Raw genomic sequence first — 51,327 nt, 5'->3', positions numbered from 1 at the left:
ACCATTGGGTTGTTGGCGTAGCGTTGTTTTTTTTATGGGAACGCATTTAGCGCGCGCCGGCCCGCGGGAGAACCGGAGCCCGGAGGGGGGGCACCCCACCAACCACAGCAGGACGCCCCCGCCGCGGCGAAGGCGGCAGGGGCGCAACCCGATCATCCCAGGAGACAGACGTGACCGTCACCATCAACGCCCACAGTCTCGGTCGGCTCATCGACAAGGTCAGCGGCCACATGGGCAGCGAATACACCGAGATCATCCACGGCATCCGCCTCGACGTCGACTCGACGTACCTGTACGCCGTCGCCTCCGACCGCTACACGATGGCCGCCGCCCGCCACAAGCACGATGGGGACGGCGAAGCATTCGCCCGCACCATCCCCGCCCGCTACCTGCGTTCACTCCGCGAGTGGACCACCCTGCAGAAAGGCCAGCACTCGATCACCATCAGCACCGAGCCCGGCCGGCTCGTCTTCGCCTCCCCGGCCGACGAACTGCGGATCGCGGTCACAGACAACCTGGGCTTCCCCGACTGGCGGGGCCTCATCCGCGGTGCTCTCGACGAGCCCGCCCAAGAGGAGCCCTTCACCGCGCTGAACGCCGGCTTCCTCGCCCGCTGGAACGCCGCTGGTGACAGCATCCGGGTCAGGGTGGCCGCCGAGGACAAGGCCCTCGCGATCTTCGCCCCCGATTTCGTCGGCATCCAGATGCCGGTCCGCTACTCCGGGGTCGGACCGGTTCCGGCGCAGTCGTTCGGAGACGCGAAGGGCACATGGGCGTCAACGCTCAGCGGTGGAGCCGACGGCCTGGACATGGCCAAGGACATGCCGGTCGAGGAGCGCCCCAAGTACGAGGTAACTACCGACATTCGGGAGACCGGCGCAGACCTGCTCAAGCACACGCTCAGGTCGCTGACGAAGTCACACGACACGCCCACCACGGACCGGGAGCCCTACCACGCTCACGTTCTCGGTGCGGTCAACGGATGGTCCGCGTACCGGTTCCTTACCGCCCTCTACAGGGCGGACCCGCGGCTCGCCCAGCAGACGGTCAACGAGCTGGCTGGTGAGCTTGAGGGCGGGGAGATCGGCGAGTTCGCCTGGGACGCCGCCGAGGAGGCCGGCTTCGACCCGCAGAAGTGGGCCGACGAGTACGAGGCCCACCTCGTTTCGAAGGCCCTCGCCAGCAGCGCCAACTGATACCTGCCGGGCCGGCTGTGCCACGACCGGCCGGCCCGGCGCCCCAACCGCAGCCCCGGACGGGCGACCACCGCCCGCCCGCGGCCGAGCACACCCTCAAGGACCCCAGATGACCGCCTCGCCGGAAGAACGCATTGAGGAACTCGAAGCCGAGCTCGACGAAGCCCTCACCAAGATCGTCGACCTCGAAGACACCATCGACAGCCTGAAGCGGGCCAACCAGACCCTCGATGAGAAAGTCCAGAACGCCACCGATACGGCCACCGAGATGCTGCGGGACCTGGCCCGATGACCACCGCGACCGAGATCGAGCCCGGCCTGTACGACATCCCTGCCGAGCTCTACCACTCCGACCCGGTACCCGGCGGCAGCCTCTCAGCCTCCGGAGCCAAGGTTCTCGCCGACTGCCCGGCCCGCTACGGCTACCGGCTGACCCACCCGCAGCCCCACAAGCCCGAGTTCGAGTTCGGTACCGCAGCCCACACCGTGGTCCTCGGCAACGGACCGGAGCTGATCGTGGTCGACGCCCCACGCTGGGACACCAAGGAGATCAAGGCCAAGGTGGCCGGAATCCGGGAGGCCGGCAACGTGCCCCTGAAGCGGGCCGACTACCTGCGGATCTGCGACATGGCCCAGGCGCTGGCTGACCACGAGGAAGCCTCGGAGATTCTCACCCCGGGGTCCGGCCTGGCCGAGCAGTCGATCTTCTGGCCTGACGGCCCGATGTGGTGGCGCAGCCGCTTCGACTGGCTCCGCCCCGACCTGATCGCCGACTACAAGACCACCACTTCCGTCCACCCGGACAAGCTCGGCAAGGCGATCCACGAGTACGGCTACCACATCCAGGAGCACATCTACCGGCGCGGCGCCTACGAGCTGGGACTCCTCCCCGAAGGCGCCCCGTTCAAGTTCGTTTTCCAGGAGAAGCAGCCGCCGTACCTGGTCCAGGTCGCCGAGCTTGACCCCGCCGCCCAGTACGCCGGGCTCCGCGACACCCACCTTGCCGCCGGCCGCTACCTGTACGGCCGCGAGACCGGCCACTGGCCCAGCTACTCCGAGACCTCCACCGTCATCTCGCTGCCGCCGTACATCGAGCGCCAGTACGCCTAGGAGCCACCGTGTCCCAGCTTCCCCCGCCCGTCCGAGCCGGCCGAGCGCCTCAGCCGCAGACCGACGAGTACGACGACGGCCCCTTCACCTTCCGCCCGGCCACGAAGGACGGCCACAAGGCCCGCCTCTCCATTCAGGGGCCGTCCGGATCCGGCAAGACCTGGACCGGCCTGAAAATCGCAGACGGCTTCGCGGAAGGCCGCCGATTCGCAGTCATCGACACCGAACGCGGAGCGGCCTCCCTCTACCTCGACGACATCAGGACTCCGTTCGACACCCTGCCCATGCGCAGCTACGACCCCCGCAACCTGGTCAAGGCGCTCGCTGCCGCAGCCCAGGCCGGCTACCCGGTTGTGATGGTCGACTCCCTCACCCACTTCTGGAAGGGAGCCGACGGCACCCTCGACCAGGTCGAACGCTTCGCCAAGGACAAGTTCGGCGGCAACACCTTCGCCGGCTGGGGCCCGGCCGGCGACCTGCAGAACGACATGATCGAAGCGCTCATGACCTACCCCGGCCACGTCGTCGCCACCATGCGCGCATCGCAGAAGTGGGCTCTCGAGCGCGGCCGGAAGGACCCGGTCAACATGGGCATCCAGGCCGAACAGCGCAAGGGCATCGAGTTCGAATTCGGCGTCGCAGCCGAGATGAACAAGGACAACCAGCTCCGGTTCATCAAGTCCCGCTGCCCCGCCTTCCGGGGCCTGGAGATCGACCAGCCCGACGGCGGCCAGGACATCGCCAAGCCGTACCTCGACTGGCTGCGCGCCGGCGCCAAGGAGATCGACGCCACCGCGTGGATCGACCGGGCCAGCGCATCCAAGGTGACTCCCGACAGTCTCCTCGCTCTGTACCGCGAGGTCGAAGCGGCAAGCGCGCTCGCCACCCCGTTCATGCACCCGGAGTCCGGCCAGCCGACGAACCTCGGCGACTACATCCGGGCCCGCGGCACCGCCCTCAAGGCCGCCGCTCAGCAGTAGCAGCACCCGGGCGGCTCTCGCCCAAATCGAGAGCCGCCCACCTCCAGTGAACAGCACGTGAGAGGACCACCGCCATGACCCGTCGCCTCACCGTCGCCGAACGCCTCGCCACCGCCGAGAAGGACGTACTGCTCGCCACCATCCGGCAGCAGTCCAGCTGGGACGTGTTCATCGTCCAGCAAGCGGTCCTCCACTTCGGCACCATCCACGACACCTTCTCCTGCAACGACATCCGGGAGTTCCTTCCCGAGCTGGGCCGCGGCTTCGTCGGCGCCGCGATCAACGGCCTCAACCACGGCGGGATCATCGAGAAGACCGGCGAGCGAGTCCCCTCCGACCTGGCCAGCACCAAAGCCCACGAGATCCGCGTCTGGCGGCTCACCGGTCGCGGCCACGAGATAGCCGCCCAGCGACAGGCCGCACGGCAGGACCGGACGGCATGACCGCCTGGGACTGGGTCGTCCTCTTCGGATCCTGCGCCCTGATCGCCCTCGTCGGCTACTGCTGCGTCCGCGACGGCGCCAAGGACGACAACCGGCAGCCGGCCGCCCGCCCCAACAGTCGCCGCCAGCTCCTCGCAGACCTTGCCGCCTACCGGGCCCTGCGCGCCAGCGGCATCGAGCAGCAGCCCGGCGACCCGTACAGCGACGACCGCATCAACGCCGAGCTCATGTTCATCCCCCACCAGACCCGCCGGACGGAGGAACCCTAATGAACCGCGACTGGATGACCGAAGCACTCTGCGCCCAGACCGACCCCGAGATCTTCTTCCCCGAAAAGGGCGGCAACTACAACGCCGCCAACAAGGTCTGCAACAACTGCCCCGTCCGCCGACAGTGCATCAACTACGCCCAGGCCATCGAACGCGGCCTCGCCTACTCCTACCGGCACGGAGCATGGGGCGGCACCTCCCCCCGCGGCCGAGCCGGAACCGACAGCGAATCCGCCCGACAGGCCCGCGACGCCGGAATCCTCCGCTACCACGCTGCCGGCTGGGACCCGGAAGACATCGCCAGGGTCACCAACTGCCACGCCCGAACCGTCTGGCGAGTCATCAAGGGGCGCCGCGCCGAGCTCGGGGAGGCGGCATGACCCCCACCGCGGCAATCCGGGAACTCCTCTACGCCGGCTACTCCAACGGGGCGATCGTCCGCCAACTGAACGTCAGCCACGTCCGCGTCAAGAAGATCCGCGCCGACCTGGGGCTCCCCGTACACAAGCCCGGCCCCACCCCCGCAGGCAGCCTCGAAGACCTGTTCTGGCGGAAGGCGCAGCCCACCGACGACGGACACCTCCTGTGGCCCGGCAAGACCGGCGGACTCAGCACCGCCGACGGCAAGCACCTGGCAGCACGCGTCGCCTTCCGCATCCGCTACCGGCGCGAACCCGTCCGTCAAGTCCTCCCCGACTGTGGCCGCGAGGGCTGCGTCCACCCCGACCACGTCGCCGACCTGCCCATGCGCAAGACCTACGCCGCCATCTTCGGAAAGGCCGCCTGATGGACCTCGAACTCTTCGCCGGCGCCGGGGGCTTCACCTGGGGCGGGCACCTGATCGGTCGGACCGGCATCGGTGTCGAATGGAACGCCTCCGCGTGCGCCACCCGCCGGATCGCCGGCTGGCCCACCCTGCAGGCCGACGTCCGCCACCAGCACGCCACCGACTTCCCCGACGCCGAGACCCTCACCGCGGGCCCGCCCTGCCAGACGTTCTCGACGACCGGCACCGGCATGGGGCGCATGGAGATGGCCGCGATCCTCGACGGCATCAAGCGGATGCAGGCCGCCGAAACGATCGCCGCAGGCACGTTCTCCGACGACCGCACCGGCCTCGTCCTCGAACCGCTCCGCTTCATCCTCGAAGCAGACCAGGCCGGCCACCCCTACCAGGGCATCGTCCTCGAACAGGTGCCCGCGGTGCTCCCCATCTGGGAGGCCTACGCCGACGCCCTCCGCAGCATCGACTACGGCGTCGCCACCGGCATCCTGCGCACCGAACAGTACGGCGTCCCGCAGACCCGCCGCCGCGCCGTCCTCGTCGCCCGCCTGGACCAGCCCGCCGCACTCCCGGCGCCGACGCACCGCCCGTACCGCAAGGGCGTCCGCCAGGACGAAGGCGACCCGGCCCTGTTGCCGTGGCTGTCCATGGCCAACGTCCTCCCGCACCGCCGCGGTCCCTGGTCGGTGATCTCCAACTACGGCACCGGCGGCGACGCCCGCAATCGCGGACGGCGACGCCACGACGAACCTGCCGCCACGGTCACCGGAAAGGTCAGCCGCAACCGGATCGTCGACCCCGACGGCAACGAACTCCCGAGGTTCACCCACGCCGAAGCCGGGGTTCTGCAGGGATTCCCGGCGACCTGGCCGTGGACGGGGCGAGACATCCCGCAGTTGATCGGGAACGCCTGCCCGCCGCCCCTCGCAGCCGCACTCCTCACCGCCGCCGCGGCCTAGCCCCCACCCGCATCAGCCAGAGAGGCCGCCATGCGCCCCCAGCAGGTAGCTCCCGAACCCGACCCTCCACCGCGCGAGGTCGCCGCCACACCCGACTGGCCGCCCATTGCAATCCCCGGCCGCCCCGGCTGGTGGAGACACCACATCGAAGGCCAGCGAGTCGACCTCCCCACCCAGACCCCTCCCGCGTAAGCAGCCAGAGAGAAGACGCCGTGAGTCACGAAGCCGTGAAGTGGGCCATGGACGACGCGCCCATGCTGCGCACGCCGGCCGGGAAGCCGGACACCACGGCGCGGCACGTTCTCCAGGCCATGGCCGAACACGCCAACGCTCAGGGAAGGAACTGCCACCCCTCCGAGCAGCGGATCCAGTACCGCACCGGCTACGACCGGCGCACCGTTCAGCGGGCTCAGCGGCGCCTGGAGCTGGCCCACCTCATCAAGAGGGACGGCACGGTACAGGACCGGATCCGCTGGAAGCTCGCGCTCGGGACTGTTCGCCCGGCGAGTGACTGGGACGACATCGAGCGGGCTGCGGAGGCGGAGCGGGCAGCGACGGCCGAGCGCGTTCGGCGGCACCGCAAGACCCGCGATGTAACGGACGCAGGATCCGTTACCGAAACGGACGCGAACGCCGTTACCGAGACCCATGTAACGGATTCTGCGTCCGTTAGTAACGCACTTCAAATGCGTTACGTAACGGATTCTGCGTCCGTATGTAACGCACCCAGTGCCGCCCTAACCACCAATGAACCTCCAGTAGAACCACCAACAACCACTTGGGCTGGGGTGGGGTCTTCTACCTACGGTCCCCAGGGGCTCGCGCCAAGCGCCCCAATCGACGACGCCGGATTCGTGGTCACCGACTCGATGCGCCGCTGGGCCGCCGGCGTCTACCCCGGCCTCGACATCGAGCATTCGACGGACCAGTTCGTCAGCCACTACCGGTCCATCGGCGTCCAGCGGCACTCCTGGCCCGACGCCTGGCAGAAGTGGATTCGCGAGGACGCCAAGCGCGCCAGCCAGCGCCAGCAGCAGCGGCCCGGCGGCAACGTCTTCCAGCTCCCCAACGGCCAGCCCCTCACCGGCACTGACGCCACCGTTGCCGGCTGGGCCGCCATCGCCGCCTCATTCGACAACGAGGAACCCGCATGAACGAGAAGGAAGCCGCGACGCTCCTCGGCTACTGCGCAGCCTTCGACAACCGCAAGCCCAGCCAGGCCGCCGCCGTCGCCTGGGCCTCCGCCCTCCACGACGTCGCGCTCGACGCCGACACCAAAGCCGCCGTCGACGCCTACTACACGACCGCCCCCAAGGACCCTGAGACGAAGCTGTGGATCCTGCCGCACAACGTCCGCACCCTCCGATCCAAGATCCGCTCCAAGCGCCTCGAGAACTTCCAGTACGAGCCCATCGCCGGTGAGACCACGGCCCAGTACCTCGCCCGGTACCGCGGCCAGGTCCAGGCCATCGCGTCCGGCCGGGTGCCCGCCCCGACCGAGCGGCCCGCACTTGAGGGCGGCGCCGACCGGTTCGTGCGGGAGCTCGAAGCCCGTGACTGGCAGGGAATGCGTGCGATCGACGAGGAGGGTCGCCCCGTTGAGGCCGAACTGATCGACGAGGTACGCCGGTCCGGCCCGCTCGGCCTCGTCTGCCCCACCTGCCAGGCCGCCATAGGGCGCCCCTGCAAGACGCCTGGGGGCTCCGAGAAGCAGCCGCTCGGGAAACCGCGCGCCAAGCCCCACACGGCCCGCCTGAGGGCCGCCAGCGGACGCGACAGCCAGACCCCCGAGCAGCGGGCCGCCGAGGAACAGCGCATCCGGGACATGTCCGCCCGCCACCTCGCCCGGCAGCAAGCCGAGCCCGAGATCCACGACATCGAGATCGTCGACCCCGAAGGAGACGCCGCATGACCGCGCATTTCATCGCCGTCATCCGCTGCAACGGCGCGGAGGACTGCGGCGCCGAGACCCACACCCCGTTCGAGACGAGCCGGGCCAGCGACGTCCGCGCCTTCCGCAAGCAGGACGGATGGCGCAAGCGCCCGACAGGCCGCGACATCTGCCCCGACTGCTGGAAGGCAGGCCACCGATGACCGACCGTCCCCGCTCCGCCCCGATGCCCGCCAGCCTCCGGCAGGGCCGTCCGCCCCGGCATCCCGCGCTCGCCATCCGCTGCCCCCACTGCGGCGCCGCCCCCGACATGCGCTGCACCACCCGCGCCGGCCGGACCCGCACCGTCCGCCTCGACCCCTGCCCGTCCCGGCTTACTGCCTGGGCCACCGCCCACGCCATCGCGACCGCCGTCTGCCCGACCTGCCAGGTCGCCCCCGGCACCGAATGCCGCACCCCCGACGGCCGCCCCCTCGGAGACATCCACCCCGCCCGCCGTAACGAAGCCGAAGGAGACGCCGCATGAACGAGACACCCGACACCCGCGAGCGATACGCCAACGCGATCCGCCCCACGATGCTCCTTGGTCTGCAGGATGCCGAGCTGCACGACGAGCCTGGTCAGGAACGCATCAACGAATGGGTCGACTGGATCGCCAAGACTCTGGCCGAGGTGCGCGACATCGAGCACGACCTCCTGGAGCAGAGCGTCCAGAACTGGCGTACCGCGGCCGGCGCCAGCATGACCCTCACCGACCGACTTCGCGGGCAGCTCGACGATGTCCGCCGCACCATGGCAGACGCCGGCCTCATTGCCGACACCGCGCCGGACAGCGACGCCAGCCTCGCCGCGCTCGTCAAGCAGGGCCTAGATGACTTCTGGGCCCGCATGAAGCAAGTCGACGAGAAGGCCGACAAGCAGCTCGACGAGCTGGCCGACACCGTGCGGCAGTTCAAGGTGGAAGCCGAGAAGGCGCAGGCGTGGGGCGAGCAGGAGAAGGCTCGCGCGACCCGCTACCGGGGCAAGTACGTCGCCTTCCGGGAACGCGCCCAGTACGCCGAAGCCGCCATTGCCACCGTCCGCAGCATCGCGGACCGCTGGGCCCGCTTCGGCAGTCCCGACCTTCGCACCGCGGCCCGAATCCTCGACGAGGAAGTCCTGGCTCCGCTGGCATCCGAGGCCGACCGGTGAGCCCGCTGGAGCGGGTCCTGGCCGAGGAGTGGCCCGACGGCACCTTCGGCGGCCCGCGGCCCGCCACAGCCCGCTACAGGCCCCGCCACGACCCGGCCGCCGCCCGGCACCGCACCGTCCTCGAGCAGGCACTCGACGGCACCGAATGGCACCAGCCCATCCCCACCCCGCACGGCGCCCGGCGTCGGGCCGACCTCGCCGCCGCCATCCGCCAACCCGCAAACCGCCGACCCCGAAAGGCCAACCGATGACCGAGCCCGCCACCACCCCGGTTGACTTCCGTACCACCCTGCCCAAGCTCACCGTCAGCGCCAACGCCTGGCAGGCCTGGTGGGAGGACGTCGAGATGTGGGACGGCTTTGTGCAGTACGCCGACCTCGACACCGCCAAGCGCTATGCCGCCGCCGCTTACATCAGCGACGAGTACAGCTGGCATGCCGATGACGACCCGGCCGACGAAGCGCCCGACGTGAATCTGGCCTGGAGCTTCGAACGTGGCCGCTGGTATCTCCTCGCCGACGGGCGCGGAACCGGCGTCCAGCTGTACCGGAGCAACACCTACAGCGCCGCCGAGCCGGCCGCCCCGTCGTTGACCGCGATCGCCGACACCCACCTGCCGGCCGCCGACCCGGACTGCCAGTGCCTGCCGGCCAGCCCGATGGCGCCGCGGATCTACGCCGACTGCTGCCTGCCCGCCGCCGACCCTGCCCCGTGACGCAGACAGCCCGCCCCCGATGCAACCGGGGGCGGGCCACCCCGATCATCCCAGACCCGAGGAGAACCCGATGACGTACCCGCCCGCCGATGACCGCCTCCGCCAGCTCCTGGCCCAGGAGATCAACCTCAGCGTCGACACCTGGAAGCTGGCCATCTGGATTGCCGACGGCATCGTCAAGAACCCCGAGATCGGGGCGGAGCTGGAGCGGATCGCGACGGCGCATCAGGCCGGGCAGCCGTGCGGTGACCGGCACTGCGCCCGCTGCTTCGAGGCGGCAGTCGGCGGCAAGTCGTGACCGCGCCCGCCCGGCCGGTGCCACGTACCGACCGCCCGCCGACCTTGGACCAGCTCCTCGTTCTCGCCGACCGAGCCGAACGCGGTCAGCTCACCCCGGCGGAGGCAGCCCGGCTGCGACAGGGCCTTGAGGGTCTCCGCGCGGAACGCCAGCAGGCGGCCGGCCGGGCCAGCTCCGACGCTCGGCAGCGGCGGGCGGTAGCTCTCCGACTGCGGGCCGTCCACGAGTTGGTCCGCACGGCTCGACAGCGGGGCGCGCGGAGCATTCCGGTGCAGATTCTGGCTGCTGCCGTGCAGTCGGAGTTTCGGCTCCCGCCATCCGAGGCCCGTCCGGCGGCCTGAGCGCCCGCCTGACGCCCGAACGGGTCGCGCAGGCCTCCTGGTCCGCTCGGCCCGCCACGCGGCCCCTGAGGGCCCGCACAGCCAATCCGCACCCAACCCGACAGCACGGAGGACCCCGATGATCGAACGCCCGTACACCGACGACGACCTTCGCATCGAAGCCGCCCGCCAGCACGCCGCCCTCACCGCCGACCTCGACTTCACGGGTACTGGCGAGCAGATGAAAGGCCAGGAAGTCACACCTGGTGGCGAGGTGGACTGGGACGACTTCAGGGACGAGACGTTCGAGGCTGCCCAGCGCAGCATCCACGAACTCGTCACCGGCGCCGCCAGCCTGTCCGAGTGGGCCGTCGGCCTCGGCGCTGACGGCCTGGAGCCCGTTGAGCACGCCGTCTCCCTCCAGGCGGACGGTCGGCCGATCGTCCGGGTCCACTTCGCGTTCGAGCCCGGCATGCCGGAGGAGATGCGCATCGCGTTCGTCGAGGGCGTCGCCGAGGAGATCGCCCGCGTCCTCTGACCGCCCTGTCGTCCTCGCCGCCCGCGCCCAGCGGGCGGCCCCAACCACCCGGAAGGCCAGCACCATGACCGACCGTCCCACCCCCCGTCCCACCGCCGACGACGCCAGCCTCATCCCGCCGTCTGAGCGTCGCGCCCAGTACCTCGGCGAGATCAGCGTGCCGATCGAAACCCGGCTCCGCACCCTCGGGCACGCGGCCGCCGCGGACGAGATCGTCGGCATCATGCTCGACCTGGCCAGGGACGAGGCCACCCGATGACCGACCAGCCCACCCCGCAGCCCGCCGACTGCCAGTGCACCCCCGCCACCGTCATCGAGGGGCCCCTCACCTGCGACCCATGCCTGACTGCCAGCGACGAGCGGACCGACGGGAGCGACCGATGACCCACCCCGAGCCCGAACTCCTGGCCTGCGCCGATCGGCAGTCCGGCTGGACGTGCACCCTCCTCGCCGGCCCCCACCCCGAGTGGAAGCACTGGGATCAAGAAACCGGGAACTGGTGGCAGCAGAGCGCTGAGCCCCCGTACAGCAACCGCATGGCCGCCAGCAACAGGAGCCAGCCGTGACCGAGCCCGTAGCCCCCATCGACTGGGCACGCCAGCAGCAGACCGAACGCGAGCAGCAGTCCGCACGGAAACTCCTCGGCCAGATGAGCGACCGCGAACTCACCGCCCTGTACAACCGCGCCGAGACGGCGGAACGACACTTCCAGCTCACCGCTAGCCACCTGGAGGAGGTACTCGTCCGGCTCCGTCAGACAAGGGCCGCCCTCGCAGCAGAGGCAGAGCTCAGCGCCCACGCCATGCGACTGCGCTCGGACATGGCCGCCGAGCGGTTCGCGTGGCAGGAGCGCGGCGACAGGGTCGAGGAGGCCAACGACCGCGTCCGCGCCGAGCTCGACCGCATCGAAGCCGCTGTCCGCGACAACCCGACCAACCCCGACTTCGACGGCGCCTACCTCGCCGCACTCCGCCACATCCGCGCCGCCCTCGACAAGACCAAGGAGACCTGCGATTGCCCGCCCACCCAAGCCGGGCTCGCGCTCTGCGCCCGCTGCCCCGGCAACAACCCGAAGGAGCCGACCCCGTGACCGACCTCTACCGGATCTTGGTTACAGGGTCTCGAGACTGGACCGACACCGACGCCATCTGTCAGGCCCTCGACCAGGCCGTCCAAGCACTCCCGCCCCACACCCGGGACGTTTGGCTCGTCGTCGGCGACTGCCCGACCGGCGCCGACCGCATCGCCTACCAGTGGGCCGTAGCCGCCGCAGTTCCGATCGACGTCCACCTTGCCGACTGGAGCAGCCACGGTAAGGCGGCCGGCCCCCGCCGCAACGCGCAGATGGTCGCCAGCGGAGCCGACCTGGCCCTCGCGTTCATCCGCAACGGCTCCCGCGGCGCCAGCCACACCGTCGCCCTCGCCCGACGAGCCGGCATCCCCGTCCAACTGTGGACCGCACCGTGACCGCCGACCTGCCGCCGTTGTGGCCGGACGGCTGGGCCACCGAACCCTGCGGCGACGGCCCGCGCGCCGTCGAAACCCGCTCCGGCCACGGCCTCGACGAACCCGATGACCAGCCCCGGATCATCCCCGGCGACCACGGCCAGCCACCCGGCCGACGGCGCGAACTCGACCCGCGCGTGATCTACAACCTGCCGACAGGAGACCTGCTCTGATGCCCGACGAACCCGCGAATCGACGGCAGGCACTCGCCCGCAGCGCCGTCGGCACCGCCATCAACAGCCTCGGCTACTGGCTTCCGCTCTACGCCCACCGCGTCGTCGCCGATGCCGTACTCGCCACAGTCGCCGAGCAGGCCGAGGCCGGGCAGGCAGCCCTCAGCCGGATCCTCGCCGACGCCAACCAGTTCGAGTTGGACGGCCGTAGTGAGGCCGCCGCCGGGCTCCGCATCGCAGCACGCCACCTGATCGCCGCCCTCGAACCGCCGAAGGGGGCCCTCGATGCCTGACCTGCACGGCTGGATCAGCCAGAAGATCGCCGCGTCCGAGGAACGAGCCAAGGCCTGCCCGCCCTGGCCGTGGACGTTCGACGCAGACGAGGAGGCAGTGCTCGCCGCCGACGGCCTCCAGGTCGCCGACGTCTTCGCGCTCAGCAACCGGCAGCTCCGCGCGGTCGGCGACTTCATCGCTGCCAACGACCCGGCCACCGTCCTCCGCCGCTGCACCGCCGACCGGAAGACCCTCGAAATCCACTGCTACAGCGGCGGCAGCTACGAGCCCTACGCCTGCAACGGCTGCGGCCACGACGACATGGGCGCGCTCGTCGACCACTGCAACGACTGCGAAACCCTCCAGGCGCTCGCCGAAGGCTATGGGATCACCGACGAGGAGCTCGCCCAGCTCGACCGTCCCGAGCCTGTCCGCCCGGTGAACCTCTACAAGAGCTACGCCGACCAGATGGACGCCTACTGCCGCCGCCTCGACCACCTCCTGCGGCCGACGAACCCCACCTCCGCCGTACCCGCCGCACTCCGCGGACCCAACTGGAAGCCCCGCCCCACCGCCTGAGACCCGCCCGCGCCACCCGCACAAGGAGCCATGCCGTGAGTGAAGCCATCGCCCGCTGCGTCAAGTGCCGCCGAGCCCTCTGGACCGACGAACTCGCCGCCGGCTGCTGGGCCTGCCGCCGCTGTGAGGAAGTTGCCGCCCGTCAGCTCCGCGAACTCCCCGACCTGTTCCACAAGGCCGACCGGACCGCGGCACTCGCCAAGGACAGCCGGACCGACGTCGGCGGCGGTCACGGTGCCGGATCGTCGGCACCCGTCAAGATCCAGGTACTCAGCCTCACCGCCAACGGCGGTGCCGTCGCCACCCTGCAAGCCATCGAAGACGCATGGCGGGCAACGCTCGCCTGGTCCATGGGCGAGACGCGGCACCGCGCCGACATCGACGGCGCCACCGGCTTCCTGATCAACAACCTGCGGTGGGCCTGCGAGAGCTACCCCGAGATAGCCCACGACCTCCACACCGTCGCCCGCCTCCACGGCCAGCTCAGCAGCATCGACACCGGCGACAAGGCGCTCCGGCGGATCATCTTCCACTGCGCCGGTGATGACTGCGACGGCCGATTCCCCGGCAACATCAACAGCCAATACGGCACCTGCCCGAACTGCGACGCCGAGTATGACCGCGACGCCCTCATGAGACTCGACTCCGACTGGGGGCCGAACACCATTCGGAACTGCCCCGCCGCATGACGAAGCCCCGCTGCCTTCGGGCGGCGGGGCTTCTGGCGTGCGCTTGGGGTTACAGGCTCGTCGCCTCCTGGCGGGCTGTGATCAGAGCAGCGTGAACCTTGTCCAGCTCGTCACAGTGCGCCCGGACCTGCGCGATCACCGCAGCGAACTGGTCCGGGTTGAGGCACTCCATCACTTCGTCCTGCCAGGGCTCCAGCACTACGTGCGGCATCCGGCGTTCTTGGCGGTCGTCATACGGATCCACGACGATCCGAGCGGACAGCACCGGCATCTCCAGGGTCCCCTCCTGCGCGTCGAACACGGGCAGCATGATCGCGTCGAAATCGCGGCCGTGACAGAGGTCGACCAGCGCACCGTCACTGTCGTTTCGGTGGTGATCCGTGCACCACGACGGGCAAGATTCGACGATCTGGCCGCCGCCCCAAATGCGACGCAGCCACGTCCGGACCTTGCCCGGCTCGGCGACGACAGGACGCTCGGGCAGTACTGTGGTCATCGAGAACTCCTTCTTGATGGTTGAGATCTCTTGATCGGCGAGGTGATGACTCGCTGGTTGAACAGGCCGGGCGGGTGATGACCGCCCGGCCGTTTACGTTTGCGGCTACCCAAAGAGGCCGGATGCCTTTTTGTGTTCTTCGCGAGCGAGCAGCGCCTGCCGCTTCGCCTCTTCGTCCGGGACTCCCGCGGCTTTCAGCTCGCGCAGGGTGCGGACTTGGATCGCCCTAGCCTGTTGTCCGACGGAGCGCGCACGGCGCTTCTCGGGGGAGATGGCTAGCGCGACCTCCCGCTGCCGCTCCCTGTACGGCTTCGTACCTTGAATGTTGTGCTTGGGCGCTTCTGTGAGGATTGCTTCGAGCTCAGCCTCAAGCGCCAGGGACTCACTGTTGAACCATTTGAGCGTGCCGTGATCGACTGTGGACCACCAGCCCTTCGTGGTGTGATCGCCGAATCGGCGCTCCGGATCGCAAGTGATGCCCACGTAGAGAAGTGCTCCGGTGGCGTTGTACAGGCGATAGAGCGCGGTGCGCTGAGGCATACGGCCCCCCCTTGTTCGATGTGACGGGTACCACGCACGAACCGTATCGCTTTTTGTGAATGGTTGGAAGTGGGGTTGTTGGAGCAAACGAGAAAGCGCCCCCTCCAAGCTGGAGGGGGCGCCGTCGTGTTGCTCAGAACTCGTACTGCAGGCCGTACAGGTGACCGGCCTTCGTCATAGTCGTGGCCTCGATCGGCCGGTTGTCGCCGCTCAGTACGACGCGGAAGGTGCGCAATACGGAGATGGGGCTAGGCAGTTGGAGCGCCGCATACTCCTCCTGAGTCGGCTCCTCTGCCGTCACGCGGTCGATCGTCCGAACCGGGGGATAGCCCAACTCGTTCAGGAGCGTGGGCGTACCGCCCTTGATCCGGCGACGCTCGGCCAGCCCGGTGCCGCGCGCGATCTCCAGCGGGTAGTAGGACTTGACCAGCTCGCACGGCTCGCCGTCCAAGCTGAGCAACTGCTGACGCAGCACTGCCTTTCCGTCTGCGCCCAGATCGAGAGCTGCGGCAACGTCGGCCGGAGGATGCACCTCGTCCACTCTGAGCAGCTGGATCGTCGGAGCCTTCCCGCGCTTCTCGGCCTCCTCCAGCCAGCGGTATGGGCGCCCCGCGTCGGCCGGCTTCGAGTAGGCCGCCGGGTGCATCACCTCGCGCCGATGCTCCAGCACCGTGACTGCCGAGCCTGCCTTGCCGGAGACCAAGCCTTCGGCCTTGAGCATCGCGACGGCCTTTTGGATGGTCGCGCTTGAGGCGTCGAAGCGCTCCTTCAGTGCCTGGGTGCTGGGTAGCTTGTCGCCGGGCGGTCGCTCGCCGGTCAGGATTTCGCGCCGGAGGTCGGTCGCGATTCGTTCGTGGAGCGCCCGCGGGTCGACGGCGTCCTTCGGGGTTCTGTTGAGTGCGGGCACGGTTAGGCCACCTTCAGCTCGTACTGGAGTCGCCGGAACCTGGCGGGGGAGATCATCAGGTCCGCTTGCAAGGGTCGGTCATTCTCGTCCAGGGAGAGCCTGGCGAGAATGAGCACGGGCTCGTCGGCGGGGGCATCGAGGGCCACCTGCTCTTCGACGGTTGGCATGCGGGCAGTGATGTCCTCCCGCACTCGGACGGTCGTGAACCCGAGCTCCACAAGGAGGGCGACAGCGCCGCCTTTGATCTTGCGGGGTTCCGCCAGAGCCGTGCCGGACGCGATGGCCAGGGGGTAATACGTGGACGCCAGCTCCACGGGAGTGTCGTTGGCGTAGATGGTTCGATGGCGCGCGATGACCGCTTCACCTGCGGCAAGACCCAGGTATCCCGCGATCGAGCTTGGGGCGGGTTCCTCACCAGCGGCTGTGAGGGTCTGACGCCCGACCGAGCCTTGCGCCGCCGCTTCAGCGGCCCATGCGTCGCCATCCATTTTCGGACGCGGCTTGATGTAGGGCGCCGAGGTGCTCACCCACTCATTGCTGCTGGTCACATGCCTCTCCGTCCGCCATTCCTGACTGTCCAACCTAGCTGCTCATCACGATAAGCGGCCAGGTTGCACTTCCAGCCGTCCCGAGAAGCTTGTTGCTTTTTAGAAAAAGCAGTACAGTTGAGAACGTTCAGCCCCCGACAAACGGATTGGAGGACGCCCGCGATGGCGCTTCCCCTGAAGCTCCCGACGCTCTCTGTCAAGGAGGCGGCCACCGCCCTTGACGTGCACCCTTCGACGATCTACCGCTGGGTCGACGAGGGAGAGCTCGCATCGATCCGATACGGCAAGCAGCCCGCCGAAGGCAGCAAGAAGCGCGGCGGAGAGATTCGCATCCCCGAGTACGTGATCGACGAGCGACTGCGACGCGGCCCGGTTCTGGAGAACTCGAAGGCGGTGGCGTGATGCAGAAGGCCACCCAGTCCACCCCGGCCCGGCGTCTGATCGCCACGGGGTTCAAGCGCGGCACCGGCCCGCTCGTCATCGAGCAGCCGCAGATGTCGCAGGCCGACGTGGACTGCCACGCCAAGGCCTCCTACGTCCGCCGCCCGGCGATGACGTCATGAGCGCCCCCGCCCTCGCGATCACCGAGGAACACCGCGCCGAAGGCCTCGCCAGCCGCGTCGTCGAAATCCTCGCCGAGCCGGCATGCCAGTCCTACCGCAGCCTCCCCGCCTACCAGCTGTCCGCACGCCTCGCCTTCGAGGCGGCCGCCGCCAGCACCAGCCAGCCCGGCGAATGCCCGTGCGACTGGTGCGGGCAGGGCGACAGCGACCCCATCGACCCGCAGGGCGGCGAGTAGCAATGCAGCACGCCAGCCCCGAGGCCTACCGGGCTGAGGCCCGCGCCTACCGCGAGATCGCTGCCCGCCACGAGCAGGCCGGGCGTGCACACGTCGCCCGCCAGTTCCGCGAGCGGGCCGACCACTGCGACGAACGCGCCGACCAGCTAGACGCCAACCGCTAGACCACCCCTCCCGGCACGACCAACCGAGGAGCACCGTCATGCCCGAAACCCAGCCCGCGACGATCGCCGAGGCGATCCGTGACCGCCGCTCGTACATCGCCTATCAGCGCGACCGCGGCAGGTACTTCATCTCCGCCGACGAGGTCGACCAGCCGGTGGGCGAGTTCCTCGCCCTCAGCGGGGCCGTAGTCGCCGTAGCCATCCGCTCCAAGTTCAGCGGACGGCAGGCCGTCACCGGCGGCGAGGAGCACGTCGTCGAGTTCTCAGTCATCGCCAAGTGCGCCGGCTTCGGATGTATCGACCCCAAGCACACGGTGACATCCGCGGAGAAGCACCCCCTCACGACGGACGCGGACGAGACCGGAAAGGCCCCGTTCCTGCTGACCGGTGACGCCCTGAAGTGGGCGCAGTCCCACGCCGAGACCTGCCGGGCCATGCCCAAGCCGGGAGGTGGCAGCGAGTGAACCTGCCGGCCGACCTGGAGCCGGACAACGACGACCGCTCCTTCATCTGGGTCTTCGGCGACCTCGGCGACCTCGACGACCCGCAGCCCGACACCGACCAGCCCGCCTGACCACCGGAAGGACCACCCGTCATGTCCAACGGCCTCATCGCCCAGTTCCACACCCGCCGCGGTAGCTCCGTGGAAGTCCGCCCGAACCCGGCCAGCGCCCGGAACATCGTTGCTGGCTGCCGCGGCTGCCTGATGGCGAACGGGTCGACGTCCACGAACGCGGCCGATCTGATGCGCGGCTGGGCCCAGGTCCACGCCGCGAACTGCGACTCCTGACCCGCCCGCCCATCACCCCGCCTGACCACCGGAAGGACCACCGTCATGAACGCCACCATTACCAGCCTCGCGGCCCGCCGCCGTACCCAGACCATCGAGGACGCGATCACCTCCCTGCACGCGTCGGTCATCGCCGACTACCTGACCGCCCGCCTCGCGGGATCCCCGATCCGAACGGCGGAGATCCTGGCTGAGGCCGCGCACATCGACGCCGAGTACCCCGGGTTCCCGTCCCTCGTCGCCCAGCTCGACGCCCTCCAGTCGGCCGCCTAATGGACGTCTCCGGCTACCAGTTACACCGCCGCTACGCGCCCCTTCTGCGCCGTGTGCAGGAGATCGCCGACCAGGCAGGCCGGCTGGTTGAGCAGCGGATGCGGGAACGAATGGTGCCCACGCGCATCGTCGTCGCCGCGGAGAAGCACTGTCCCGAGGTGGTGATCGGAGTACAGCAGCAGGTCGTGGGAGTCGACACCCTGCCCCTGCGTGCTGAGCGAGTCGACTACCTCGGGATCACGACCCTCGCTCGCGGCGGTGCGGTCATCGTCCTCAACGCAAACCCTCTGGCCAGCGACACCCGCATGACTGACGAGACCGTCGTGCACGAGCTGGTCCACGCCGTCCAGTTCGGCCGGCCGGGGTCGCGGGAGCTGGCGATGAAGGGCCTCCGCAACAACTACGGCGTTGAGAAGCTGACCCTCACTCGCGCCTGGAAGACGAACCGTGGCATCGGCCGGGACGAACGCGAGGCGCAGAGCCTCGAGTACCTCGCCCGCGAGATCCGCTGAACGGAGCCCGAGATGAACGAGGAGTACACCAAGGCCACCGTCGCCAGCCTGATCTTCGTGGCCGGCCTGCTGCTACTCGACCTGGTCGCCCCCGGTGTCGCCGCCTTCGGGCTGGCCGCCCTCCTGGCCACCGTCGTCATCCCGGCCGTGATCGCACCCGAAGAAGCCTGACCGGTTGCCCGATCCGCCCCGCGTCAACGACTGAAGGAGAAGTGATGGACAACCTGGAGCGAGCCGAACGCCTGCGTGAGCAGGCCGAGAAGGCCAAATGGTACGGCGACTGGGACCGAGGAGAGGCTCTCGAAGCCCGCGCCGAAGCAATCGAAGACGCCGACTGGGACTGACGGCTGCCTGATCCGCCCGGCCGCCGGGCGGTGACGGGGAGCCGGGACAGCCCCGGCCCAGGGAGGGAAGACCATGCCGTTCGTAGTGAAGAAGTTCGGTCAGGGACGCGTTCAGGTGGTGCACCGCGGCCGGAAGTTTGGCGTCGAATGCCGCCGCTGTGGCGCTAGCCGCGACTACCGCTCCAACCCCATTGCCGAGCAGATCGCCCTCATACACTCCCAGCGCCGCGATGCCAGCGATCGCTGCCTGCCGCTGGCCGCCGGCTGACCGTAGCCCGCTCCGCCCGTCTCGAACGGGCGGACTGGAGATCTGTCAGCGCCACCCCACCATCCCGCGACACGAGGAGCTTCGCCATGCCCTTCTTCAGCCGCAAGCCCCCGACCCCGCCCGCCGAGCCCCGCATCCCGAGCGACGAGGAGATCGCCGCCGCCGGACGCGCCCTGCAGGTCCGTGGCGACAGCAAGCCGGCTGACCGGCTGTGCGCCGAAGCCGGACCCCACTCCCGAGAGGTCGCCATGCAGATCCTCGCCGCGTGTGTGGACTACGGCGGCTACGGCGACGGGGAGGACTGGTGACCGCCGCGCTGATCGCCCAGCGCCGCTCGATCTTTGTTCTGGCGTTCCTCGGCCTGTTCGCCTGGGTGTTCGGCATCGACCCTCCCGTCTGGGAGCGGCTCCTCATCGTCGCCCTCGCTGCCCTCGCGGTTGCCGCTACCGCCACCCTCGACGGCCACAGGATCCGCCCCGCCAAGACCGGCCACCCGCCCTACGACACCGCCGCATAACCCCCACACCACGAAAGGATTACGACCGTGAGCGCCGACTACCGCTCCTGGGAGGACCGCGAGGCGGACCGCCGCCGGCGGGAAGCCCTGGACGCGCCGAAGATCGCCGCCGCGCTGGCCAAGGCGGAGGAGATCGAGCGGGCCGCGCGCCGAGCCCGCGAAGCCGAGGAGGCCGAAACCGCGGAGCAGAACGCGGCCAGGGCCAAGGCCAGCGCGGACGCACTCGCCGCCGAACAGGCCGAACGTCACCGTAAGGTTGAAGCGAAGAAGCTCGACCGGCATGCGGCCGAGGGTGTCAAGCGGTTCGCCGCCCTCTGCTTCCTCGTCGCGCTCCCGCTCCAGCTTCGCGCCTTCTGGGACCCCGACCGGCCGTGGAACGCCGCCGTCCCGATCATGCTGGAAGTGGCGGCCTGGGCTGCTATGCGCCTGGCTCACGCCGCGATCGTGAACAGGCGGGTGGCATGGCCCTACCTCGGCCTGACCTTCTTCTTCGCCTCGGTCGCGGCCAGCATCAACATCGCCGACGGCTTCCTGCACCCCGACATCGGCGCCATCTTCGGTCTCGCCGGCGGCTTCGCCTCACTGGCCGGCCCCGGACTCTGGGCAGTTCACCAGTTCGGCGCCCGGGCCAAGGAAGCCAAAGCGACACGCGCCGAACGCAAGCTCGCCGAGCAGCAGGCCAAGCAGGCCGAGGCCGAGCTGGAAGCAGCACGGGTTCAGGCTGAGGCCCTCGTGGAGGCCAAGCGCATCGAGGCCGAGGGCCGGCAGAAGATCGAGGCCGACAAGCGGGCCGCGCACGAGGCGAAGGTAGCCACAGACAAGGCTGCCGCCGAGGCAGAACTCGCGGCCCAGGACGAGCGGCGCAAGGCTCTATTCACGGGAGAGTGGGAGCAGTTCGAGCGGATCCTGGCCGCCAACCCTCTCGGCGCGATCAACCGTGATCGCGCCTGGGACGAAGCACGCCGCGCCGTCGCCCACCCGGCCGTCTGGGCCCGGTACGAAGTCCTCGCCTTGAACGCCCCCGCCAACACCAAGAGCTCCGACCTGTGGGCCGAAGCCTGGGTCATCGAGCACGGCCTCCCGCAGGGCCGAACCATCGAGTTCCTCGCGGCGAAACTTGCCTCCCGCGAGTACGTCGACCAGACCCTCGCCGAGCACCTCGGAGCGGCTCAGCACCTCGCCGTCGAGGAGCTCCTCGCGGACATCTTCGGCCCCGGCGGCGAGGGTGGGGCCAGCCCCGCGAAGGGGCGCCCCAAGAAGCCTTCTGGCGGCCCCGTGCAGGACCTCGGAGACCTTGGGGGGATTGGGAAGGGGTCGGATTCGACCCCAGCTCGCAAGGATGTCGCAGAGCCCCTGTCGGACGACGACGTAGAGGCCGCGCGAAAGCTGCGCGACGCCGACCCCAACGGCTTCTCTACCCCCGCCGTTGCGCGCCTCCTCGGGCGCTCCAAGGTCTACGCCCAGCGCGTCCGAGACGCCGTCAACAACACGGAGGGAGACCAGTGAGCGCCGCCGCCCCGCACCCGCACCTGACCGTCGTACCCGACCAGCCGGCCACCCCCCTCGAAGGGGTCGTCATCGAGAAGACCAAGGCCATCGAGAAGGCCGCCCTGCCGTCCCTGCTGGGGGCCGCCGTGAACCATGCGAAGGGCAACCGCCTGTACCTCCCGATGGTCGGCCGCGGCTACCGCAATCTCGGCCGGCACTGGGTCGACCGGTACTCCGACGACTACCCCCACACAATCAAAGCCGTGCGCCGGGCCCTCCGCGAGGCACCCGTCGACAAGAAGGGCGAGCTCAAGAAGATCAAGAAGGATCTCCGCGCCGAATACCGCAAGCACCGGCTCACCCACCTCGGCATCACCGGGGCCTGGACGCTCGCCGGCGGAACCGGCCTTGCCGTCGGCACCTTCACCGGCGGGCTGATGTTCGACCTCGCCGCAGCCCTCGGCATCTACCTGACCGGCCTCCGTCACGCCATCAGCGACGAGGAGACACCTCCGGCCATCGAGGCGGGGCACACCCCGGCGGCAGTGAGTAGCGGCAACGCAGCCGACCGCGCCGAGGTCCGAGGCGAACAGGATCTGATCTCCGCGCTCGTCAAGGCCGACATCATCACCGCCGCGGAGCAGGCCGAGACGCGCATCATCGGCGGCATCCGCCGGGACGGCCCCGGATGGAGCGCCCGCATCGAGCTCCCTGAAGGCATGCCCGCGGTGAAGGCCACGACCAAACTGGCGAACCTGGCCGGCGCCCTCCGCAAGAAGGCCTCCCAGATCGAGTTCAAGCCCGACACGGCCGAAGACGGACACGAAGGCATGGTCACGCTCTGGGTCGGCGACAACCCCAACCCGTTCAACAGTCCGAAGGTGCCCAGTGAACTGATTACCGCGCCGCGCTGGCACTTCTGGCGCGACGGCATCCCGCTCGGCGGGGATGCCCGGCAGGCCCGGCAGAACCTCCACCTCGTCTGGTCATCCATCCTGGTCGGCGGGCTGCAGGACTACGGCAAGTCCTACCTCGCCCGCCTCATTGCAGCCGCAGGAGCCCTGGACCCCACCGTCCGGATCATCGTCATCACCGGCAAGAAGGGACCGGACTGGGCGCCGCTGAAGAAGATCGCTCACCGGTTCATCGCCGGCTCCGACCCTGAAACCATCCGCGAAGTCTTCAGCACGATGACCACGGTCATCGACGACATGCAGGCCCGCGGCGACGAGCTCGACCGGCTCTTCGAAGAGGAGCCCCACCGCGTACCCGAAGGCAAGGTCACTCCGGAACTCGCCGAAAACGGAATGGGCCCGGTGCTCCTCATCGTCGAGGAGCTGCAGGAACTCCTCGGCGGTGCCGCCCTCACCAAGATGCCCGTGCCCGACGACGACTCCGACAGGCCACGCCTCGTTTCCGCCAAGCCCCTGCTCGTCGACCTCTTCGCCCGCTTTAATCGCGTCTCTCGCTTCGTCCTCGGCATGGGCGTGTACATCACCCAGCGCCCCGACTCCACTGGCGTTCCCACTGAACTCCGCGACGTCTGCGTCAAGCGCGCCTGCTTCCGCACCAAGACGCGCGAGAGCTCCGAGATGGTCCTCGGAGAGATGGCCGTAGCTGCCGGCGCCTCGCCGCACGCCCTCCTTGAAAGCTCGAAGGGCGTCGTCGTCATCGAAGAGGGAGCCGAGGACGGCTACCGCACCCTCCGCGGCGACGTCATCGACCTGCCCGACTTCGTGCAGATCTGCGAGCGAGGGCGCCAGCTCCGGATCGACGACGGCGCGCTCTCCGGTGACGCACTCCAGCGTCATCGGCACGAGGCTGGCGCCGGCACACGGAAGGCATTCGTCGCCAACTGCCTCCGGGCCATGGACGAGCGACAGGTCGATCGGATCAGGACCGAAACCCTGGCCGACGCCCTTCACCTGACCGTGAGCCAGCTCAAGGCCCAGATGAGCTCCGCTGGCGTACCAGAGCCGAGCGGGATCGGCCCGACTGACGGCCTGCAGAACCCCCGCGGCTACAAGCGGGAGACCCTCGCCAGCGCCTGATATGCGCAGATCGCACCCCTGATCGGGCTCTGCTCGCCCTGCTCCACCGCAGGTCAGAGCCCGATCGGCCCCCGCTCGCCTATTGCTCGCGACGACCGCCGAGCAACCCCCGATCAGCCTCCGAGCAGGCCCTGACCTGCAACGGAGCAGCGGCACCACACGCCGATCGGCAGGACAAACCATCACAAACCATCCACCGAAAGGAACCGTCATGGGCAGGACCTGGAACGGCAACAAGCCCCGCGACATCCGCGACTTCGAACGCTGGCTCCGCAAGGGCGCCACCGTCTACGTGATCAACCGGCTCGAACACGCCGGCGACGCCCGCCTCTGGAACCACCCCGAAACCTGGAGCTCATACACCGTCACCGGCAAGCACCCCCTTCTCGGCGACTGGCAGATCAACAGCAGCTCCGCCGAGTACTTCCTCAAGTGGCACGGCACCGTGTACGACACCCAGCCGCGCGGCATTCCCCACCACTCCAGCTCGGGCCCGCGCGTTGCCGGCCCGCTCCCCGAAGAGGTCTTCGAAATGACGATGAAGGAGATCCAGTACGCAGCCGACGAGGCAGAAGACCGCGCCAACGCCGACCTCAAGGCCGGACGCCGCAAGCGGACCTCGTGGTTCTAATGGCAGCCATCACCGCGCACCGGGTGAGGACGGCCCCCGCCCTCACCCTCGACGAGCGCCTCGCCTTCCGCGGCCTGGCCATGGACGAGCGCCTCGCCGGCGCCCACGGGGACATGGCGATCCGGACCGCCCACGTCGACACCGAAGCTGGCGAGATCCTCGCCGTCCCCATGCCCGCCGCGCCAGCCGTCCGGCCGAACACCGTCGAGGAAGTCTTCGCCGGGGCGGCCCGGCTGATCACCGTCCACGGATGGATCACCGGATACGTCGGACACGCCGCCGTCGGCTACTGCCTCATCGGCGCCATCCGCGCCGCAGCCGGCGGAGAAGGGCCACTCGCCGACCAGGCCTGCGAGACGATCTGGGACCGCATCCGCCAGGAAGCACCCGACGCGCTCTCGCCAGGCGCATGGAACGACAGCCAGTCCGGACCGGCACCCGTGATCCGCATCCTCGGCTGACTACCGCTCCACCGACAGGCCCTCGCCGACCGCGGGGGCCTGCGTCATGGGCACCGCGCGGGCCAGCCAGCCATCCCCGTACCGGTCCGTCGGCAGCATCGTCACCACCGCACCCCGCTCACGGCACAACCAATCCAGCTCAGCCAGGCACTCGGACTCCGTGGGGCACCGCACCATGAACGAGACCTTCATGGGCGCAGTGTCCCACCGGAGAGCAGGACTTGACACGAGTAAGCCACCGAAGTCATGATCTGCTGAAGTAGCACTCGTGCGCGCTCAGGCCGTCCTTTTGGGGGACGGCCTTCGTCGTTCCAGGGGGTGACCATGGACCGCCCCTGGCTCGCCACCGCAGCCGACGCCGCCTACTACACCGGCCGCCCCATCGGAACAATCTGGCGCTGGGCATCCGAAGGCCGCATCACCGTCCACGGCCAAGGCAAGGCAGCCCGCTACGACCTACGCGGCCTGCCCCGCAAGACGGTCGACGACTGGACCGGCGAAGTCACCCTCGGCGACCCGCCGCCACTGCCCGCCGGAGCAAGAGCCGCCTGACCGACGAGGAGGTGCCGTCGTGTCGTTCCCTCCGGGCACCCCCACTGTCACGCTGGTCGGCACGATCCCGTCGGCAGTCGCCGGCACCCCATTCCAGGGGCGAGTCGTGCTCAGCCCGTCCGCCTACCTGGTCGACTCCACCCGGAACGCGGTCTACCCGGGCGGCGGATCGGTCATGATCGCCAACGGCACGATCTCCGTGCAGATCCTGCCGTGCGACGCGGCCGGCATCCAGCCGACCGGCTGGCGCTGGCGCGTCGACATCCAGCCCAGCAACGGGGGCCGGCGGGTCACCTACTGGGCGAACATCACCGGCACCGGCACCGTCGACATCGCCGACATTACCCCTGTTCCCGCCCCCAACGGCGGGCCCTCGGGCGGCAGCGGCGGCGCAGTCTCCTCCGTCAACGGCAAGGTAGGCGCCGTCGTCCTGGACGCCAGTGACGTCCATGCGGACCCAGAAGGGACCGCCGCCGCAGCCGTCGTGGCCCACGCGTCGGCCACGGACCCCCACGGTGACCGGGCAGTCGCTGCGAGCGCCCTCGCGGCACACGAGGCCGATACAACGTCCGTTCACGGGATCAGCAACACCGCGACCCTGGAGACCCAGAGCGGGGCGCAGGCGAAGGCCGACGCAGCCCAAACTGCTGCGATCGCGTCTGCCGCCTTGGACGCTACGGCGAAGGTCGCCGCACACGAGGCGGACACCACCGCCGTGCATGGGATCGCTGACACTGCGCTGCTGGAGACCGCGGCCGGCGCCACAGCCAAGGTTGCCACCCACGCCGGTGCGGCCGACCCGCACGGAGACCGAGCCGACGCCGCATCCAAGTACCAGGCGAAGTCCGCCTGGATCTTCGATGTCACCACCTACGGCGCCCTCGGTAACGGCAAGGTCGCCTCCGACGCGGCCATGACGTCAGGCAGCGCCGTCCTCACCTGCTCGACCAGTGCCCCGTTCACCGCCGGCGACGTCGGCAAAAACGTCATGGTCCTCGGGGCTGGCACCTCTGGCGAGACGCTCGTCGGTACGATCTCGGCGTACACCGACAGCAGCCACGTCACGCTGTCCGCAACCGCGGGCAGCACTATCTCCGGCGTGCCTGCCATGTGGGCCTCGGACGACACCGTCGCCATCCAGGCCGCCATCGACGCCGCGGTCGCCTACGCAGGCACCCACTCCGGCGCGGCCACCGTCCTCATCCCCCCGGCCACGAACGCGTTCTACGGCGTAGCGGGAGCGCTGAGGACTGGCGGCTCAACCCTCGGCAATGCGCAGCTGACCCTGCCGGTCGTGGCGGCCACCGCCCGCAAACTGACCCTGACCATCCGGGGCGCCCACACGGGCGCCGGGGTCCAGCACTGGCAGCAGACCGTCCCGAACACGACCGGGTCGACCCTGGTCTCCTTCGGGCTGTTCGCCAACGCCACCGCCCAGGCGAACTCGATCAATGCAGGCGGTAACCCGTCCGTGCTCGGCGGCCCCTCCCAGCCGGGCGGCTACGGAGTCGCCCCGGGCAACTTCTCCAACCTGTACGTGGACATCGGCGACCTGTCGATCCTGACCTGCCACAGCAAATTCGGGCTCACCTACACAGCCATCGACCTGTCCGGCGTCGCCAACGCCCAGCTACGGGACGGCCAGACCAGCACCACCGGCGTCGTCGCCCCGCCCGCAGGCAGCTACGTCTCCCCGAACGTCTTCGCAACCGGCCTGTCCATCGGGATCCTGCTGCCAGCCAACGGCAACAACGACTGCACGATCCTAAGGAACTGGACCATCGGCGGCGGCTACACCTACGGCCTCCTCGCCACCGAGCACACCGACATCTACGGCCTGCGCATCCTGTACTGCTGGGCCGCACTCTGCCCCGTCGGAACGTACTACAGCTCCGTCGGCGCCGCCCACTCGATCAACGGGTCGCTGATCAGCATCGAGCAGTGCACCTACCTCGTCTACGTGTTCGGGCCCGGGACGGGCGGCCTCGGGCCGACCGTGTACCTGAAGATCGACACCGAGACCAGCACGCCCCGCTTCGGCGACCGCACCAGCGGCACCGGCCTCGCCGCAGCCCGCGGCGAAGTCGTCCTCGCCGGCCTGTTCACCGCGGCCGGCCTGACGCTCGACAACCCGACCGGGCTGAAGATCCGCAACAGCCAGCTGACCTACCCGATCACCACGAAGACCAGCAACTACACGGCGACCAGCTTCGACGAGCACATCCTCGCCGACGCCACCAGCGGAGCCATCACCATCACCCTGCCCACCGCGGTAGGCCGCACCGACCCCATCACCGTCAAGAAGATCGACAGCAGTGTCAACGCTGTCACCATCGACGGCGCAGGCAGCGAGACCATCGACGGACAGCTCACCCGGCGCCTCGACAACCAATGGGACTACGCCACGCTCGTACCGTCCGGCAGTGGCTGGTACATCAAGGCAGCACCCACGGCGACCTCGTGGGCGGAACGCCCCTCCGAGCAAGGCCTGCTCACCTGGACCTACGACCCGAACATGGCCGGCCACGTCACCGCGCAGAGCAACGCGGGCGTGGCGGGCCGGATCACCCTCGTCAAGATCCCCATCCGGGAGCCGATCACCTGGAGTTCTATCTGGTTCGGCCTGTCTGGTGTCGACGCGGGCGCCTCGCTGGCGAACTGCTACCTCGGCGTGTACGACGCGGCCGGCAACCTGAAGGGCACGACAGCAGATATCTCCTCGTCGCTGATGTCGGGGGCGACGGCCAAAGCGGTGTCGTTGGTGACCCCGTTCACCGCAGCGCCGGGAACCTACTTCATCGCGATGCTGCTCAACGGGACCTGGACCACCAACAGCCTGACGTTCAAAGCAAGCGGCGCAGGCGTCTCGGTCAATGCCGGCCTGACCGCGCCGAACCTGCGGTACAGCAACCTACTGACCAGTCAGACGTCATTGCCCTCGTCGCTGACGCTGTCGAGCCAGTCCACGTCGATCATCAACACCGGGTGGGCGAGCCAGTGGTACGGCGTCAGCTGACCGCTAACCCTCGTCCCGCTTACGCCAAGGCCTGTCGCCGGGACGCAGCAGCGTCTCCGGCGGCTTGCCGCTCGCCCGGCGCTGACCCGCCGTCGAAGCGCCCACGAACACGATCATCAGCAGGCCAACGACAGCTACCGGCCACGGCAGGAACAGCCCGCCGATCAACAGCAGCAGGCCCACGGCCAGCAGTCCTCTTGCCCAGTCAGGTCCGTCGTGCTCAGCCATCACGGCTCCCTCCATCGAGATCGCACACGGTACGCCGATGGAGGTGGACGTGATGGCCAGACGGACAGGATGGCGGGTGTGCTCGACCCCCGGTTGCCCGGAGTACACCGACGAGGGCGGCCGCTGCCCGGATCACAGGCGGCAGGCCGAGGCCAAGCGCGGCAGCGCACGGCAGCGCGGCTACGGACGCCAGCACGAGCGGACGTTCAGACCCGGCGTGCTGGCACGCGACCGGGTCTGCGTCATCTGCCGGCAGGCGCCCGCGGTCCACGCTGACCACCACCCGCTCAGCCGGCGCGAGCTCGTCGAGCAAGGTCTCGACCCCAACGATCCGAGACACGGGCGTGGGCTGTGCGGTTCGTGCCACAGTAGCGAGACCGCACAGCATCAGCCTGGAGGGTGGAACGGATGACGGCGCTCAAGTTGAAGCTGGTGCCCGGCGAGCGCGCGCCCAGCAGCCAGGCGGTCAGGCGGATCGCGGCGCTCTCGACGGGCCCGCTTGTCGGCTGTGGAGCAGCTGCCTCAGCATGCGTGTGGGCCAGCATCTGGGAGCGTCCGATGAAAGCTGAGGCAGAGGAGGCCGCGACTATCGCCCGCCGCGGAGGCCAGCCCGAGGAGCCAGCGTGACGGCCGACGAAGCCATTGGCCACGCGGCCAGGCTGCTGGCCCAGGCCGAGCTGGAGCTGACCAACCTGCCGCTCATCGAACGCCTTGATCAGCTGGCCTGCTCGTGGCTGGCTGTGGCCAACCTGCTGAACGAGAGGGAGCGGGTGTGAGCCGGCACCAGGTCGAGATCCACCAGGACAGCCCGGACAGGTACCGGGTGCTGGTCGACGGGGTGGACATCGCCCAAGGTCTGGCCGGCCTGAGCCTGCGCATGAGCGTTGGCATGATCCCTCGGTTGGACCTTGACCTGCAGCTGATCGACGTGACTCAGCTCGGCTCGATCGAAGCCGAGGTGATGTTGACCCGGGCCACACATGAGGCGCTGGTCGCCCTCGGCTGGACGCCACCCGAGGAGCCGGCTTGACGGTTGGCTGGGTCGTCGGCCACGGGCCAGGCTGCCGGCCGGGCCGAGCCATAGCCGGGTGTGATCACGGTCAGCCTTGACGATCATCGCCCTCGTGATCACCAAGGTAGATCAGCTTGATCATCTCAATGATGATCACGTCACTCAATGTGACGATCTTGAATAAATTACCCGGGGGTAGACCCTCTTGATCATTTCGATCAGGACCGCCGGGGAGGTGGCTCGGGGTTTCTACGGGTCTGGCACCCCTGGCGATCTTGAAATGGACCACGCTGAGTGACCCTGGGCCGGCCGCAACGGCTAGCCCTGACGTGCCGCAACGGCACCAGGAGAGTGATCACATGGCAGGGATGGGACCCCCTCCCAAGCCGGCCGGGCAGCGGCGGCGGAGCAACGCCACCATCGCGATGACCCAGCTGCCGGCCGAAGGCAGGACTAGTCCGGCGCCCAGATACCCGCTGCCGCCGGTTGTCGTGAGCGACGATGACGGCGGATCGGAGATGGCCCGGGAGCGCGAGGCCGAACTGTGGGAATCCCTCTGGGAAACCCCCCAGGCGGTCATGTGGGAGCGGACGCACGCCGTGCTGACCGTGGCCCGCTTCGTCCGCTTCTCGGTGCTGGCCGAGACGGGCAACGTAAAGGCAGCCACGGAGGCCCGCCAGCTGGAAGACCGGCTCGGGCTGAACCCGCAGGCCATGCTGCGGCTGCGCTGGGAGGTTGCTGCCGACGAGGTGGCCGGCCAGCGGCAGGAACGGACGTCCAGGGCGGTCACGGCGAAGACGGCGAAGCAGCGACTTCGTGTCGTCGACAGCGAAGTGGCCGGGGGTAGCTGATGGCCCAGTTGGTGAAGCTGGAGGCCAGCGACATCCTGGCCTTGGCGAACGTGGGTGCCGACGTCTGGGACAGCCTCCCGGAATCCGCAGAGCGGTTGAAGGAACTGCTAGGAGTCGACCGCATCCTCATATTCGAGGGCCCGGTCGACCTAAGTAAGGTGCCTTCGGATGCCGTGGCGGGGTCCTGACCATCCCGGCGAGTTCCCTTCGCTCGGCTGGGCGGTCGGTGAGTGGATTGAGGCGCACTGCGTCATCCCGGACGGGGACCAGATCGGCGACCCGTACCTGCTGACAGACGAGATGTGGCGGTTCCTGGCCTGGCACTACCGGCTGCGGGAGGACGCCACAGAGGAGGGCTGGCGGTCGGCCTGGTCGTACCGCCGCTCTCAGCTGGTCCGCCCGCAGAAGTGGGGCAAGGGGCCGCTGACGTGCGCGATGGTCTGCGCCGAGGCTGCCGGCCCGGTCCGGTTCGCCGGCTGGGACGCCTCGGGGGAGCCAATCGGCAGGGCTTGGGAGACGCCGTGGATCCAGATCGCGGCGACGTCCGAGGATCAGACCGACAACGTGTACCGCGCGCTAGTCCCGATGATCGATGAGGGCCCGCTTGCCAATCTGATCCCGGATACCGGCGAGACCCGGATCAACGTCCCGGGTGGCGGTCGCATCGAGCCGGTCACCAGCTCGGGCCGGGCCCGCCTGGGTCAGCGCATTACGTTCGCGGTCCAGGATGAGACTCACTCGTGGCTGGAGGCGAACGGCGGCTGGAAGCTCGCGGAGACGCAGCGCCGGAATCTTTCGGGTACGGGTGGCCGCGCGGTGGAGACCACGAACGCCTGGGACCCGTCGGAGCAGTCGGTGGCCCAGCGGACCGCGGAGGCGTCCGTCAGGGACGTGTACCGCGATCACCGGGTGCCGGCGCCGGCGTCGCTCGCCAACAAGCGGGAGCGCCACAAGGCCCTGCGGGTCGCCTACGGCGACTCGTCGGTGCTGATGGGTGGCTGGGTTGACCTGGACCGGATCGACGGCGAGCTCGTCGAGATCGCCGAGAAGGACCCGGCGCAGGCCGAGCGGTTCTACCTGAATCGGATCGTGGCTGGCACCGGGGCCTACCTCGATGGCGACCGCTGGGACCTGCTCCGCGAGGAGCGGGAGGTGCCTGCGGGCACGGCGGTCACGCTCGGGTTCGACGGCTCGGACATCGACGACTGGACCGGCATCCGCCTGGAGACGTTGGACGGCTATCAGTTCACGCCGCTGTACGGTCCGGACCGGCTGCCTACGGTTTGGAATCCGAAGGACTGGGGCGGTCAGGTGCCGCGCCTGGATGTCATGGCTGCGTTCGATGAGGTCTTCTCGACGTACAGCGTGGTTCGCGCCTACCTGGACCCGCCCTACTGGGAATCGGAGGTCGACACGCTCGCCGAGAAGCACGGCGAGAAGGTCGTCACCCGCTGGTACACGAACCGGATCGCCCAGATGCACGGCGCGGCCGAACGGCTGGCAACGGACGTGTCGAAGAAGGACTCGTCGCTGCGGCATGACGGCTGCCAGTGGGCGGGGCAGCACCTGCGGAACATGCGCAAGGGCGCCCGGCCGGCCGGACGGTACGTCCTGAAGAAGGCCTCCGAGTCTCAGAAGATCGACCTCGGCATGTGCTCGATCCTCGCCCACGAAGCAGCTGGCGACGCCATTGCCGCGGGTCAGGCCAAGACTAAGAGGCGCCGCGCTCGCGGCTTCTGATACCGAGAGGGGGCCAGATGCCTCAGCCCCCTGCCGTCCAGTCGCCGGAGTGGTGGCGCGACCGCCTGTACAAGCAGTTGTGCGAGCGCTCGAAGGCCACGGAGATCTTCGATCAGTACTACGAGTGCGAGCATCGACTGCCTCATCTGCACGAGAAGGCCCGGGAGCCGTTTCGGCGTCTTCTGCGCATGTCGCGGGCGAACTACTGCGAGCTGGTTGTCGATGCGTTCGTGGGTCGCCTTGAGGTTTCCGGCTTCCAGTCGGACGTCGAAGGTGACGCCGACGAGCAGGCCTGGGCGCTGTGGCAGGACAACAATTTGGACGGCGGCAGCCAGCTGGCGTTCCTTGAGGCAGCGATCCGCGGCAACTCGTATCTCATGGTGTCGCCGGTCAAGGGCGGCGGATATCGGATCACTCCAGAGCACCCGACGCAGGTCATCATTGCCTATCGGCCCGATGCGCCCGGCGAGGCTGCAGCAGCCTTGAAGTTGTGGATCGACGACTGGACTGGCCTGCTCTGTTGCACGCTCTACCTGCCAGACAAGATCTACAAGTTCCAGGCCCCGGAGCCGAGGAGCGGGGAGTCCCCGCGCTGGACGCGCCGCGAAGTGGCTGGTGAGCAGTGGGGTGGCAAGAACGCCCTCGGCCAGATTCCATTCGGGGAGATCGCGAACCGGCCGCGGATGCTCAAGGCGGGCGCATCCGAGCTCCAGTCGGTGATCGGCATCCAGGACCGGATCAACAAGACGATCGCCGACCGCATGATGACGCAGGAGGCGGCTGCGTTCCCGGGGAAGTGGGCGACGGGCCTGGAAATCCCCGTGGACGACAACGGGCAGGAGATCGAGCCGTTCAACGTCGCGGTGAACAAGATCCTGATAGCCGAGGATGCCAGCGCGAAGTTCGGTCAGTTCGCGGCTGCCGACCTGACCGGATATCTCAAGGCGAAGGAGGCCGATGTCCATGACATTGCCGCCATCACTTCAACGCCGCCTCACTACCTCCTCGGCTCGATGGTCAACCTGTCCGCCGAGGCCCTCAAGGCTGCTGAGGCCGGCCTGATCCACAAGATCTACCAGCGGCGCCGGTTCCTGGATGAGGGGCTGGAGCGAACGATGCGGCTGGCGGGGATCGCATCGTCACAGGCCCGCATCGTCTGGAAGTCGCCCGAGTGGCGGACTGAGGGCGAGCTGGTAGATGCCTTGGTCAAGATGAGTACTCTCGGCGTTCCCCGCGAGGTGCTCTGGGAGCGCTGGGGTGCGACGCCCCAGGAGATCGAGCGCTGGCGTCAACTCGGCGAGGACTCCCTGCAGCGGGCACTGTCTGGCGACTTGGCCGCGGAGTACGGCCCTAAGCCGCCCGCTGATGCGGCGACTGCCGCGGTCGGGGCATGAGCGGTTCCGAGGGTGCTCTGGAAGTCGCTGCAGCGCAATACGAGCGCCAGCAGCGGATCGTCCGCCGGACAGCCGAGCGGGCGCAGGCGGTTTGGCGCAGGCTACGTCTGGCGGATGTGGAAGGGTCCTGGCAGGCGGTCGTGGCACCCAGTCTGCTCGTGTCTGTCACTGCGGGGCAACAGGAGGCCGCCTCTCATGCTGACGCCTACGTCGCTTCGATCATCACGGCAGACGGTCTGAACTCGGACCCTGCTGGGAAGGTGGCGGCGAGCCGCTTTGCCGGCGCGGCGGCAGACGGACGCCCCCTGAAGTCGCTCTTCTATGAGTCGGTGCTTGAGGCGCGCTGGCTGGCAGAGGAAGCGGATGTGTCTGACGTCGAGGCGATGATCGGCGGCCTGGAGAAGCTCCTCAAGGCCGTAGCGACCGAGGTCGCCGATGCCGGACGTACCGCAACCGGGGTGTCCATAGCGGGCAACCGGACCATTCAGGGCTACATACGCATTGCGTCGGCCCCTTGCTGCGCGCGGTGCGCGATCTTGTCGGGCAAAGAGTTCGGGTGGAACACCGGCTTTCAGAGACACCCGCGCTGCGACTGCATCCACATGCCAGCCACCCTCGTCGCGCGCAACAGCCTCCGCCGAGGGCACTTGGACCGGGCGGAGATGTTCCCCACGACGGGGCGAGGCGGCCCCCGGGGCATCGTGGACGCGAACAAATACTTCGAATCCCTGTCGCACGCTGAGCAGAACCGGATTTTCACCAACGCCGGAGCGCAGGCCATCCGTGACGGGGCCAGCATCTCCAGCGTCGTGAACGCGCGCCGCGGCATGTACACCGCTTCCGCGTATGGGCGCACCGTGCGAGCCTCGCGCGACTCGGCCACCCGCCGCGGCTCCTGGTTCCGCCAGGAACGCCAGCGCGCCATCCAGCGCGGACTCGTGCCTCGTTCAGGGCAGGGGTTCCGGCTCATGAGCCCCCGGCTTCGCCCGGAGGAGATCTACCGCCTGGCCAGCAGTCGAGACGAGGCGATCGTCATGCTGCGGCGCTTCGGCTACATGACCTGACCTCGGCGCAAGGCCGCTGGTCGCCCATCCCGCAACGGGAGAGATCAACATGTCTGAACCGTCTACCGAAACGCCCCTCGCTGACGCCGAGACTGGCGAACAGGACACCGCACTCGAACCGGAGAGCGGCGCGCCCCTTGGCCCGGCCGGCGAGAAGGCCCTCGACGAGTGGAAGCGTCGAGCCAAGGAGGCCGAGCGGGCCAGCCGCGAGCAGGCCAAGCGCCTGCAGGCCATCGAGGACCGCGACAAGACCGAGGTCCAGAAGGCCTCGGAGCGAGCCGAGAGTGCGGAAAAGCGCGCCGCCGCAATGGCCCAGCGCACCGTCCGCGCCGAGGTGCGGGCCCTCGCTGCGGCCACGTTCGCGGATCCCTCCGACGCTGCAGCGTTCCTGGACCCCAGCGACTTCGTGGACGACGACGGCGACGTCGACACCAAGAAGGTCGAGAAGGCCCTCGCGGAGCTCCTCAAGCGCAAGCCACACCTGGCCAAGGAGCAAGCGCCGCCCTCCTTCGATGGCGGAGCCCGCACGACGGCAGGTGCGCCAACCGACATGAACGCCCTGATCCGCCAGAAGGCGGGGCTCGGCTGATCCATCTCCGGCAGGGCGAGGTCCGGCCGGCTACGAGAAATGAGAGGGCCGGACCATGGCCTACACCAACCTGACCTCGCGGACGGACGCCCAGGCGCTCATCCCGGAAGAGGTCTCCAACGAGATGCTCGGCAAGGCGCTTGAGCAGTCCGCCGTGCTGTCCCTGTTCCGCAGGGTCCCGGTGGGTCGGGCACAGGTCCGCTTCCCGGTGCTCAGTGCCCTGCCGACGGCGTACTTCGTCGGCGGTGACACCGGTCTGAAGCAGACGACCGAGATCAACTGGGCGAACAAGTTCCTCAACATCGAGGAGATCGCCGTCATCATGCCGGTCCCGGACAACGTCCTGGCCGACGTGGACGCCAACATCTGGGACGAGGCGATGCCCCTGATGACGGAGGCGATGGGCCGAACCCTGGACGCGGCGACGTTCTTCGGTACCAACGCTCCTTCTTCGTGGCCGACGAACATCGCCTCCGCGGCGACCGCCGCCGGCAACAACGTCACCGCCAACTCGGCGGCCACGGCCGGCGCGTTCTTCGGCGACATCGACAACGGGTACGGGCTCGTCGAGGCCGACGGATACGAGGTGACCGGATTCGTCGGCGCAACCTCGGTCAAGTCCAAGCTGCGCAAGTCCCGCGACTCGCAGGGCCGCAAGCTGGACGAGTCCCGTGTCGCCGGGAACCTCATGTCGATCGATGGCCTTCCGGTCGTCTACCCGATGCGCGGCCTGTTCGGCACGGGATCCGGCTCGCCGACCCTGTTCATGGGCGACTGGAGCCAGTTCGTCATCGGCGTCCGCCAGGACATCACGATGAAGATCCTCGACCAGGCCGTCATCCAGGACAACACGGGCGCCATCGTCTACAACCTGGCCCAGCAGGACATGACCGCCATCCGCCTGACCTTCCGCGTGGGCTGGCAGGTCTCCAACACGATCAACAACGACCAGCCGACCGAGGCGAACCGCTACCCGGTCGCCCGCATCGACCTGCCGTAATCGACCGCGTTCCACAAGGAGAGTTCCCATGCCCGACACCGCACCTCTGCAGCGGGTCCTGGAGCAGGACGTCGCTCCTGTGTCCACGGCCGGCAACGACCTCGACAGCGTCATTTCCCAGGCGCCATTCGACTGCACCGTAACCAAGGTCGAGTTCGTGCCGGTGGCTGCGATCACCGGCGCCAACACGAACACCCGATCCGTGACCCTCTTCAACAAGGGCGCGGCCGGCAGCGGCTCGACCACCGTCGCCACCCTCCAGTTCGACTCAGGCGTAAACGCCTCGGCGAACGACGAGAAGACGATCACGCTCTCTGGTACCGCCGCGAACCTGGACCTGACGGCCGGCGACACGCTCCTGTGGCGGTCCCTGCACGTCGGCACCGGAATCGCAGACCCGGGCGGCCTCGTCCGCGTCACCGTCACTCGCCGCTGAGGAGCAGACCCATGGCAGAGCGCAAGAGCACCCAGCCGCAGGACGCGGCACAGAAGGAAGTACAGAAGGCCGTCGACGAGGCGGAGAGCAAGGGCTACCTCGGCGTCGAGGTCGACCCCACGCCGGACGACCACTACACCGTCGCTGGCGTGCTCGCAGGCAAGCCGACACCCGAGACCGACGCCGAGCACGCCCGGAAGATCCGGCAGCAGCTGGACGACGACGCGCGCGCTCGCTGACGAAGGGAGGCGGTCGCCGTGGCGCTCCCGGCTTTCGCAACGGCGGCCGACCTGGCTGCTGCCACCCAGCGTTCCGACCTCGATTCCGCGTCCGCGGATCTGGCTCTGGCGTCCGCCTCGGCGGTCATCAGGCGCTGGACCCGTCAGTCGATCACCCTGGTGGAGGGTGACGTGGTCACCCTGCGGGTGCTGGACGAGCGTGAGCTCGTGCTCCCGCAGCGGCCCGTCGTCTCTGTTTCTCAGGTGCGAGTGAACGGCCTGGTCCTGCAGGACTGGGTGCTCTCGGTGGATCGGCTGCTTCGTGCGGGCGGCTGGCGTCACCTGCCCGGCACCACGACCTACCCGGACCCGGGACTGGTCGAGGTCACTTACACGCACGGCTACGCCGAGGTGCCCGACGAGGTACGGGCCGTCTGCCTGGACCTGGCGGCGGTCTCCGTCACGAATCCGGGCGGGCTGCGGGAGAGCGAGCGGGCGATCGACGACTGGCGGCAGCGGGACGTCTACGCGGCCGAGACCCTCGGTTCTGGCGTCCTCTCGCAGGCTCACCGGGAGATGCTCTCCGGGTACCGGCGGCGCATCGGAACGGTGGGGCTGCGGTGAGCGCCCTCGACGCCGTTCTAGCCGCCGGCCGCCTGGCCGCGCTGGAGTTGCAGCGGGAGACGATCACGCTGTACCGGCCCGGCGACGACGGTTTCGACTGGGATGCCGGCACTGACAGTCCCGCGGCGGCGACGGTCATCTACTCGGGGCCTGCCCGTGTGAAACCGGCGGCGCAGTCCCGGGGTGAGGAAGTCGACGCTGGTGAGGCCAACGTCACGCTGCGGGAGTACACCGTGTCGGTGCCGTGGGGCACGACGGTCAGTCAGCTGCCGGTCGTGGGCGACGTCATGGATGTGTCGGCGTCGCCTGATGCCCGGATGGTCGGCCTGCGTCTTTGGGTGACGGGTCTCCAGTACAGCTCGACCGCCACGGCGTGGCGCATCACTGTGGAGGATCGGTCATGACGGCAGATGTTCGCGCGCTGGTGCAGCTCGCCGTGGTCCTCGAGCGCAGCGTCCCCGAGGCGGAGCGGAACATGGTCGCGGTAGTCACCCGCGGTGCGCTCAACGTCAAGAACGGTTGGCGCGCCAACGCTACTGCCACAGCGCCTCCGCACGCCCGCCTGTATCCGTACACGATCAACTACGACATCAAGCCCATACCCGGCGGCGCCGAGGCGGAGATCGGCCCGGACCGATCGATGAAGAGGCTGCAGGCCTCCTACGGGGCGATCCTCGAATTCGGGTCGGTGAACAATCCGCCCCACAACGATGGCGGTCGGGCGTTGCAGGTCGAGGAGCCTCGTTTCGTGGCGCAGGTCGCTGCGATCGCCGACCGGCTGGGGCGCCTGTAGTGGCGGCCCCGGACATCAAGCCCCACGTGGATGCGATCGTCGCGGCTCTTGCTGGGGGCGGCCTGACTGTGGGGGACGGCGTGGCCCCGGCATCCGTCCCCTCGACAGGCATTTTCGCCGTCGTCTATTTCGATCCGGGCCAGTCGCTCACCGAGTCTCTCGCCGACCAACGGACCAATTTCTCGCTGTCCTTCCAGGTCACATGTGTGGGCCCTACGCCGGAGAAGTGCCGGTGGGCCGCTCACCGGGCCCGGATGGCGCTCTATGCGCCCCTGGCCGTGGCTGGCCGTACCGCGTGGCGGCCGGAGGAGCTGGGCGGGCCGCCGATCCAGCGCGACGACGACGTCTCCCCGCCCCTCTACTACCTGCCGGTGCAGTACCGGCTGCAGTCCACGTCCTGATCGGAGATTCCCATGGCGCTCCTCGCGCAGCAGGTCGTCGCCCTGAGCGGCCTCGCTCCTACCTACTCGGCTGCTGCCGCCTCGACCACGGTCCTGTGCGGCGACCGGTCGTTCCTGCACGTCAAGAACACGAACGGCTCGTCGATGACCGTCACGCTGACGGCGACGGCCAGGGTCCGCGGCCAGCTCGCGGCGGACGTGGTCATCACGGTGCCTGCTACGACCGGCGACAAGATGATCGGCCCGATCACCAGCGATCTCTTCGCTAGCGCGGCCGACGGCATCAGCTGCTCGGTCACGTACTCCAGCACGACCAGCGTCACCGTCGCCAGCCTGGTCATCTGACCCTCACCCGAGCCCCGCTCTGCCCCGCCTGACGGGGCCTTTTTCATGCCCTGGAGGGCCCCATGTCTGACCTGATCAGCGACGGCAAGACCCGGGTGGTCTGGGTGTCGTCCATCAGCAACATCAACGCGCCGACCACGACGGAGCTGAACGCTGGCGCGGACTTCACTCAGCGCATCACCCCGGACGGGCTCAAGCTCGACCCCAGCACCGCGGACGTCGACACGTCTTCCCTGGCCAGCACCTTCGACACCAAGACCGTGGGTCGGGTCGGCTTCTCTGTGGAGCTGACGTTCAAACGCGGCTCGACGGGCGGCGAGGATCTGCCGTACACCACCCTCAAGTACGGGGTGTCCGGCTACCTTGCGGTCCGCCGTGGCGTCGACTACGCCACCGCCTGGGCGTCGGGCCAGAAGTGCGAGGTGTACCCGATCACCTGCGGCGAGCCGCAGAACAGCTCGCCGGCGGCGAACGAGGTCATGAAGTTCGTCTCGCAGATGATGGTCACCAGCCAGCCGGCGACGGCCGCGACGGTGGCCTGATGCCCGACATCTCCGAGATCCTCAAGGCGGCCAAGCGTCCCCAGAAGTCGGTCTTTCTATGCCTGGCCGGTGACAAGCAGGCCGAGTTGGAGCGGCTGGAGAAGGAACTGGCCAGCCTGGGCGACGCCTGGGCGCCGGGCAGTCTGGCCGAGACAGACCCGAAGAAGAAGCTGGCTGGAAGAGTCTCGGCAGCGCGCAAGGCCGTCCGTGACTCCGAGGTCGAATTCCGCTTCGAGGCTCTCGGAGCGAAGGCCTGGTCGGACTTGCTCGCTGCTCACCCGCCCAAGAAGAAGGGTGACGGATTCGACCCGGAGACGTTCGCCCCTGCCCTCATTGCCGCCTGCGCGATCGACCCGGTGATGACGGTCGAGCAGGTCGGGGAGCTCTTCGACGTCCTCAACCACGCCCAACGCGACACCCTGTGGCAAGGCGCCTTCGAGGCCAACACGGAGGCCACTGGGATCCCTTTCTCGTTGACCGCCTCCGGGATCCTGGACTCCCTCACCGCAGGGAAGTAGAGACGGCCCGGGCATGGGGGGTGCCCCGATCCGTCTTCATGGGGCGGGTCGTGGGGCCCGGGGAGCCGCTGTGGCTCGACGAGGATCGGGCCTGGGCTATGGCCCTCACCGAGGTCGAGCGGGATTCGTGCCCTGACTGTGGCCAGCCCTGGTCCGAGGCCAGCGCCCCCGAGAACGAGTTCGACTACGACGTCGCCCTGCTGCGCTGCCACGCATGCGCGGCAGGGGCCCGCAAGGCGCACGCCCACCAGGAAGCCGGTGGCGACGCCAAGGGCCTCCACATTGCGATCACGAAGCGGGGGTAGCACGTGGCCACTCGTACCGTGAATGTGGTCCTGACTGGCACGGCCACGCCCTTCATCAGCGCCACGCAGCAGGCGGCACGATCGGCGCAGGTGGCGGCCCGCGAGATCGAGACGTCGATGCGGGCGGCGACGAACTCGTCGTCCGCTGCCCTGCAGAACATGGCGAGGTCGGCGGAGGCGCAGGGCGCCCGAGCTGCGGCGAGCATGAACCGCACGGCCGCGGTCACTGAGTCGCAGATGCGGCGCGTGGGTGCGAGCGGCCGGGCCTCCCTGAACCAGGTGGGCACGGGCGCTGCCCAGGCTGCGTCGAGCATGGGCGCAGTGAACCGGGCCGCCGCTGTCACCGGCTCTCAGCTCACCCAGCTGGGCGGCCGCGGTACGGCTGGCGTCAACCAGCTGTCCGCTTCGCTCGGGCAGCTCTCATCACGCATGGGGGCTGTAAACACCTCGGCTGCGGTGACCGGCGCCCAGCTGACGCGGCTGGGGACTGGCGGTGCGTCCGCGGTCAACCTGGTCGCTGGCTCGTCGGCCCAGGCTGCTGCCAGCATGGCGGCGGTTTCCTCTGCGGCCACCGCGGCTGCTGCCAACGCCGGCCGGATCACGGGGGCGTGGTCGTCGGCTGCTGCGGCCATTGGTGGCGGCATGCGATTCGCCGCGGTCACGGTCGGTACGAGCATGGTCGAGGTGGCCAACTCGTCTACCAAGGCCCTCAAGGCAACCCAGGCGGCGTCTCTCGGCCTCGTCGCTGTCTTCGGTCTCGCTGCGGCCGCCGCGGCTCACTTCGAGAAGTCAATGTCGGAGGTGCGGGCCGTCACGGGCGGCAACGCCTCTGACATGAAGAAACTCTCCCAGGCCGCCCTGGACGCTGGTCAGGCCACTGTCTATTCGGCGACGCAGGCCGCGAACGCCGAGGCGGAGCTGGCCCGCGCAGGTATCTCGACCGCGGACATCATCGGCGGTGCACTGCGAGGCAGCCTCGACCTGGCGGCTTCTGGGCAGCTCGACCTCGGTGAGTCCGCCGTGATCGCAGCCCAGGCCATGAATGCCTTCAAGCTGAAGGGCTCCGACGTCGGGCACATCGCCGACGTTATCTCCGCCGGCGCCGGCAAATCGGCTACGAATGTGCACGCCATGGGGTTGGCCTTCCGGCAGGCGGCACTACTGTCGTCGCAGACGGGCCTATCGCTGGAGCAGACTGTCGGCACCCTGTCGCTCTTCGCCCAGAACGCGCTCATCGGATCGGACGCCGGCACCTCCCTCAAGGTCATGCTGCAGAGGCTCGTCCCCCAAAGTGACGAGGCTGCAGGGGCGATGAACGCTGTCGGCTTCAGCGCCTACGACGCGTCCGGAAACTTCATAGGCCTGAGCGCGCTCGCCGAGAACATGAAGACCAGCTTCTCCAAGCTCACTCCCGAGGCGCGCAATGCGGCCATGGCGACCATTTTCGGCAGCGATGCTGTGCGAGCTGCGACGATCCTGTACGAGGCTGGCTCTGCGGGTGTCGACCAGTGGGTTAGCTCAGTCAATGACGCCGGATACGCAACGCGTGTCGCAGCGACCATGACCGACAACCTCTCGGGCGACCTAGAGCGACTGAAGGGCGCATTCGAGACCGCGCTCATCAGCTCCGGATCCTCCGCGAACAGCGTCCTGCGGGAAATGGCTCAGGCTCTGACGAGTGTCGTCAACTGGTATGCGCAGCTTTCTCCGGGCGTCCAGCAGAGCGTCACGGTCATGGCCGGCCTCGTCGGCATCCTGGGCCTCGTCGGGTCCAGTCTGCTGCTGATGCTGCCGCGCATCATGGCCGTTCGGGCCGAGCTTGTTGCCCTGGGTGTCACGGCCAATACGGCCAAGACGGCGCTGCTTGGTCTCGGCCGGGCGACGGTCGTCCTTGCTTTCCTCGCGGCCGTCTCGTATGCCATGGAGAAGCTCGAAAACGCGATGAAGCCGGCGCCTGCCAACATCACTAAGCTCACCGCGTCCCTGCTGGAACTTGCTAACACCGGCAAGGCCACAGGGGAATTGTCCAAGCGTTTTGGTTCCGACCTTGATGATATCGGCAAGGCGGCCAAGCGTATTACCGATGCGGGCGCACTCGACTCGTTCAGCGACAAAATGTATTCCATCACCCACCTCGGCATGAGCGACTGGGGCCCGCTCGCTGAAGCCAAGGACAAGATGAAGGAACTCGACGAGACCCTCGTCAACATGGTCCACAATGGCGCGGTGGACGATGCAGCCCAGGCGTTCAATTCCCTTGCTGCTGCCGCGGAGAAGCAAGGCATCTCGACGGAGAAGTTCCGGAGCTTGATGCCTGGCTACAGTGCCGCCCTCGAGGAAACCAGCGTCCAGGGCAACCTGGCTGCCGCCTCCCAAAAGAAGCTCGGCGACTCCACTGCAATCACCGCCGACCAACTGGCAGACACCCGCACGCAGGCCGAGCGACTCAAGGACGCCCTGAGCGCCCTCAACGGGCTGAACATCTCCGCAGCGGAGAAGGAGATCGGCTTCCGGGCGAGCCTGAAGGATCTCTCCGACACGGTGAAGGAGACGGGCCACTCTCTCGACGTCACCACCGAGAACGGCCGGAAAGTGAAGGGCGCATTCCTTGATGCCGCTCAGGGGGCATTGGCGCACGCCCAGGCTGTCGGCGAACAGAAGAACAGTGTCGAGGCCGGCAACGCCGCCCTGGAGCAGGACATCGCAATCCTCAGGCGGCAAATGCTTGCCGCTGGCTTCTCGACCAGTGCCGTCAATGATCTGATCAACACCTACGCGCGGGTACCTACGCAGGTCACCACGGACATCAAGGCCGAGACAGCCAAAGCTGTATCTGACCTGCAGAACGTCCAGGGTGAGCTCCGCAGGACTAACGGCAAGTCGATCACCATCGACGCGCTCACCGCCCAGGCGGAAGCCAACCTGAAGGAGCTCGGCTTCAAGGTTGTCCGCCTGCCTGACGGGCATGTCACGGTCTACATTCCGACCGGCCCGCCCAGTGCCGCCATCAACGCTATTCAGGGCCGCATCAACGACATTCACGGCACCTCGGTAGGTGTCGGGGTGTTCCTGCGGGCTACGGCATCCGACCGGGACGCCAACGGCGTACCGGACCTGATCCAGGCCGCCCAAAAGGATGGCGGCCTGATCGCTTTCGCGAGCGGTGGTCACGTCCGTGGATACCCCACAGGCGGCGCCGTCCGCGGGCCAGGCTCGGGCACTTCGGATTCCATCCTCGCCCGCATCAGCAACGGCGAGTACGTCATCAAGGCCGCCTCAGTCCGCAAGTTCGGCGTGGCCATGTTCGACCAGCTCAACGCCGGACTGGTCCCGGCCAGCGGGTACACGGCTCGGCCGGCAGCACGCTTCGGCAGCCCGTCGGCGAGCGCGCCCAGCAGTCCGACGAGCAGCACGACGATCAACGTCAACGGCGCGGAACGGCCGACGGCCGCGCTCGCGGTGGAGATCGACCGCCACATGCGCATGTACGGATGAGAGGCGGGTGCCGATGTCGTACACGCCTGGCTCGAACCTCGGAGGGCGCCGAGTAGACCTTGGCGCCCTCGAGCTCGGGGCCGTAGACGATGCAGGTGTCGCCTGGCACCTGCAGGTCCTGGAGGGCTGGGATGGGCCTGACCAGCGCAGCGAGTACAGCGCACGCCAGGCCGACCACGGTGCATGGGCGTCGCCCGTGTACCTCAGCCAGCGCCCCATCGCTCTTGAAGGCAAGATCGAGGCACCAAACTTGTCGCTGCTGGATGCTGCATTGGAGCAGCTGCTAGCCGCAGTGGCCCTTACCGATACCACCCTGACCGTCTACGAGACGGTCCCCAAGCAAGCGACGGTGCGCCGCTCAGGGACGCCGCTGTGTAGGCAGCTCACGGACCGGGTCGCCGCCTACTCGATCGCCGTCACGGCGGCGGACCCGCGCCGGTACTCGACTGTCCTGCAGTCGCAGTCGACCGGTCTTCCCTCGGTGACGGGCGGCCTGACTCTGCCGATCACCCTGCCGATCACAATCAGCACCACCTCGACCGGCGGTTCCATCACCCTGTCCAACGAGGGGACGATCGCCACCAGGCCAGCCTTCACGCTGCTCGGGCCGGCCGCGTCACCGGTCATCACCGCCACCCGCCCGGACGGCACGATCTACCAGCTCGCCTACTCGCAGACCCTCGGCGCCGGCGACACGCTCGTCATCGACACCGCCGCGCACAGCGTGATCCTCAACGGCTCAGTGTCCAGGCGGCCATTTATCTCGGCTCAGCCGTCCTGGCCGGAGATCCTGCCCGGCTCCTCCCTCTCGGTCCGCTGGACTGCCTCCGCCTATGACCCCGCCGCACTGCTGACTGGGACCGCCCGGTCAGCCTGGATGTAAGGAGGCGACATGGTCGCGACCGATCCGCTGTGGCTGCCTGGCTTGAGCTACGACGAGACCGAGCTCCGCAAGATGTTCGCCCTGCTTACGATGGCCACCTCGACGGCGGGGATGGGTCGCGGTGGGGTTCGTCCCGGCGAGGCGGGTCTGGCAGTCTCTCTCGCTGGCACGACAGTGAACGTGTCGGCCGGTCCAGCCTTCGTAACCCGATCCGGTCAGGGCACCTACTTCGCGCAGATGGGGGCGACGTCTCCCGGAACACTGTCCGCGGCACACGCCACGCTGACCCGAATCGACCTCGTGTACCTGCGGGTGTGGGACAACGCGGTCGACTCCAGCGGCCTGACGAAAGCTGACACTGTACTGCTGACAGGCACACCGTCCGGTTCACCGGTTGCCCCGACGCCGGGCGCAACAGAGATCTATACAGTGCTGGCCACGATCACCGTGCCCTCGGTGGCCGGAGGCGGCACGGGCGCCGCGTCGGTCTCAACGACCGCGCGCCAGGTGACGGTCAGCCCCGGCGGGATTCTGCCGGTGACCTCCGCTGCAGACATTGCCCTTGCGGGCCTCTATGCAGGTCAGGCCCGATACAACACCGTCCGGAACGTGCTGGAGTTCTGGACCGGCTCGGTGTGGCAGGCTCAGGGCGACTGGGCGGCGTACACGCCGACGTGGGCCGGCGGCCTCGCGACGATGGGCTCGGCGGTCTCCAAGGGCCGATGGACTCGCATAGGCAACCGGGTCGAAGTCGTAGCGACCTTGAAGTGGGGTACCGGCTCGACACTCAATTCATCGAACGTAACGGTCACCCTGCCGACCACGGCGGCCACTGCCGCGGACATCGTCTGGCAAGGGGTTGGCTATTACTTCGATGGAGCCAACCCCTTCCATCCCCTGAATCCGGTGGTCAGCTCGGCCGGCACGACGATCACGCTGTACGCCCTCCGCCAGTCAGACATCGGCTACCAGTCCCCGGGCAGCCTCAGCTACGCCTGGGGATCCGGCGCCCTGATGACGCTGCAAATCTCCTACGAGGCGGCCTAGTGCCTGCGCTGGAGCTGGCCTGGTACGGCTGCGACCTGCATACGGGCCGTATCACGGACGAGCTGGCTGCGATCACTGCGCAGGGCTTGTCTCGCAGGCTGGGTGCTGCGACGAGTGCGAGTCTGGACCTGGCGCTGCCTGGGGCGCCGAGCGAGTGGGAGACGGCCACCGACCCGGGCCGCACGCTGCTCGTCGCGGTCGACACGCTGACCAGCACGCCGCTCTGGGCGGGCATCACCCTGACCCGGGCCGGCGGCTCCGCGAACGTGGTCCAGTTGGGGCTTGGCAGTCCGGAGGGATACCTGGACCGCCGCTACCCGGGCGCGTACTCCAATACCGCGGACGCCTCGACGGTGATCGCGGACCTGGCCGCGCCGATCGCCACCGACGGGTTGCCGATCACGTTCGATGTGACGGCAAGTGGCCTGACCCTCGACTACGTGTCTGTCGACACCGACGACAAGTCCATCTTGTCGTCGATTCAGACGATCACGGCGATGGAGGGTGCCCCGGAGTGGACGATCGACGTCGTCTGGGGCGACGCGGCGCACACCCAGTTTGCTCTGGTCATGCGGATCCGTCCGCAGATTGGCACCGTCAGCAGCCCGCAGGCGATCTTCGACATGCCGGGGTGCATCTCCGACTACACGCTCACCGAGTCCTACGAGTCCGGTAAAGGGGCGACGGTCGTGCAGGCGTCGGGGGACGGTGAGGGCGAGGTGCGGTTGCAGTCCGACGTGCAGATCGCCAGCGACCTGATCGCTGCCGGCTGGCCCCGCTGGGTCCACCGCTACAGTCCCGGCACCAGCGTCACGGACCTCGACCAGCTGAATGCGCACGCCGCCAGGACACTGGCGCTGCTACAGGCCGGGTCCCGGGCCTGGACGGTGAAGGCGGCAGCGTCGGCGGCACCGCGGCTCGGTACGGACTGGGTTCTTGGCGACAGTCTCGGCGTTGAGGTCAGCCCCGGCCGCAGCCTTCGTCATCCGCTCGGCATCACCCTCACGGGCCGCGCTTACGGCTGGGACCTGGACGTCGCCAGCGACCAGGTCTCTCCGATCCTGCTGGAGGACTGATGCCGAACCCGGCCGACCTCCTCCCGCCGTCCCCGTCGGATCTGTGGCGGGCTATCCGTGAAATCCGCCGCGACGTGCAGCAGTTCATGGCGGCCCGGCGTGCGGAGCGTATGGGCAACCTGCGCGTCTACACCTCGTCGGGGACGCTCATCCTCGAGACCGGGGCCCTGCCCGACACCCATGTCGACGGCTCCACGCAGGAGGGCATCCGTATCTACCGGGAGGATGGCTCCCTGGTGGCCTCGGTGGCCGCCCAGCCGTCGGTGACGGGCACGAATCAGCAGGCGTGGACGCTGTATGACCGGCAAGGTGTCGCCATCGTCGCCGATGATCCGGTGGCTGCCGGCGGCCTGGCCCGCCCTTACATCCCGGTGCATTTCGCACGGTCCTGGTACAACGACTGGGCGGGCACGAATAGCGGCTCGTTCGTCGACATCTACCAGACGACGATCAAAAAACAGCAGGCCATGTGCTACGTCATCCTGGCGCACACCAATGACGTCGCGGCTGCGACCGGCCAGGTGCGGATCACCGCCAACGGCAGCGTCATCTCCGGCTCGACGACGTCGACAAGCTTCAGCGTCACCACGACGACGATCGGCCCCTTCGGCCTGCCCGGCTCTCAACTCGCCGCCGTCGACCTCCGCGTCCAGGGCCGCATGGCATCCGGCACCGGCAACGTGCGCTGCGAGATCATCACCGCCTCCCAGATCCAGGCCTAGGAGACACCCGTGGGCACACCGCCCGACATGCCACCCGGCGCCCGCAACGTGATCGTGGACGAGCTGCCGATGCCCGTCAGCGAGCAGAACCCGCCCGACCTGCCGCCCATACCCGAGCCGCCCGAAAACCCGGACCCCGGCGGCGGCGCCACCATCGCCACCTGACCCCAGCCCCCGAGCCCACCGCCGGGGGCTCCCTCATGAAAGGCCCCCGCATGGGCGAGATATGGATCCCCGAGGCCGAACGCCTCGGCGACGGCGTCATCGCGGGCGCCGGAGCGATGGACACCCCCAACGCCCCGCCCCGCGTCGTCTGGCACACCACCGAGGGCAGCGCCGGCAGCAGCGCCGCATTCCACGGCACCGCCGACTACCTCATGGAAGAAAACTACGAGCCGCACATCCTGTACGACCCGATCACGGACCAGCTCGGCCAGTTCGGACCGCTCAACCAGTCCGCGAAGGCCCTGGTCAACGCCGGCAGCGTCCGCACCAACCGGACCGGCCGCGTCTGCATCCAGATCGAGGTCATGGCCAAGGCCGGCACGCCGTTCACCGGCTACTGGAAGCCCGGCCCGAACTTCGCCGCCCTGCTGCGGGCGATCCGCTCGTGGGGCGTTCCGGACGAATGGCCGGCCGGCCGCCTGGCCCAGTCGTACAGCGACGACTCGCCCCGCCCGCTGACGATCTGGCAGACCCGCGGCGGCCACTACGGGCACAGCAACATCCCCGGAAACGATCACTGGGACCCGGGAGCCATCGACAGGGCCGCACTCCTCGCGGCCGGAACCGCACCGGAAGGATTCGTCATGGACGCTGCCGCAGAAGCCTGGTTCGGCCAACTCAACGCGATGATGTGGGGCCTGAAGAACGACCTCGCTGCACAGCAGGCCACGGTCGCCAGCCTCGTCAAGCTCGTCGCCGCCGACAACGACCTCGACGCGGCGGCCGTCGGCGCAGCCGTGAAGAAGGCCGTCGCCGAGGCCCTCGCCGCCGGCACCGTCGACGTCGACGTCACCGTCCACGACAAGACCACCACTCCGAAGGCAGGCTGACCCATGAAGATCTTCGGCCGTGAACCGGCACTCATCCTCGGCTTCATCGCCGCCGCGGTCAGCCTCATCGGCTACCAGTGGAACGTCAGCGCCGGCACCCAGACCGCGATCAACACCGTCGCCGCCGGCGTCGTCGGCCTGGTCCTCGCCATCATGGCCAAAGCCGGTGCCTGGGCAGCCGCCCTCATGCAGCTTGCGCAGGCCGGCATGTCACTCTTCGTCGGCCTCGGCCTCAACTGGGATGCCGACAAGCAGGCCCTCGTCATGGCGACCCTCGCCGCCGGACTCGCCCTCTACCAGCGGACCCAGATCACCGCGCCAGTACCGTCGACCGCGCTCGAAGAGGGCAGTCCCATCCAGCCGCGCGCGCCGCAGGCGGTGTAGGTGAAGTGCCGTGCGGTCCGGCGGCTCAGGCGTCAGCTGGGCCGCCGCGGCACCATCCTCACGAGCTACGGACTCGTCTGGCTCCTGTACGGATACGGGCAACTGACAACTCCCCAGCCGGACCAGCGCGGGCTCGCAACAGCCCTGTCGCTCATGCCGCTCTCCGCATGGGGCTGGTGCTGGATAGCCGCGGGCATCGTGGCTCTTGCAAGTGCGTGGGCTCCGCCGGGCCGTGACGCTGCCGCCTTCATCGTGCTCCCACTCATCGTGGTGCCGTGGATGGTGTCGTACCTCGCCGCCTGGCTATCGGGGGGCTTCCCCCGCGGCTGGGTGGCAGCAGCCGTGTGGGCGGTGATTACCGTCCCGGTCCTCGTGGCAGCAGGGTGGCCCGAGCCGCCCCGCGCCAAGAAAGCGGAGCCACCCTATGAGTGCTGAAACGTGGGCGCAGGTCGGACTCACCGGCGCGGCAGCCATCGCAAGCGCCTTCGCCGGCCGGGCGGCCCGGAGGTCAAAGCGGCAGGAAAACCGCGACGACTTCACCGCGGTCAGTCAGCAGCAGGCTGCCGTCGTCGAGCAGCAGGGCAGAGCCATTGAGCGCCTCGAACGGCGGGTGGAACAGGGCGAGACGAAGGCCGCAGCCCAGCAGGAGCGTCTCGCCGAGAACGACGAGGCGATCGCCTGGGCCCTGGTCCGCATCCGGGATCTCGTCGCCTACATCCGCAAGTCCGGCGGGGAACCGCCGGCATCACGCCCCATGTCGGCCCGTGCAGCTCGCGTCCTCGAGCGCAGCGACGTGTAAGAACTGGAGTGCGATCAGCCCCCGCCCTCTGGGCGGGGGCGCTTTGCCGTATACCAGACGGCTCGTGCGGAGTACCGTGGCATCAACCTCACACGGGTGAGGGGCGCCCGGGTTGATCGCCGGACGCTACCCGACGACAGGCTGAAGAGCGGGATAAGGAGTGCACGCCCGGTCCCGGGGCGCGGCCTGGATCGCGAAGAAGCGGGGGATGGGTTCCCCGCGAGACTTGCCCCACCACTTCGGCGGTGGGGCTTTTCGCTGTCCCAGGGTCCGGAGCTGACCGCAGATAAGATGCCATATCTCCTGGTCAGGCACGGTACTGCGGCACCACGTCCGAGAACACAGCCTCTCCGGCGTCCACGTGGGCGGCGTTCCGCTGGCCCTTGTCCCGCCGGTTCCAGTAGCCGACCGTGGTGGCGGGGTTGTCGTGGTCGGCGAACGCCTGGACCTCGGCGAGCGGCACGTCGGCGTCGAGCATGTGCGTGATACGGCTGGCCCGAAGGACGTGCGGGGTCACCTTCCGGCCGGGCAGCACCTTGGCCCTTCGGCCGAGCCGCGCGACGAGGCGGGCCACGTCATGCCGGTCTAGCCGAACCCCTTCGGAGTCGAGCAGCAGCGGCCCCTCCGTGCGGCCTTCGGTGTGGGTGTCGAGCAGCTCGGCCACGGTGATGGGCAGCGGGAGCAGCCTCTCCTTCTCTTCCTTGCGGGTGAGGTCGATGTACGAGCGGCGCCCGCGCTCGACTCGGGCGCTCATGTCGGCGGCGCACATCTCGGAGACTCGGCCGGCGAGGGTGTAAAGCAGCCGCACGACGAGCTCATCGAATCCGTTCTCAGCCTGCGCGGCCAGGGCTTGGATCTCGTACAGCTCCAGCACGGGGGTACTGCGGGAGGTGTTGCCCTTGTCGACCTTGGGGCGGTCGTCCTGGGTGACGGGGTTCCTGGGCAGGCCCATCTTCTCTGCTGCGTAGGCGTGCAGGGAGGACAGGCTGTTGAGGTACCGGCCGATGGTGCTGCGCGGGGAACCTTGGGCTTCCATGCGGAGGCGCCAGGCTCGGATGTGGTCGGGGTTGAAGCAGCCGATGAAGTACCGGTCGTGTCCGAGTTCCTGGGCGTAGGCGGCCCAGACTCGGCGGATGTCGTCGGCGTAGCCCCGCTTCGTGTTGAGCGAGGCGCGCCGGGTGGAGGACAGCCAGTCCATCATCATCACGAACGTCTCGGGCGTGACTGCCTCGGCGAGGAGTTCGGCGCGCGGCCGGTAGATGCGCTCCTGGCCGCGGCGGGCGACCTGGACCATGCCGAGGTCGTCGATGAGCTTGCGGCGGACCGTCTCGAACAGGTCCGAGCCGGGCAGTGCCAGCGGCTGGGCGATCTGCTGAGCAGGCAACGAGGTGTCCATGGCTCTCCTTTCGTGGTTGGTACCCTGATGCGGCGGGGGGGGGGGGGGGGGGGGGGCGGGGGGGGGGCCTGCCGGGGGTACTGAGTGCGGCGGGCCGCCCGGCACTGAGCGCGTCGCTCACACAACCCAAACAACCCCA

General features: G+C 68.7%; 80 protein-coding genes and 1 pseudogene. 74 read left to right on the top strand and 7 right to left on the bottom strand.

Annotated features, from left to right (window positions below; translation table 11 throughout):
• Positions 1-170 precede the first annotated feature (170 nt).
• The 27 genes and pseudogenes from ACFXA3_RS00515 to ACFXA3_RS00385 all read left to right on the top strand — a co-directional run bounded on the left by ACFXA3_RS00515 (position 171) and on the right by ACFXA3_RS00385 (position 13,914).
• A complete protein-coding gene (locus ACFXA3_RS00515; protein WP_385179900.1) occupies positions 171-1,196 on the top strand; it encodes a hypothetical protein in 1,026 nt (341 codons plus the stop codon).
• A 109-nt stretch (positions 1,197-1,305) separates the two neighbouring features.
• On the top strand, positions 1,306-1,488 hold the full coding sequence (locus ACFXA3_RS00510) for a hypothetical protein (RefSeq protein ID WP_385179897.1): 183 nt from the start codon (positions 1,306-1,308) through the stop codon (positions 1,486-1,488).
• Complete coding sequence (locus tag ACFXA3_RS00505) at positions 1,485-2,306, top strand: PD-(D/E)XK nuclease-like domain-containing protein (protein ID WP_385179895.1); 822 nt, start codon at positions 1,485-1,487, stop codon at positions 2,304-2,306. The genes ACFXA3_RS00510 and ACFXA3_RS00505 overlap by 4 nt, the downstream gene beginning before the upstream one ends.
• An 8-nt stretch (positions 2,307-2,314) precedes the next feature.
• The gene (locus tag ACFXA3_RS00500) at positions 2,315-3,286 is read left to right on the top strand and encodes an AAA family ATPase (protein WP_385179893.1); all 972 of its coding nucleotides are present in this window, start codon (positions 2,315-2,317) and stop codon (positions 3,284-3,286) included.
• Between the two features lie 74 nt (positions 3,287-3,360).
• On the top strand, positions 3,361-3,729 hold the full coding sequence (locus tag ACFXA3_RS00495; RefSeq protein ID WP_385179890.1) for a hypothetical protein: 369 nt from the start codon (positions 3,361-3,363) through the stop codon (positions 3,727-3,729).
• Entirely contained in the window at positions 3,726-3,998 is a 273-nt protein-coding gene (locus tag ACFXA3_RS00490) for a hypothetical protein (RefSeq protein WP_385179887.1), read from the top strand. The genes ACFXA3_RS00495 and ACFXA3_RS00490 overlap by 4 nt, the downstream gene beginning before the upstream one ends.
• Positions 3,998-4,210 (top strand): annotated as a pseudogene (locus ACFXA3_RS00485) (WhiB family transcriptional regulator); the annotation flags it as partial. The gene ACFXA3_RS00490 and the pseudogene ACFXA3_RS00485, both read left to right, overlap by 1 nt.
• Before the next feature lie 164 nt (positions 4,211-4,374).
• Complete coding sequence (locus ACFXA3_RS00480) at positions 4,375-4,785, top strand: hypothetical protein (RefSeq protein ID WP_385179884.1); 411 nt, start codon at positions 4,375-4,377, stop codon at positions 4,783-4,785.
• A complete protein-coding gene (locus tag ACFXA3_RS00475) occupies positions 4,785-5,741 on the top strand; it encodes a DNA cytosine methyltransferase (RefSeq protein WP_385179882.1) in 957 nt (318 codons plus the stop codon). The genes ACFXA3_RS00480 and ACFXA3_RS00475 overlap by 1 nt, the downstream gene beginning before the upstream one ends.
• Before the next feature lie 212 nt (positions 5,742-5,953).
• On the top strand, positions 5,954-6,895 hold the full coding sequence (locus ACFXA3_RS00470) for a helix-turn-helix domain-containing protein (RefSeq protein WP_385179879.1): 942 nt from the start codon (positions 5,954-5,956) through the stop codon (positions 6,893-6,895).
• Positions 6,892-7,653, top strand: coding sequence for a hypothetical protein (locus ACFXA3_RS00465; RefSeq protein WP_385179876.1), 762 nt, complete (start codon positions 6,892-6,894; stop codon positions 7,651-7,653). Before ACFXA3_RS00470 ends, ACFXA3_RS00465 begins: the two co-directional genes overlap by 4 nt.
• A complete protein-coding gene (locus ACFXA3_RS00460) occupies positions 7,650-7,835 on the top strand; it encodes a hypothetical protein (RefSeq protein WP_385179873.1) in 186 nt (61 codons plus the stop codon). Before ACFXA3_RS00465 ends, ACFXA3_RS00460 begins: the two co-directional genes overlap by 4 nt.
• Positions 7,832-8,158, top strand: coding sequence for a hypothetical protein (locus ACFXA3_RS00455; RefSeq protein WP_385179871.1), 327 nt, complete (start codon positions 7,832-7,834; stop codon positions 8,156-8,158). The genes ACFXA3_RS00460 and ACFXA3_RS00455 overlap by 4 nt, the downstream gene beginning before the upstream one ends.
• Positions 8,155-8,823, top strand: a complete 669-nt coding sequence (locus ACFXA3_RS00450) for a hypothetical protein (RefSeq protein WP_385179868.1) — start codon at positions 8,155-8,157, stop codon at positions 8,821-8,823. Before ACFXA3_RS00455 ends, ACFXA3_RS00450 begins: the two co-directional genes overlap by 4 nt.
• Positions 8,820-9,074, top strand: coding sequence for a hypothetical protein (locus tag ACFXA3_RS00445; RefSeq protein WP_385179865.1), 255 nt, complete (start codon positions 8,820-8,822; stop codon positions 9,072-9,074). The genes ACFXA3_RS00450 and ACFXA3_RS00445 overlap by 4 nt, the downstream gene beginning before the upstream one ends.
• Positions 9,071-9,538, top strand: coding sequence for a hypothetical protein (locus ACFXA3_RS00440; RefSeq protein WP_385179862.1), 468 nt, complete (start codon positions 9,071-9,073; stop codon positions 9,536-9,538). The genes ACFXA3_RS00445 and ACFXA3_RS00440 overlap by 4 nt, the downstream gene beginning before the upstream one ends.
• Before the next feature lie 70 nt (positions 9,539-9,608).
• On the top strand, positions 9,609-9,836 hold the full coding sequence (locus ACFXA3_RS00435) for a hypothetical protein (protein ID WP_385179860.1): 228 nt from the start codon (positions 9,609-9,611) through the stop codon (positions 9,834-9,836).
• A 459-nt stretch (positions 9,837-10,295) separates the two neighbouring features.
• Positions 10,296-10,694, top strand: a complete 399-nt coding sequence (locus ACFXA3_RS00430) for a hypothetical protein (protein ID WP_385179857.1) — start codon at positions 10,296-10,298, stop codon at positions 10,692-10,694.
• A gap of 64 nt (positions 10,695-10,758) precedes the next feature.
• The gene (locus ACFXA3_RS00425; RefSeq protein ID WP_385179854.1) at positions 10,759-10,953 is read left to right on the top strand and encodes a hypothetical protein; all 195 of its coding nucleotides are present in this window, start codon (positions 10,759-10,761) and stop codon (positions 10,951-10,953) included.
• Positions 10,950-11,078 carry a hypothetical protein gene (locus ACFXA3_RS00420; protein WP_385179851.1) on the top strand — a complete coding sequence of 43 codons (129 nt, stop codon included), beginning with the start codon at positions 10,950-10,952 and terminating at the stop codon, positions 11,076-11,078. The genes ACFXA3_RS00425 and ACFXA3_RS00420 overlap by 4 nt, the downstream gene beginning before the upstream one ends.
• Positions 11,075-11,260: a hypothetical protein gene (locus ACFXA3_RS00415; RefSeq protein ID WP_385179848.1), complete on the top strand. Its 186-nt coding sequence runs from the start codon at positions 11,075-11,077 to the stop codon at positions 11,258-11,260. The genes ACFXA3_RS00420 and ACFXA3_RS00415 overlap by 4 nt, the downstream gene beginning before the upstream one ends.
• Complete coding sequence (locus ACFXA3_RS00410) at positions 11,257-11,784, top strand: hypothetical protein (RefSeq protein WP_385179845.1); 528 nt, start codon at positions 11,257-11,259, stop codon at positions 11,782-11,784. The genes ACFXA3_RS00415 and ACFXA3_RS00410 overlap by 4 nt, the downstream gene beginning before the upstream one ends.
• On the top strand, positions 11,781-12,161 hold the full coding sequence (locus ACFXA3_RS00405) for an SLOG family protein (RefSeq protein WP_385179843.1): 381 nt from the start codon (positions 11,781-11,783) through the stop codon (positions 12,159-12,161). The genes ACFXA3_RS00410 and ACFXA3_RS00405 overlap by 4 nt, the downstream gene beginning before the upstream one ends.
• Positions 12,158-12,373 carry a hypothetical protein gene (locus ACFXA3_RS00400; protein ID WP_385179840.1) on the top strand — a complete coding sequence of 72 codons (216 nt, stop codon included), beginning with the start codon at positions 12,158-12,160 and terminating at the stop codon, positions 12,371-12,373. Before ACFXA3_RS00405 ends, ACFXA3_RS00400 begins: the two co-directional genes overlap by 4 nt.
• Positions 12,373-12,666, top strand: a complete 294-nt coding sequence (locus ACFXA3_RS00395; RefSeq protein WP_385179837.1) for a hypothetical protein — start codon at positions 12,373-12,375, stop codon at positions 12,664-12,666. The genes ACFXA3_RS00400 and ACFXA3_RS00395 overlap by 1 nt, the downstream gene beginning before the upstream one ends.
• Entirely contained in the window at positions 12,659-13,225 is a 567-nt protein-coding gene (locus ACFXA3_RS00390) for a DUF6221 family protein (protein WP_385179836.1), read from the top strand. Before ACFXA3_RS00395 ends, ACFXA3_RS00390 begins: the two co-directional genes overlap by 8 nt.
• A 35-nt stretch (positions 13,226-13,260) precedes the next feature.
• Positions 13,261-13,914, top strand: a complete 654-nt coding sequence (locus ACFXA3_RS00385; protein WP_385179833.1) for a hypothetical protein — start codon at positions 13,261-13,263, stop codon at positions 13,912-13,914.
• Positions 13,915-13,963: 49 nt separating this feature from the next.
• On the opposite strand, the gene ACFXA3_RS00380 is transcribed toward ACFXA3_RS00385, so the two are convergent.
• The 4 genes from ACFXA3_RS00380 to ACFXA3_RS00365 all read right to left on the bottom strand — a co-directional run bounded on the left by ACFXA3_RS00380 (position 13,964) and on the right by ACFXA3_RS00365 (position 16,405).
• Entirely contained in the window at positions 13,964-14,410 is a 447-nt protein-coding gene (locus ACFXA3_RS00380) for a DUF6907 domain-containing protein (protein ID WP_385179830.1), read from the bottom strand.
• Positions 14,411-14,515: 105 nt separating this feature from the next.
• The gene (locus tag ACFXA3_RS00375; RefSeq protein WP_385179828.1) at positions 14,516-14,950 is read right to left on the bottom strand and encodes a GIY-YIG nuclease family protein; all 435 of its coding nucleotides are present in this window, start codon (positions 14,948-14,950) and stop codon (positions 14,516-14,518) included.
• Between the two features lie 133 nt (positions 14,951-15,083).
• Positions 15,084-15,857 (bottom strand): GntR family transcriptional regulator, encoded by a 774-nt coding sequence (locus ACFXA3_RS00370; RefSeq protein WP_385179825.1) that lies wholly within the window; start codon positions 15,855-15,857, stop codon positions 15,084-15,086.
• 2 nt (positions 15,858-15,859) lie between these two features.
• Positions 15,860-16,405, bottom strand: coding sequence for a UTRA domain-containing protein (locus ACFXA3_RS00365; protein WP_385179822.1), 546 nt, complete (start codon positions 16,403-16,405; stop codon positions 15,860-15,862).
• A 162-nt stretch (positions 16,406-16,567) separates the two neighbouring features.
• On the opposite strand from ACFXA3_RS00365, the gene ACFXA3_RS00360 reads away from it, so the two are divergent.
• The 17 genes from ACFXA3_RS00360 (at position 16,568) to ACFXA3_RS00280 (ending at position 24,703) form a co-directional block, all read left to right on the top strand.
• Entirely contained in the window at positions 16,568-16,807 is a 240-nt protein-coding gene (locus tag ACFXA3_RS00360; RefSeq protein WP_385179819.1) for a helix-turn-helix domain-containing protein, read from the top strand.
• The gene (locus tag ACFXA3_RS00355) at positions 16,807-16,968 is read left to right on the top strand and encodes a hypothetical protein (protein WP_385179816.1); all 162 of its coding nucleotides are present in this window, start codon (positions 16,807-16,809) and stop codon (positions 16,966-16,968) included. Before ACFXA3_RS00360 ends, ACFXA3_RS00355 begins: the two co-directional genes overlap by 1 nt.
• Positions 16,965-17,204 carry a hypothetical protein gene (locus ACFXA3_RS00350; RefSeq protein WP_385179814.1) on the top strand — a complete coding sequence of 80 codons (240 nt, stop codon included), beginning with the start codon at positions 16,965-16,967 and terminating at the stop codon, positions 17,202-17,204. Before ACFXA3_RS00355 ends, ACFXA3_RS00350 begins: the two co-directional genes overlap by 4 nt.
• Positions 17,205-17,206: 2 nt before the next feature.
• Complete coding sequence (locus ACFXA3_RS00345; RefSeq protein WP_385179810.1) at positions 17,207-17,368, top strand: hypothetical protein; 162 nt, start codon at positions 17,207-17,209, stop codon at positions 17,366-17,368.
• Positions 17,369-17,406: 38 nt separating this feature from the next.
• On the top strand, positions 17,407-17,832 hold the full coding sequence (locus ACFXA3_RS00340) for a hypothetical protein (protein ID WP_385179807.1): 426 nt from the start codon (positions 17,407-17,409) through the stop codon (positions 17,830-17,832).
• Between the two features lie 131 nt (positions 17,833-17,963).
• Positions 17,964-18,158, top strand: coding sequence for a hypothetical protein (locus ACFXA3_RS00335; RefSeq protein WP_385179805.1), 195 nt, complete (start codon positions 17,964-17,966; stop codon positions 18,156-18,158).
• Positions 18,159-18,203: 45 nt separating this feature from the next.
• Entirely contained in the window at positions 18,204-18,431 is a 228-nt protein-coding gene (locus tag ACFXA3_RS00330; protein ID WP_385179803.1) for a hypothetical protein, read from the top strand.
• On the top strand, positions 18,431-18,943 hold the full coding sequence (locus ACFXA3_RS00325; RefSeq protein ID WP_385179800.1) for a hypothetical protein: 513 nt from the start codon (positions 18,431-18,433) through the stop codon (positions 18,941-18,943). Before ACFXA3_RS00330 ends, ACFXA3_RS00325 begins: the two co-directional genes overlap by 1 nt.
• 12 nt (positions 18,944-18,955) lie before the next feature.
• Complete coding sequence (locus ACFXA3_RS00320; RefSeq protein ID WP_385179797.1) at positions 18,956-19,114, top strand: hypothetical protein; 159 nt, start codon at positions 18,956-18,958, stop codon at positions 19,112-19,114.
• Positions 19,115-19,158: 44 nt separating this feature from the next.
• Positions 19,159-19,287, top strand: coding sequence for a hypothetical protein (locus ACFXA3_RS00315; protein ID WP_385179794.1), 129 nt, complete (start codon positions 19,159-19,161; stop codon positions 19,285-19,287).
• Positions 19,288-19,360: 73 nt separating this feature from the next.
• Positions 19,361-19,555 (top strand): hypothetical protein, encoded by a 195-nt coding sequence (locus ACFXA3_RS00310; protein WP_385179792.1) that lies wholly within the window; start codon positions 19,361-19,363, stop codon positions 19,553-19,555.
• Positions 19,556-19,641: 86 nt separating this feature from the next.
• A complete protein-coding gene (locus ACFXA3_RS00305) occupies positions 19,642-19,863 on the top strand; it encodes a hypothetical protein (protein ID WP_385179789.1) in 222 nt (73 codons plus the stop codon).
• Entirely contained in the window at positions 19,860-20,072 is a 213-nt protein-coding gene (locus tag ACFXA3_RS00300) for a hypothetical protein (RefSeq protein ID WP_385179786.1), read from the top strand. The genes ACFXA3_RS00305 and ACFXA3_RS00300 overlap by 4 nt, the downstream gene beginning before the upstream one ends.
• A 27-nt stretch (positions 20,073-20,099) precedes the next feature.
• Positions 20,100-21,578, top strand: coding sequence for a hypothetical protein (locus tag ACFXA3_RS00295; RefSeq protein WP_385179783.1), 1,479 nt, complete (start codon positions 20,100-20,102; stop codon positions 21,576-21,578).
• Positions 21,575-23,611 carry a hypothetical protein gene (locus ACFXA3_RS00290; RefSeq protein ID WP_385179781.1) on the top strand — a complete coding sequence of 679 codons (2,037 nt, stop codon included), beginning with the start codon at positions 21,575-21,577 and terminating at the stop codon, positions 23,609-23,611. The genes ACFXA3_RS00295 and ACFXA3_RS00290 overlap by 4 nt, the downstream gene beginning before the upstream one ends.
• Before the next feature lie 211 nt (positions 23,612-23,822).
• A complete protein-coding gene (locus tag ACFXA3_RS00285; protein ID WP_385179778.1) occupies positions 23,823-24,242 on the top strand; it encodes a hypothetical protein in 420 nt (139 codons plus the stop codon).
• Complete coding sequence (locus tag ACFXA3_RS00280) at positions 24,242-24,703, top strand: hypothetical protein (protein WP_385179775.1); 462 nt, start codon at positions 24,242-24,244, stop codon at positions 24,701-24,703. The genes ACFXA3_RS00285 and ACFXA3_RS00280 overlap by 1 nt, the downstream gene beginning before the upstream one ends.
• Here the strand turns inward: ACFXA3_RS00280 and ACFXA3_RS00275 are convergent, their stop codons facing one another.
• Positions 24,704-24,895 (bottom strand): hypothetical protein, encoded by a 192-nt coding sequence (locus ACFXA3_RS00275; RefSeq protein WP_385179773.1) that lies wholly within the window; start codon positions 24,893-24,895, stop codon positions 24,704-24,706.
• Positions 24,896-25,027: 132 nt separating this feature from the next.
• Between ACFXA3_RS00275 and ACFXA3_RS00270 the strand changes: the two genes are divergently transcribed.
• Entirely contained in the window at positions 25,028-25,255 is a 228-nt protein-coding gene (locus ACFXA3_RS00270; RefSeq protein WP_385179770.1) for a DNA-binding protein, read from the top strand.
• Positions 25,256-25,274: 19 nt separating this feature from the next.
• Complete coding sequence (locus ACFXA3_RS00265; protein ID WP_385179769.1) at positions 25,275-28,271, top strand: hypothetical protein; 2,997 nt, start codon at positions 25,275-25,277, stop codon at positions 28,269-28,271.
• Between the two features lie 3 nt (positions 28,272-28,274).
• On the opposite strand, the gene ACFXA3_RS00260 is transcribed toward ACFXA3_RS00265, so the two are convergent.
• Entirely contained in the window at positions 28,275-28,499 is a 225-nt protein-coding gene (locus ACFXA3_RS00260) for a hypothetical protein (RefSeq protein WP_385179766.1), read from the bottom strand.
• Between the two features lie 623 nt (positions 28,500-29,122).
• Here ACFXA3_RS00260 and ACFXA3_RS00255 point away from each other — a divergent pair.
• The 28 genes from ACFXA3_RS00255 (at position 29,123) to ACFXA3_RS00120 (ending at position 49,792) form a co-directional block, all read left to right on the top strand.
• A complete protein-coding gene (locus tag ACFXA3_RS00255; protein WP_385179764.1) occupies positions 29,123-29,275 on the top strand; it encodes a hypothetical protein in 153 nt (50 codons plus the stop codon).
• Positions 29,272-29,529, top strand: a complete 258-nt coding sequence (locus tag ACFXA3_RS00250; protein ID WP_385179761.1) for a hypothetical protein — start codon at positions 29,272-29,274, stop codon at positions 29,527-29,529. Before ACFXA3_RS00255 ends, ACFXA3_RS00250 begins: the two co-directional genes overlap by 4 nt.
• Before the next feature lie 341 nt (positions 29,530-29,870).
• Complete coding sequence (locus ACFXA3_RS00245; RefSeq protein ID WP_385179759.1) at positions 29,871-30,362, top strand: hypothetical protein; 492 nt, start codon at positions 29,871-29,873, stop codon at positions 30,360-30,362.
• The gene (locus ACFXA3_RS00240) at positions 30,362-30,550 is read left to right on the top strand and encodes a hypothetical protein (RefSeq protein WP_385179756.1); all 189 of its coding nucleotides are present in this window, start codon (positions 30,362-30,364) and stop codon (positions 30,548-30,550) included. Before ACFXA3_RS00245 ends, ACFXA3_RS00240 begins: the two co-directional genes overlap by 1 nt.
• Positions 30,531-32,102, top strand: coding sequence for a hypothetical protein (locus ACFXA3_RS00235; RefSeq protein WP_385179754.1), 1,572 nt, complete (start codon positions 30,531-30,533; stop codon positions 32,100-32,102). The genes ACFXA3_RS00240 and ACFXA3_RS00235 overlap by 20 nt, the downstream gene beginning before the upstream one ends.
• Before the next feature lie 17 nt (positions 32,103-32,119).
• Positions 32,120-33,496 carry a phage portal protein gene (locus tag ACFXA3_RS00230; protein WP_385179752.1) on the top strand — a complete coding sequence of 459 codons (1,377 nt, stop codon included), beginning with the start codon at positions 32,120-32,122 and terminating at the stop codon, positions 33,494-33,496.
• Complete coding sequence (locus tag ACFXA3_RS00225) at positions 33,493-34,560, top strand: hypothetical protein (RefSeq protein WP_385179749.1); 1,068 nt, start codon at positions 33,493-33,495, stop codon at positions 34,558-34,560. The genes ACFXA3_RS00230 and ACFXA3_RS00225 overlap by 4 nt, the downstream gene beginning before the upstream one ends.
• Positions 34,561-34,609: 49 nt before the next feature.
• On the top strand, positions 34,610-35,149 hold the full coding sequence (locus ACFXA3_RS00220) for a hypothetical protein (protein ID WP_385179746.1): 540 nt from the start codon (positions 34,610-34,612) through the stop codon (positions 35,147-35,149).
• Positions 35,150-35,204: 55 nt separating this feature from the next.
• On the top strand, positions 35,205-36,149 hold the full coding sequence (locus ACFXA3_RS00215) for a phage major capsid protein (protein WP_134075318.1): 945 nt from the start codon (positions 35,205-35,207) through the stop codon (positions 36,147-36,149).
• Between the two features lie 28 nt (positions 36,150-36,177).
• A complete protein-coding gene (locus ACFXA3_RS00210; protein WP_385179743.1) occupies positions 36,178-36,585 on the top strand; it encodes a hypothetical protein in 408 nt (135 codons plus the stop codon).
• 11 nt (positions 36,586-36,596) lie between these two features.
• The gene (locus ACFXA3_RS00205) at positions 36,597-36,824 is read left to right on the top strand and encodes a hypothetical protein (RefSeq protein ID WP_385179740.1); all 228 of its coding nucleotides are present in this window, start codon (positions 36,597-36,599) and stop codon (positions 36,822-36,824) included.
• A gap of 18 nt (positions 36,825-36,842) precedes the next feature.
• Positions 36,843-37,427 (top strand): hypothetical protein, encoded by a 585-nt coding sequence (locus tag ACFXA3_RS00200; RefSeq protein WP_385179737.1) that lies wholly within the window; start codon positions 36,843-36,845, stop codon positions 37,425-37,427.
• A complete protein-coding gene (locus ACFXA3_RS00195; protein WP_385179734.1) occupies positions 37,424-37,831 on the top strand; it encodes a DUF6093 family protein in 408 nt (135 codons plus the stop codon). The genes ACFXA3_RS00200 and ACFXA3_RS00195 overlap by 4 nt, the downstream gene beginning before the upstream one ends.
• Complete coding sequence (locus ACFXA3_RS00190; RefSeq protein ID WP_385179731.1) at positions 37,828-38,220, top strand: hypothetical protein; 393 nt, start codon at positions 37,828-37,830, stop codon at positions 38,218-38,220. The genes ACFXA3_RS00195 and ACFXA3_RS00190 overlap by 4 nt, the downstream gene beginning before the upstream one ends.
• 26 nt (positions 38,221-38,246) lie before the next feature.
• Positions 38,247-38,621, top strand: coding sequence for a hypothetical protein (locus tag ACFXA3_RS00185; protein ID WP_385179728.1), 375 nt, complete (start codon positions 38,247-38,249; stop codon positions 38,619-38,621).
• A gap of 12 nt (positions 38,622-38,633) precedes the next feature.
• Positions 38,634-38,966, top strand: coding sequence for a hypothetical protein (locus ACFXA3_RS00180; RefSeq protein WP_385179725.1), 333 nt, complete (start codon positions 38,634-38,636; stop codon positions 38,964-38,966).
• Between the two features lie 62 nt (positions 38,967-39,028).
• On the top strand, positions 39,029-39,508 hold the full coding sequence (locus tag ACFXA3_RS00175) for a hypothetical protein (RefSeq protein WP_385179722.1): 480 nt from the start codon (positions 39,029-39,031) through the stop codon (positions 39,506-39,508).
• Positions 39,508-40,026 carry a hypothetical protein gene (locus ACFXA3_RS00170; protein WP_385179720.1) on the top strand — a complete coding sequence of 173 codons (519 nt, stop codon included), beginning with the start codon at positions 39,508-39,510 and terminating at the stop codon, positions 40,024-40,026. The genes ACFXA3_RS00175 and ACFXA3_RS00170 overlap by 1 nt, the downstream gene beginning before the upstream one ends.
• A gap of 38 nt (positions 40,027-40,064) precedes the next feature.
• Positions 40,065-40,331, top strand: coding sequence for a hypothetical protein (locus ACFXA3_RS00165; protein WP_385179717.1), 267 nt, complete (start codon positions 40,065-40,067; stop codon positions 40,329-40,331).
• An 18-nt stretch (positions 40,332-40,349) separates the two neighbouring features.
• The gene (locus ACFXA3_RS00160; RefSeq protein WP_385179714.1) at positions 40,350-43,826 is read left to right on the top strand and encodes a phage tail tape measure protein; all 3,477 of its coding nucleotides are present in this window, start codon (positions 40,350-40,352) and stop codon (positions 43,824-43,826) included.
• A 13-nt stretch (positions 43,827-43,839) separates the two neighbouring features.
• On the top strand, positions 43,840-44,709 hold the full coding sequence (locus ACFXA3_RS00155; protein WP_385179711.1) for a phage distal tail protein: 870 nt from the start codon (positions 43,840-43,842) through the stop codon (positions 44,707-44,709).
• 9 nt (positions 44,710-44,718) lie between these two features.
• Entirely contained in the window at positions 44,719-45,756 is a 1,038-nt protein-coding gene (locus tag ACFXA3_RS00150) for a hypothetical protein (protein ID WP_385179708.1), read from the top strand.
• Positions 45,756-46,832, top strand: coding sequence for a hypothetical protein (locus ACFXA3_RS00145; RefSeq protein ID WP_385179705.1), 1,077 nt, complete (start codon positions 45,756-45,758; stop codon positions 46,830-46,832). Before ACFXA3_RS00150 ends, ACFXA3_RS00145 begins: the two co-directional genes overlap by 1 nt.
• Positions 46,832-47,554 carry a hypothetical protein gene (locus ACFXA3_RS00140; protein ID WP_385179702.1) on the top strand — a complete coding sequence of 241 codons (723 nt, stop codon included), beginning with the start codon at positions 46,832-46,834 and terminating at the stop codon, positions 47,552-47,554. Before ACFXA3_RS00145 ends, ACFXA3_RS00140 begins: the two co-directional genes overlap by 1 nt.
• 9 nt (positions 47,555-47,563) lie before the next feature.
• Positions 47,564-47,719 carry a hypothetical protein gene (locus tag ACFXA3_RS00135; protein WP_385179699.1) on the top strand — a complete coding sequence of 52 codons (156 nt, stop codon included), beginning with the start codon at positions 47,564-47,566 and terminating at the stop codon, positions 47,717-47,719.
• A 50-nt stretch (positions 47,720-47,769) separates the two neighbouring features.
• The gene (locus tag ACFXA3_RS00130; protein ID WP_385179696.1) at positions 47,770-48,609 is read left to right on the top strand and encodes a hypothetical protein; all 840 of its coding nucleotides are present in this window, start codon (positions 47,770-47,772) and stop codon (positions 48,607-48,609) included.
• 3 nt (positions 48,610-48,612) lie between these two features.
• Positions 48,613-48,993, top strand: coding sequence for a hypothetical protein (locus tag ACFXA3_RS00125; RefSeq protein ID WP_385179693.1), 381 nt, complete (start codon positions 48,613-48,615; stop codon positions 48,991-48,993).
• A 424-nt stretch (positions 48,994-49,417) separates the two neighbouring features.
• Entirely contained in the window at positions 49,418-49,792 is a 375-nt protein-coding gene (locus tag ACFXA3_RS00120; RefSeq protein ID WP_385179690.1) for a hypothetical protein, read from the top strand.
• A gap of 307 nt (positions 49,793-50,099) precedes the next feature.
• On the opposite strand, the gene ACFXA3_RS00115 is transcribed toward ACFXA3_RS00120, so the two are convergent.
• The gene (locus tag ACFXA3_RS00115; protein ID WP_385179687.1) at positions 50,100-51,188 is read right to left on the bottom strand and encodes a tyrosine-type recombinase/integrase; all 1,089 of its coding nucleotides are present in this window, start codon (positions 51,186-51,188) and stop codon (positions 50,100-50,102) included.
• Between the last annotated feature and the right edge of the window lie 139 nt (positions 51,189-51,327).

This window comes from Streptomyces sp. NPDC059456, assembly GCF_042750055.1.
Lineage (GTDB): Bacteria > Actinomycetota > Actinomycetes > Streptomycetales > Streptomycetaceae > Streptomyces.
This window is presented reverse-complemented; position numbering and strand designations above follow the sequence as displayed.

Coding starts and splice junctions, on each gene's coding strand:
- ACFXA3_RS00155 (WP_385179711.1), top strand. CDS start 43,840: ATGTCGTACACGCCTGGCTCGAACCTCGGAGGGCGCCGAGTAGACCTT.
- ACFXA3_RS00495 (WP_385179890.1), top strand. CDS start 3,361: ATGACCCGTCGCCTCACCGTCGCCGAACGCCTCGCCACCGCCGAGAAG.
- ACFXA3_RS00220 (WP_385179746.1), top strand. CDS start 34,610: ATGTCTGAACCGTCTACCGAAACGCCCCTCGCTGACGCCGAGACTGGC.
- ACFXA3_RS00275 (WP_385179773.1), bottom strand. CDS start 24,895: ATGAAGGTCTCGTTCATGGTGCGGTGCCCCACGGAGTCCGAGTGCCTG.
- ACFXA3_RS00305 (WP_385179789.1), top strand. CDS start 19,642: ATGCCCTTCTTCAGCCGCAAGCCCCCGACCCCGCCCGCCGAGCCCCGC.
- ACFXA3_RS00465 (WP_385179876.1), top strand. CDS start 6,892: ATGAACGAGAAGGAAGCCGCGACGCTCCTCGGCTACTGCGCAGCCTTC.
- ACFXA3_RS00330 (WP_385179803.1), top strand. CDS start 18,204: ATGAACGCCACCATTACCAGCCTCGCGGCCCGCCGCCGTACCCAGACC.
- ACFXA3_RS00375 (WP_385179828.1), bottom strand. CDS start 14,950: ATGCCTCAGCGCACCGCGCTCTATCGCCTGTACAACGCCACCGGAGCA.
- ACFXA3_RS00315 (WP_385179794.1), top strand. CDS start 19,159: ATGGACAACCTGGAGCGAGCCGAACGCCTGCGTGAGCAGGCCGAGAAG.
- ACFXA3_RS00420 (WP_385179851.1), top strand. CDS start 10,950: ATGACCGACCAGCCCACCCCGCAGCCCGCCGACTGCCAGTGCACCCCC.
- ACFXA3_RS00210 (WP_385179743.1), top strand. CDS start 36,178: ATGCCCGACACCGCACCTCTGCAGCGGGTCCTGGAGCAGGACGTCGCT.
- ACFXA3_RS00130 (WP_385179696.1), top strand. CDS start 47,770: ATGGGCGAGATATGGATCCCCGAGGCCGAACGCCTCGGCGACGGCGTC.
- ACFXA3_RS00245 (WP_385179759.1), top strand. CDS start 29,871: ATGGCAGGGATGGGACCCCCTCCCAAGCCGGCCGGGCAGCGGCGGCGG.
- ACFXA3_RS00335 (WP_385179805.1), top strand. CDS start 17,964: ATGTCCAACGGCCTCATCGCCCAGTTCCACACCCGCCGCGGTAGCTCC.
- ACFXA3_RS00340 (WP_385179807.1), top strand. CDS start 17,407: ATGCCCGAAACCCAGCCCGCGACGATCGCCGAGGCGATCCGTGACCGC.
- ACFXA3_RS00205 (WP_385179740.1), top strand. CDS start 36,597: ATGGCAGAGCGCAAGAGCACCCAGCCGCAGGACGCGGCACAGAAGGAA.
- ACFXA3_RS00440 (WP_385179862.1), top strand. CDS start 9,071: ATGACCGAGCCCGCCACCACCCCGGTTGACTTCCGTACCACCCTGCCC.
- ACFXA3_RS00430 (WP_385179857.1), top strand. CDS start 10,296: ATGATCGAACGCCCGTACACCGACGACGACCTTCGCATCGAAGCCGCC.
- ACFXA3_RS00480 (WP_385179884.1), top strand. CDS start 4,375: ATGACCCCCACCGCGGCAATCCGGGAACTCCTCTACGCCGGCTACTCC.
- ACFXA3_RS00380 (WP_385179830.1), bottom strand. CDS start 14,410: ATGACCACAGTACTGCCCGAGCGTCCTGTCGTCGCCGAGCCGGGCAAG.
- ACFXA3_RS00475 (WP_385179882.1), top strand. CDS start 4,785: ATGGACCTCGAACTCTTCGCCGGCGCCGGGGGCTTCACCTGGGGCGGG.
- ACFXA3_RS00260 (WP_385179766.1), bottom strand. CDS start 28,499: ATGGCTGAGCACGACGGACCTGACTGGGCAAGAGGACTGCTGGCCGTG.
- ACFXA3_RS00505 (WP_385179895.1), top strand. CDS start 1,485: ATGACCACCGCGACCGAGATCGAGCCCGGCCTGTACGACATCCCTGCC.
- ACFXA3_RS00490 (WP_385179887.1), top strand. CDS start 3,726: ATGACCGCCTGGGACTGGGTCGTCCTCTTCGGATCCTGCGCCCTGATC.
- ACFXA3_RS00355 (WP_385179816.1), top strand. CDS start 16,807: ATGCAGAAGGCCACCCAGTCCACCCCGGCCCGGCGTCTGATCGCCACG.
- ACFXA3_RS00345 (WP_385179810.1), top strand. CDS start 17,207: ATGCAGCACGCCAGCCCCGAGGCCTACCGGGCTGAGGCCCGCGCCTAC.
- ACFXA3_RS00320 (WP_385179797.1), top strand. CDS start 18,956: ATGAACGAGGAGTACACCAAGGCCACCGTCGCCAGCCTGATCTTCGTG.
- ACFXA3_RS00225 (WP_385179749.1), top strand. CDS start 33,493: ATGAGCGGTTCCGAGGGTGCTCTGGAAGTCGCTGCAGCGCAATACGAG.
- ACFXA3_RS00230 (WP_385179752.1), top strand. CDS start 32,120: ATGCCTCAGCCCCCTGCCGTCCAGTCGCCGGAGTGGTGGCGCGACCGC.
- ACFXA3_RS00240 (WP_385179756.1), top strand. CDS start 30,362: ATGGCCCAGTTGGTGAAGCTGGAGGCCAGCGACATCCTGGCCTTGGCG.
- ACFXA3_RS00165 (WP_385179717.1), top strand. CDS start 40,065: ATGGGGCGGGTCGTGGGGCCCGGGGAGCCGCTGTGGCTCGACGAGGAT.
- ACFXA3_RS00150 (WP_385179708.1), top strand. CDS start 44,719: ATGGTCGCGACCGATCCGCTGTGGCTGCCTGGCTTGAGCTACGACGAG.
- ACFXA3_RS00270 (WP_385179770.1), top strand. CDS start 25,028: ATGGACCGCCCCTGGCTCGCCACCGCAGCCGACGCCGCCTACTACACC.
- ACFXA3_RS00215 (WP_134075318.1), top strand. CDS start 35,205: ATGGCCTACACCAACCTGACCTCGCGGACGGACGCCCAGGCGCTCATC.
- ACFXA3_RS00170 (WP_385179720.1), top strand. CDS start 39,508: ATGCCCGACATCTCCGAGATCCTCAAGGCGGCCAAGCGTCCCCAGAAG.
- ACFXA3_RS00115 (WP_385179687.1), bottom strand. CDS start 51,188: ATGGACACCTCGTTGCCTGCTCAGCAGATCGCCCAGCCGCTGGCACTG.
- ACFXA3_RS00310 (WP_385179792.1), top strand. CDS start 19,361: ATGCCGTTCGTAGTGAAGAAGTTCGGTCAGGGACGCGTTCAGGTGGTG.
- ACFXA3_RS00120 (WP_385179690.1), top strand. CDS start 49,418: ATGAGTGCTGAAACGTGGGCGCAGGTCGGACTCACCGGCGCGGCAGCC.
- ACFXA3_RS00175 (WP_385179722.1), top strand. CDS start 39,029: ATGTCTGACCTGATCAGCGACGGCAAGACCCGGGTGGTCTGGGTGTCG.
- ACFXA3_RS00180 (WP_385179725.1), top strand. CDS start 38,634: ATGGCGCTCCTCGCGCAGCAGGTCGTCGCCCTGAGCGGCCTCGCTCCT.
- ACFXA3_RS00510 (WP_385179897.1), top strand. CDS start 1,306: ATGACCGCCTCGCCGGAAGAACGCATTGAGGAACTCGAAGCCGAGCTC.
- ACFXA3_RS00235 (WP_385179754.1), top strand. CDS start 30,531: ATGCCGTGGCGGGGTCCTGACCATCCCGGCGAGTTCCCTTCGCTCGGC.
- ACFXA3_RS00350 (WP_385179814.1), top strand. CDS start 16,965: ATGAGCGCCCCCGCCCTCGCGATCACCGAGGAACACCGCGCCGAAGGC.
- ACFXA3_RS00395 (WP_385179837.1), top strand. CDS start 12,373: ATGCCCGACGAACCCGCGAATCGACGGCAGGCACTCGCCCGCAGCGCC.
- ACFXA3_RS00140 (WP_385179702.1), top strand. CDS start 46,832: ATGCCGAACCCGGCCGACCTCCTCCCGCCGTCCCCGTCGGATCTGTGG.
- ACFXA3_RS00460 (WP_385179873.1), top strand. CDS start 7,650: ATGACCGCGCATTTCATCGCCGTCATCCGCTGCAACGGCGCGGAGGAC.
- ACFXA3_RS00285 (WP_385179778.1), top strand. CDS start 23,823: ATGGGCAGGACCTGGAACGGCAACAAGCCCCGCGACATCCGCGACTTC.
- ACFXA3_RS00125 (WP_385179693.1), top strand. CDS start 48,613: ATGAAGATCTTCGGCCGTGAACCGGCACTCATCCTCGGCTTCATCGCC.
- ACFXA3_RS00435 (WP_385179860.1), top strand. CDS start 9,609: ATGACGTACCCGCCCGCCGATGACCGCCTCCGCCAGCTCCTGGCCCAG.
- ACFXA3_RS00415 (WP_385179848.1), top strand. CDS start 11,075: ATGACCCACCCCGAGCCCGAACTCCTGGCCTGCGCCGATCGGCAGTCC.
- ACFXA3_RS00450 (WP_385179868.1), top strand. CDS start 8,155: ATGAACGAGACACCCGACACCCGCGAGCGATACGCCAACGCGATCCGC.
- ACFXA3_RS00455 (WP_385179871.1), top strand. CDS start 7,832: ATGACCGACCGTCCCCGCTCCGCCCCGATGCCCGCCAGCCTCCGGCAG.
- ACFXA3_RS00325 (WP_385179800.1), top strand. CDS start 18,431: ATGGACGTCTCCGGCTACCAGTTACACCGCCGCTACGCGCCCCTTCTG.
- ACFXA3_RS00190 (WP_385179731.1), top strand. CDS start 37,828: ATGACGGCAGATGTTCGCGCGCTGGTGCAGCTCGCCGTGGTCCTCGAG.
- ACFXA3_RS00280 (WP_385179775.1), top strand. CDS start 24,242: ATGGCAGCCATCACCGCGCACCGGGTGAGGACGGCCCCCGCCCTCACC.
- ACFXA3_RS00425 (WP_385179854.1), top strand. CDS start 10,759: ATGACCGACCGTCCCACCCCCCGTCCCACCGCCGACGACGCCAGCCTC.
- ACFXA3_RS00360 (WP_385179819.1), top strand. CDS start 16,568: ATGGCGCTTCCCCTGAAGCTCCCGACGCTCTCTGTCAAGGAGGCGGCC.
- ACFXA3_RS00390 (WP_385179836.1), top strand. CDS start 12,659: ATGCCTGACCTGCACGGCTGGATCAGCCAGAAGATCGCCGCGTCCGAG.